This window comes from Aeromonas sp. 5HA1 (assembly GCF_029237245.1).
In the GTDB taxonomy this organism is placed as follows: Bacteria; Pseudomonadota; Gammaproteobacteria; order Enterobacterales; family Aeromonadaceae; genus Aeromonas; species Aeromonas salmonicida.
This window is the reverse complement of record NZ_JAACFW010000009.1, coordinates 1-56862: the sequence shown is the minus strand read 5'-3', so window position 1 is coordinate 56862 and position 56862 is coordinate 1. Positions and strand designations below refer to the sequence as shown.

The 56862-nt window shown below is 57.7% G+C and carries 55 protein-coding genes, 1 tRNA gene and 1 riboswitch (1 of these 57 only partly in view); of the genes, 18 read left to right on the top strand and 38 right to left on the bottom strand.

All coding sequences use genetic code 11. The features are described from left to right. Positions 1–1879 carry the 5' portion of an ABC transporter permease subunit gene (locus GWQ27_RS10130; protein ID WP_021139223.1) on the bottom strand. It extends 359 nt beyond the left edge of the window, so only the first 1879 of its 2238 coding nucleotides appear in the window; its start codon is at positions 1877–1879; its stop codon lies beyond the left edge, outside the window. Between the two features lie 206 nt (positions 1880–2085). Continuing rightward, entirely contained in the window at positions 2086–2610 is a 525-nt protein-coding gene (gene tadA / locus GWQ27_RS10125; RefSeq protein WP_275907320.1) for a tRNA adenosine(34) deaminase TadA, read from the bottom strand. A 361-nt stretch (positions 2611–2971) separates the two neighbouring features. Between tadA and GWQ27_RS10120 the strand changes: the two genes are divergently transcribed. The 4 genes from GWQ27_RS10120 (at position 2972) to aceA (ending at position 7165) form a co-directional block, all read left to right on the top strand. Further along, positions 2972–3048, top strand: a tRNA-Pro gene (locus tag GWQ27_RS10120). Positions 3049–3328: 280 nt separating this feature from the next. Continuing rightward, positions 3329–3463: a hypothetical protein gene (locus GWQ27_RS10115; protein ID WP_005320161.1), complete on the top strand. Its 135-nt coding sequence runs from the start codon at positions 3329–3331 to the stop codon at positions 3461–3463. A gap of 705 nt (positions 3464–4168) precedes the next feature. Next, positions 4169–5776, top strand: a complete 1608-nt coding sequence (gene aceB / locus GWQ27_RS10110; protein WP_275907273.1) for a malate synthase A — start codon at positions 4169–4171, stop codon at positions 5774–5776. Between the two features lie 75 nt (positions 5777–5851). After that, entirely contained in the window at positions 5852–7165 is a 1314-nt protein-coding gene (gene aceA, locus GWQ27_RS10105; protein ID WP_021139226.1) for an isocitrate lyase, read from the top strand. Between the two features lie 95 nt (positions 7166–7260). Here aceA and hda read toward each other — a convergent pair whose 3' ends face one another. From hda to upp, 3 genes are all read right to left on the bottom strand, one after another. Then, complete coding sequence (hda, locus tag GWQ27_RS10100) at positions 7261–7962, bottom strand: DnaA inactivator Hda (protein WP_005320168.1); 702 nt, start codon at positions 7960–7962, stop codon at positions 7261–7263. Positions 7963–8065: 103 nt separating this feature from the next. Then, positions 8066–9085: a DUF2066 domain-containing protein gene (locus GWQ27_RS10095; RefSeq protein WP_275907272.1), complete on the bottom strand. Its 1020-nt coding sequence runs from the start codon at positions 9083–9085 to the stop codon at positions 8066–8068. Positions 9086–9234: 149 nt separating this feature from the next. Beyond that, positions 9235–9861 carry a uracil phosphoribosyltransferase gene (gene upp / locus GWQ27_RS10090; protein ID WP_005320172.1) on the bottom strand — a complete coding sequence of 209 codons (627 nt, stop codon included), beginning with the start codon at positions 9859–9861 and terminating at the stop codon, positions 9235–9237. A 175-nt stretch (positions 9862–10036) separates the two neighbouring features. On the opposite strand from upp, the gene purM reads away from it, so the two are divergent. Both purM and purN read left to right on the top strand, forming a co-directional pair. Next, entirely contained in the window at positions 10037–11074 is a 1038-nt protein-coding gene (purM, locus tag GWQ27_RS10085) for a phosphoribosylformylglycinamidine cyclo-ligase (protein WP_021139228.1), read from the top strand. A gap of 32 nt (positions 11075–11106) precedes the next feature. Beyond that, positions 11107–11745 (top strand): phosphoribosylglycinamide formyltransferase, encoded by a 639-nt coding sequence (purN, locus tag GWQ27_RS10080; RefSeq protein WP_201302874.1) that lies wholly within the window; start codon positions 11107–11109, stop codon positions 11743–11745. Positions 11746–11863: 118 nt separating this feature from the next. On the opposite strand, the gene GWQ27_RS10075 is transcribed toward purN, so the two are convergent. The 5 genes from GWQ27_RS10075 to GWQ27_RS10055 form a co-directional block, all read right to left on the bottom strand. Continuing rightward, complete coding sequence (locus GWQ27_RS10075) at positions 11864–12625, bottom strand: Nif3-like dinuclear metal center hexameric protein (protein ID WP_005320178.1); 762 nt, start codon at positions 12623–12625, stop codon at positions 11864–11866. Positions 12626–12978: 353 nt separating this feature from the next. After that, a complete protein-coding gene (locus tag GWQ27_RS10070; RefSeq protein WP_275907271.1) occupies positions 12979–14322 on the bottom strand; it encodes a sigma-54 dependent transcriptional regulator in 1344 nt (447 codons plus the stop codon). Continuing rightward, positions 14319–15353, bottom strand: coding sequence for a sensor histidine kinase (locus GWQ27_RS10065; protein ID WP_275907270.1), 1035 nt, complete (start codon positions 15351–15353; stop codon positions 14319–14321). The genes GWQ27_RS10070 and GWQ27_RS10065 overlap by 4 nt, the downstream gene beginning before the upstream one ends. Positions 15354–15459: 106 nt before the next feature. Continuing rightward, positions 15460–16881, bottom strand: coding sequence for a sigma-54 dependent transcriptional regulator (locus GWQ27_RS10060; protein ID WP_034523731.1), 1422 nt, complete (start codon positions 16879–16881; stop codon positions 15460–15462). 266 nt (positions 16882–17147) lie between these two features. Beyond that, complete coding sequence (locus GWQ27_RS10055; protein ID WP_005320184.1) at positions 17148–18017, bottom strand: DUF2726 domain-containing protein; 870 nt, start codon at positions 18015–18017, stop codon at positions 17148–17150. 190 nt (positions 18018–18207) lie between these two features. Between GWQ27_RS10055 and GWQ27_RS10050 the strand changes: the two genes are divergently transcribed. The 3 genes from GWQ27_RS10050 (at position 18208) to ppx (ending at position 22344) form a co-directional block, all read left to right on the top strand. Continuing rightward, positions 18208–18720: an ACT domain-containing protein gene (locus GWQ27_RS10050; protein WP_021139235.1), complete on the top strand. Its 513-nt coding sequence runs from the start codon at positions 18208–18210 to the stop codon at positions 18718–18720. 74 nt (positions 18721–18794) lie between these two features. Continuing rightward, a complete protein-coding gene (ppk1, locus tag GWQ27_RS10045) occupies positions 18795–20864 on the top strand; it encodes a polyphosphate kinase 1 (RefSeq protein ID WP_021139236.1) in 2070 nt (689 codons plus the stop codon). Continuing rightward, positions 20854–22344, top strand: coding sequence for an exopolyphosphatase (gene ppx / locus GWQ27_RS10040; protein ID WP_265462400.1), 1491 nt, complete (start codon positions 20854–20856; stop codon positions 22342–22344). The genes ppk1 and ppx overlap by 11 nt, the downstream gene beginning before the upstream one ends. A gap of 85 nt (positions 22345–22429) precedes the next feature. On the opposite strand, the gene mgtE is transcribed toward ppx, so the two are convergent. The 14 genes from mgtE to GWQ27_RS09970 form a co-directional block, all read right to left on the bottom strand. Continuing rightward, the gene (gene mgtE / locus GWQ27_RS10035) at positions 22430–23773 is read right to left on the bottom strand and encodes a magnesium transporter (RefSeq protein ID WP_111587573.1); all 1344 of its coding nucleotides are present in this window, start codon (positions 23771–23773) and stop codon (positions 22430–22432) included. Between the two features lie 122 nt (positions 23774–23895). Further along, a riboswitch (M-box (ykoK) riboswitch) is annotated at positions 23896–24065 on the bottom strand. 210 nt (positions 24066–24275) lie between these two features. Beyond that, positions 24276–25484 (bottom strand): flagellar hook-associated protein FlgL, encoded by a 1209-nt coding sequence (flgL, locus tag GWQ27_RS10030; RefSeq protein WP_111587572.1) that lies wholly within the window; start codon positions 25482–25484, stop codon positions 24276–24278. A gap of 4 nt (positions 25485–25488) precedes the next feature. Beyond that, positions 25489–27489, bottom strand: a complete 2001-nt coding sequence (locus GWQ27_RS10025) for a flagellar basal body rod C-terminal domain-containing protein (RefSeq protein WP_275907269.1) — start codon at positions 27487–27489, stop codon at positions 25489–25491. Positions 27490–27492: 3 nt separating this feature from the next. Then, on the bottom strand, positions 27493–28584 hold the full coding sequence (gene flgJ / locus GWQ27_RS10020; protein ID WP_275907268.1) for a flagellar assembly peptidoglycan hydrolase FlgJ: 1092 nt from the start codon (positions 28582–28584) through the stop codon (positions 27493–27495). 43 nt (positions 28585–28627) lie between these two features. Continuing rightward, positions 28628–29725 carry a flagellar basal body P-ring protein FlgI gene (locus tag GWQ27_RS10015; RefSeq protein WP_275907267.1) on the bottom strand — a complete coding sequence of 366 codons (1098 nt, stop codon included), beginning with the start codon at positions 29723–29725 and terminating at the stop codon, positions 28628–28630. Between the two features lie 8 nt (positions 29726–29733). Next, positions 29734–30405: a flagellar basal body L-ring protein FlgH gene (flgH, locus tag GWQ27_RS10010; RefSeq protein ID WP_058394205.1), complete on the bottom strand. Its 672-nt coding sequence runs from the start codon at positions 30403–30405 to the stop codon at positions 29734–29736. Between the two features lie 60 nt (positions 30406–30465). After that, the gene (flgG, locus tag GWQ27_RS10005; RefSeq protein WP_021139243.1) at positions 30466–31254 is read right to left on the bottom strand and encodes a flagellar basal-body rod protein FlgG; all 789 of its coding nucleotides are present in this window, start codon (positions 31252–31254) and stop codon (positions 30466–30468) included. Positions 31255–31268: 14 nt separating this feature from the next. Continuing rightward, positions 31269–32015, bottom strand: coding sequence for a flagellar basal-body rod protein FlgF (gene flgF, locus GWQ27_RS10000; protein WP_005320205.1), 747 nt, complete (start codon positions 32013–32015; stop codon positions 31269–31271). A 142-nt stretch (positions 32016–32157) separates the two neighbouring features. After that, positions 32158–33498 carry a flagellar hook protein FlgE gene (flgE, locus tag GWQ27_RS09995; protein ID WP_212539209.1) on the bottom strand — a complete coding sequence of 447 codons (1341 nt, stop codon included), beginning with the start codon at positions 33496–33498 and terminating at the stop codon, positions 32158–32160. Positions 33499–33508: 10 nt separating this feature from the next. Further along, the gene (locus tag GWQ27_RS09990; protein ID WP_234592113.1) at positions 33509–34237 is read right to left on the bottom strand and encodes a flagellar hook assembly protein FlgD; all 729 of its coding nucleotides are present in this window, start codon (positions 34235–34237) and stop codon (positions 33509–33511) included. A gap of 15 nt (positions 34238–34252) precedes the next feature. Beyond that, entirely contained in the window at positions 34253–34672 is a 420-nt protein-coding gene (gene flgC, locus GWQ27_RS09985) for a flagellar basal body rod protein FlgC (protein ID WP_005320210.1), read from the bottom strand. Continuing rightward, on the bottom strand, positions 34672–35070 hold the full coding sequence (gene flgB / locus GWQ27_RS09980) for a flagellar basal body rod protein FlgB (RefSeq protein WP_275907266.1): 399 nt from the start codon (positions 35068–35070) through the stop codon (positions 34672–34674). Before flgB ends, flgC begins: the two co-directional genes overlap by 1 nt. A 63-nt stretch (positions 35071–35133) precedes the next feature. Then, entirely contained in the window at positions 35134–35958 is an 825-nt protein-coding gene (locus tag GWQ27_RS09975) for a protein-glutamate O-methyltransferase (RefSeq protein ID WP_021139248.1), read from the bottom strand. 18 nt (positions 35959–35976) lie between these two features. Then, positions 35977–36888 carry a chemotaxis protein CheV gene (locus tag GWQ27_RS09970; protein WP_005320217.1) on the bottom strand — a complete coding sequence of 304 codons (912 nt, stop codon included), beginning with the start codon at positions 36886–36888 and terminating at the stop codon, positions 35977–35979. A gap of 222 nt (positions 36889–37110) precedes the next feature. Between GWQ27_RS09970 and flgA the strand changes: the two genes are divergently transcribed. The 3 genes from flgA to GWQ27_RS09955 all read left to right on the top strand — a co-directional run bounded on the left by flgA (position 37111) and on the right by GWQ27_RS09955 (position 38540). Next, positions 37111–37716, top strand: a complete 606-nt coding sequence (gene flgA, locus GWQ27_RS09965; RefSeq protein ID WP_345893542.1) for a flagellar basal body P-ring formation chaperone FlgA — start codon at positions 37111–37113, stop codon at positions 37714–37716. Positions 37717–37806: 90 nt separating this feature from the next. Beyond that, the gene (flgM, locus tag GWQ27_RS09960; RefSeq protein WP_275907264.1) at positions 37807–38127 is read left to right on the top strand and encodes a flagellar biosynthesis anti-sigma factor FlgM; all 321 of its coding nucleotides are present in this window, start codon (positions 37807–37809) and stop codon (positions 38125–38127) included. Further along, positions 38124–38540: a flagellar protein FlgN gene (locus GWQ27_RS09955; RefSeq protein ID WP_275907263.1), complete on the top strand. Its 417-nt coding sequence runs from the start codon at positions 38124–38126 to the stop codon at positions 38538–38540. Before flgM ends, GWQ27_RS09955 begins: the two co-directional genes overlap by 4 nt. 43 nt (positions 38541–38583) lie before the next feature. Here the strand turns inward: GWQ27_RS09955 and yfcE are convergent, their stop codons facing one another. Both yfcE and GWQ27_RS09945 read right to left on the bottom strand, forming a co-directional pair. Continuing rightward, positions 38584–39126 carry a phosphodiesterase gene (gene yfcE, locus GWQ27_RS09950; protein WP_275907262.1) on the bottom strand — a complete coding sequence of 181 codons (543 nt, stop codon included), beginning with the start codon at positions 39124–39126 and terminating at the stop codon, positions 38584–38586. A gap of 11 nt (positions 39127–39137) precedes the next feature. Next, on the bottom strand, positions 39138–40790 hold the full coding sequence (locus tag GWQ27_RS09945; RefSeq protein ID WP_275907261.1) for a peptide ABC transporter substrate-binding protein: 1653 nt from the start codon (positions 40788–40790) through the stop codon (positions 39138–39140). A 240-nt stretch (positions 40791–41030) separates the two neighbouring features. Here GWQ27_RS09945 and GWQ27_RS09940 point away from each other — a divergent pair, with 240 nt between their 5' ends. After that, positions 41031–41936 (top strand): DMT family transporter, encoded by a 906-nt coding sequence (locus tag GWQ27_RS09940; RefSeq protein ID WP_058394209.1) that lies wholly within the window; start codon positions 41031–41033, stop codon positions 41934–41936. A 35-nt stretch (positions 41937–41971) separates the two neighbouring features. Here the strand turns inward: GWQ27_RS09940 and rsuA are convergent, their stop codons facing one another. Further along, a complete protein-coding gene (rsuA, locus tag GWQ27_RS09935) occupies positions 41972–42664 on the bottom strand; it encodes a 16S rRNA pseudouridine(516) synthase RsuA (protein WP_005320231.1) in 693 nt (230 codons plus the stop codon). A gap of 173 nt (positions 42665–42837) precedes the next feature. Here rsuA and GWQ27_RS09930 point away from each other — a divergent pair, with 173 nt between their 5' ends. After that, complete coding sequence (locus tag GWQ27_RS09930) at positions 42838–44034, top strand: HD-GYP domain-containing protein (RefSeq protein ID WP_058394211.1); 1197 nt, start codon at positions 42838–42840, stop codon at positions 44032–44034. Here GWQ27_RS09930 and GWQ27_RS09925 read toward each other — a convergent pair. Next, a complete protein-coding gene (locus GWQ27_RS09925) occupies positions 44031–44213 on the bottom strand; it encodes a hypothetical protein (RefSeq protein ID WP_005320234.1) in 183 nt (60 codons plus the stop codon). The genes GWQ27_RS09930 and GWQ27_RS09925 overlap by 4 nt on opposite strands. A 354-nt stretch (positions 44214–44567) precedes the next feature. Between GWQ27_RS09925 and GWQ27_RS09920 the strand changes: the two genes are divergently transcribed. Together GWQ27_RS09920 and GWQ27_RS09915 are read left to right on the top strand one after the other, a co-directional pair. Continuing rightward, positions 44568–45461, top strand: a complete 894-nt coding sequence (locus GWQ27_RS09920) for an EamA family transporter (RefSeq protein WP_275907260.1) — start codon at positions 44568–44570, stop codon at positions 45459–45461. 131 nt (positions 45462–45592) lie between these two features. After that, on the top strand, positions 45593–47455 hold the full coding sequence (locus GWQ27_RS09915) for an extracellular solute-binding protein (RefSeq protein ID WP_275907259.1): 1863 nt from the start codon (positions 45593–45595) through the stop codon (positions 47453–47455). A 95-nt stretch (positions 47456–47550) separates the two neighbouring features. On the opposite strand, the gene GWQ27_RS09910 is transcribed toward GWQ27_RS09915, so the two are convergent. Further along, the gene (locus tag GWQ27_RS09910; protein ID WP_005320236.1) at positions 47551–47943 is read right to left on the bottom strand and encodes a DUF2750 domain-containing protein; all 393 of its coding nucleotides are present in this window, start codon (positions 47941–47943) and stop codon (positions 47551–47553) included. Between the two features lie 94 nt (positions 47944–48037). After that, complete coding sequence (locus GWQ27_RS09905) at positions 48038–48595, bottom strand: hypothetical protein (RefSeq protein WP_275907258.1); 558 nt, start codon at positions 48593–48595, stop codon at positions 48038–48040. A gap of 251 nt (positions 48596–48846) precedes the next feature. Here GWQ27_RS09905 and GWQ27_RS09900 point away from each other — a divergent pair, with 251 nt between their 5' ends. Next, positions 48847–49095 carry a TIGR02647 family protein gene (locus GWQ27_RS09900; RefSeq protein WP_275907257.1) on the top strand — a complete coding sequence of 83 codons (249 nt, stop codon included), beginning with the start codon at positions 48847–48849 and terminating at the stop codon, positions 49093–49095. Here the strand turns inward: GWQ27_RS09900 and GWQ27_RS09895 are convergent. The 7 genes from GWQ27_RS09895 to GWQ27_RS09865 form a co-directional block, all read right to left on the bottom strand. Further along, positions 49082–49387, bottom strand: a complete 306-nt coding sequence (locus GWQ27_RS09895; RefSeq protein ID WP_059112641.1) for a hypothetical protein — start codon at positions 49385–49387, stop codon at positions 49082–49084. The two genes, GWQ27_RS09900 and GWQ27_RS09895, sit on opposite strands and share 14 nt — an antisense overlap. Positions 49388–49491: 104 nt before the next feature. Then, positions 49492–49701 (bottom strand): cold-shock protein, encoded by a 210-nt coding sequence (locus GWQ27_RS09890; protein WP_005331438.1) that lies wholly within the window; start codon positions 49699–49701, stop codon positions 49492–49494. A gap of 205 nt (positions 49702–49906) precedes the next feature. Further along, positions 49907–51007: a dihydrolipoamide acetyltransferase family protein gene (locus GWQ27_RS09885; RefSeq protein WP_275907256.1), complete on the bottom strand. Its 1101-nt coding sequence runs from the start codon at positions 51005–51007 to the stop codon at positions 49907–49909. Positions 51008–51101: 94 nt separating this feature from the next. After that, the gene (locus GWQ27_RS09880) at positions 51102–52088 is read right to left on the bottom strand and encodes an alpha-ketoacid dehydrogenase subunit beta (protein ID WP_125729305.1); all 987 of its coding nucleotides are present in this window, start codon (positions 52086–52088) and stop codon (positions 51102–51104) included. Between the two features lie 102 nt (positions 52089–52190). After that, positions 52191–53285 carry a pyruvate dehydrogenase (acetyl-transferring) E1 component subunit alpha gene (pdhA, locus tag GWQ27_RS09875; RefSeq protein ID WP_275907255.1) on the bottom strand — a complete coding sequence of 365 codons (1095 nt, stop codon included), beginning with the start codon at positions 53283–53285 and terminating at the stop codon, positions 52191–52193. Between the two features lie 274 nt (positions 53286–53559). Next, on the bottom strand, positions 53560–54585 hold the full coding sequence (gene astE / locus GWQ27_RS09870) for a succinylglutamate desuccinylase (protein ID WP_275907254.1): 1026 nt from the start codon (positions 54583–54585) through the stop codon (positions 53560–53562). Between the two features lie 280 nt (positions 54586–54865). Then, positions 54866–55075 (bottom strand): DUF1127 domain-containing protein, encoded by a 210-nt coding sequence (locus GWQ27_RS09865; protein ID WP_017412738.1) that lies wholly within the window; start codon positions 55073–55075, stop codon positions 54866–54868. Between the two features lie 521 nt (positions 55076–55596). Here GWQ27_RS09865 and GWQ27_RS09860 point away from each other — a divergent pair. After that, complete coding sequence (locus GWQ27_RS09860) at positions 55597–56490, top strand: DNA replication terminus site-binding protein (RefSeq protein WP_275907253.1); 894 nt, start codon at positions 55597–55599, stop codon at positions 56488–56490. Between the two features lie 165 nt (positions 56491–56655). Here GWQ27_RS09860 and GWQ27_RS09855 read toward each other — a convergent pair. Then, on the bottom strand, positions 56656–56862 hold a 207-nt coding region (locus GWQ27_RS09855; protein WP_275907252.1), incomplete at its 5' end, for a transposase.

Genomic DNA, 56862 nt, shown 5'->3' with positions numbered 1-56862 from the left:
TCAGATGCTTGGGCACGGAGAAGACAGCGTCTTCGGCGATGGAGAAGATGGTGGGAATGACCGCAAAGCCCATGGCGATGCCAACCACCAGGGAGTTGCGCTGGTCAAACTTGATCCCCATTTCATGGGTCAGCCAGCTACGGGTATCCCCGCCAAAGAAGGCATTTTCCACCACAGGACTCAGGGTCAATGACAACCAGCCGACCAACAACACCACGGGGATCAGCAAGACAGCCTGGCTCCCTTCCGGCACGCACTGCTTGAGCTTGCCCGGCAGCAGATGCCAGGCCAGGGCGGCCAGCAACATCCCCATCGGCAGCATCACCAGCATCATGAAGATCCCAGGCAGGTAATCCTCGACAATGGGTGCCAGCCACAGACCAGCCAGAAAACCGAGGATAACGGTTGGTAGTGCCTCCATGATTTCTATGGTCGGCTTGACAAACTTGCGCATGCCGGCGGACATGAAATAAGCGGTATAGATGGCGCCGGCGACCCCCAGCGGGACCGCAAACATCATGGCGTAGAATGCCGCCTTCAGCGTGCCGAACGAAATGGGGATCAGGCTCAGCTTGGCTTCGAAATCGTTGCTGGCAGAGGTGGATTGCCACACATACATGGGCTCCGGGTAGCCTTCATACCACACCTCTTGCCACAGGGCAGACCAGGTCACTTCAGGGTGGTCATTCTCGACCGCAAACAGCTTGAAGGTATCGTCCTGCTGCATCAGCAGCACGTTGTGGCGGGGCGAGATGGCCAGCGCCAACAGTGCGCCCCCCTCTATCTTCTCGCTCAGCAGCTTGCTCTCGCCGGTGGCGTGGAAGAAGCTGATGGTGCCATCCTTGCCTGCGCTGACAAAGCCCTTGCGAAAGTGCTCCGGGGTCAGCAGATCCACAGAACCATCACTCTTGAAGTCACGGATCTGGGTGAACTGACGCTTGCCATCCTTGGCCACTTCGAACCACTGGGAGATGACACCGTTGTCGTTGCCCACCAGCAAAGAGGAGGCACCGGCGAGCAGCTCAATCCGGGTCACATTGGCATTGGGGGCGTTGATCTCCAGCACGTTGCGCAGGGCGATATTATTGAGGTTGTGGATGTCGTAGACAGATAGGCGGTTGCCCTCACGCACAAACAGGATGCGCAAGTTGGGGGTCAGCAGCATCTGATCCACATGGCTCGGCAGAGAAGGAATGCTGTAGTTCTGGGCGCTCCACTCCACGTCGCCGGAGATGAAGTTCTCCTCGCCGCTCATCACCGTCATCACGCCGCGACCATCTTCGGTCACGGCGGCGGTGGCCATCTTGTCCTTGGTGGCTTCGAATACCATGAACTGCAGCGCCTTGCCTTGGGGATCGATCACTACCGGCTCTTCGCCGAAGGGATATCTCAGGCTGGGCTCGATGACCCGCACGTCATTGGGATAGGACACCTTGAAATGGGGCTCCATGACCAGAGCCTTGCCATCGGCAAAACCGTAGGCGATGAGCTTCTGACCCGGCGCCGGGCTGGTGACAGTCGTGATGTCACCGGCAACCTGGGCCTGACCAATGGCTTGTCCCACCTTGACCTTGCCATCTCCCTGAAGAGCAAAGAAGTTGACCAGCCCCTTATCGCTGAAGCGATAGCCAATCTCGTTCTGCTCCTCCATCCCGAGCCAGGCAGTCTTGCCCGCAATGGGCAGGGTAAACGATGCGGTCGGCTCCATGGTGGCGCCATTGAAAATAGGTTTCACCACATACAGCAGATAGAAAAAAATGAGCAACAAGGCCACCAGCACCAGGGCACCGCCTGTGGTGACCCCGAACTTGGCCAACTTATCCTTGATCCGGCGTTTTCTACTGCCCGCCATGACCAGGTTGATCGATTCCGATGACATGCAAGACCTCAATGTGAGCTAGGCTTGGCGGCATTATATGGCGGTTGCATGACAGTTTTGTTACATCAAAGCCCCTTGAGCAGAGCTTATTTTCGAAGAAGGAAATGGCGGCACTTTTCGGCAAGAAACAGATTCAACCATCTGTTTTATATGAAAATATATTTCCTGGTGAGAAGCAGGAGCGGCAAAAGTCTCCCCCGCTTGCATCAAGAAGAAGAGTCGGTCGCTTGCTGCAATGCCTGTCTGGCGGCCTTTTTCTCGGCGCGGCGGCGCTTGAAGAAGGCCGAGAGCTGGGCCGAGCAGGCATCTGCCAGTACCCCCTCCGTCAACGACACTCTGTGGTTGTGGCGGGGGTCCTGCAAAATATCGAATACGGAACCTGCCGCTCCCGTTTTGAGATCCCGCGCCCCGAACACCACCCGTTTGACCCGGCTGTGAATGAGGGCACCGGCGCACATGCAGCAAGGTTCCAGCGTCACATACAGCACCGTATCGATCAGACGGTAGTTTTCCAGTCGGGCACCGGCTGCACGGAGCGCCATAATCTCCGCATGGGCACACGCATCATGCTCGCTGATGGAGCGATTCCACCCCTCACCGACCACTTCGTCCCCCAGCACCAGCACGGCACCGACCGGGATCTCGCCGATCCCCTCGGCCCGGGCGGCCAGTGCCATGGCATGGCGCATCCAGCGCTCATCCTGCTCTGCTTGCTGCGCTGTCTGGCTCAGGGATACTGCGGCTGCTGATGGTTCCACCCCTTGCTCCTCTCTCTATTGGTTGTTCATGACCGATTGGTTGTTCATGACGGCTTGCCCTGCATGTGACTGCGCTCATCAGCGCTTGCCTGCACCAGGGACAGGCACCACGCCTGTGGATGCTGGCGCCTTGACCACAGTCGCCAAGCTAGGCCTGCGGCGCAATTTTTCCACCGCAATACGGGGCGGCGATTATGCCAAATCTCCGTGGCCGACCCAAGCAGCATCTTGACTGAGCAATAAAGAAGCAATCGACATCTCACTGATAAAAAAGGAGTTGCACCAACAGATTCATATCATTAGACTCCCTTTCGTCAGCTCGAACTGACCTCGTCGGTGTGTAGCGCAGCCAGGTAGCGCATCTGCATGGGGTGTAGAGGGTCGGAGGTTCGAATCCTCTCACACCGACCATTTTCCCCGAGAAATAGCCCAGTCAAACGACTGGGCTATTTTTTTACCTCCATTTCACTCCAGCCCCTTCACCATCCTTATGACCCTGGCAGTACTCTGTCCAGCAGGCGCCACCACAGAGCCATCACACATTGGTGGTATATTTTTTATTCAGGATCACTTGAAACCTGTGGCGAGTGTCGCTAGGATACGCGACTTTTCCGCCGGCAATGAAACAGGGAGGTGGGAATCCGGGTGATGGAGTCACCGACCGGCTTGCAATCCAATGAGGCAAGCACCCATGACGCAAGCAGTTGAATCACAGCCCCACCCAGCCCCCCTGCCACAAGCCGACATCGAACTCGGCGAGCATGAATACGGTACTATAGTGCATCTGGATGTGGTCGATCTGGCGGCGCCGGACGACGAATACTGATCCCGCTCAAGATAGAGTAGAAGAGGAAAAGTAGCCGCTGAACCCTTGGGTTTCGCCACCCTTTTACCTTCCCCGGGGGCCAGGAAGGCCCACTGACACAAATAACAATAAAATGCTGCGTAACTACGACTTATCAGTTTTATCCACTCCCCACCTCCTCCCCTCATCACCCCAGATAGCAAGCCAAGGTGATACAAACCTACGTTATTGCTCGTCACTTTTCCCCTGCTGACGAGATAAACCCCATTCGACCACTCTTCCCCATCCAAGTTTTAAACAAACGTTCGATAGCCAACACTGGTGAGAGCTGAGTATTCACCTAGATCCCAAATTTCATTTCATACAGCCGTTTTCTGAAAGCTTGGAGTAAGGTCGGGATTTGTTTTTGCATTTGTAATTTTATTACGTAATTAGTTACATCCCAGGTATTCAAAACACCGCTGGCGTACACCACCGCAGGGGGTGGGAAACCAAGAGCATAACCATCTGCATAGAGCATTTACCCCAATCACATAATGTCATTAAAAACATAACCTTAACTATGTGTCAGAAACAGGCGTTTTAAAAAAGTGGTTGACGGAGAGGGCAATATTTCGCACCTTATGAATCGTGTTATCCCGTTGTTACGGGAAGTTTGAAAGAACAGGGATCGACTTTAGTCGTAGTTAATTAGTTCAAAATGTAATTCTCAAAGGAGTGAACCCTATGTCGGCACCGGCCCAGACCCACTGTAGCGCCCGTCTGCGCATCCAGGGCGAGATGCTTCCCGAATACGCGCAAATTCTGACGCCGGATGCGGTGGCCCTGGTATCCGAACTGGTGGAACGCTTTGCTCCCCAACGGGGCGAATTGTTGAAACAACGTGTGGCACGCCAGGCCCGTATCGATGGCGGCGAGCTGCCGGACTTCCTGCCGGAAACCGCCCACATCCGTGAAGGTGACTGGACCATTCGCGGCATTCCCGCCGACCTGCAAGACCGCCGCGTGGAGATCACCGGCCCGGTCGAGCGCAAGATGGTCATCAACGCCCTCAACGCCAATGTCAAAGTCTTCATGGCGGACTTCGAAGATTCCCTGGCTCCTGCCTGGAATAAAGTGATCGAGGGTCAAATCAACCTGCGCGATGCGGTCAATGGCACCATCTCCTACACCAGTCCGGAAGGCAAGGCCTATACCCTGAACCCAAATCCGGCCGTGCTCATCTGCCGGGTACGTGGCCTGCACCTGCCGGAAAAACATGTCACCTTCGACGGTGAGCCCATCCCCGGCGGCCTGTTCGACTTCGCACTCTATTTCCTGCACAACCATCAGGCGCTGCTGGCCAAGGGCTCGGGCCCCTACTTCTATGTGCCCAAGCTGCAAAGTCATCTGGAAGGTCGCTGGTGGAGCGAAGTGTTTGCCTGGACCGAAGACAAGTTCGGTTTGCCCCGCGGCACCATCAAGGCCACCGTGCTGATCGAAACCCTGCCGGCGGTATTCGAGATGGATGAGCTGCTCTATCAGATGAAGGATCACATAGTCGCGCTGAACTGCGGCCGCTGGGACTACATCTTCAGCTATATCAAGACGCTGAAAGATCATGGGGACAGAGTGCTGCCCGACCGTCAGGTGGTCACCATGGACAAACCCTTCCTCAGCGCCTACTCGCGCCTGCTGATCAAGACCTGCCACAAGCGCGGCGCTCTTGCCATGGGCGGCATGGCCGCCTTTATCCCGGCCAAGGATGCCACTGTCAACGAGCAGGTCTTTGCCAAGGTCAAGGCAGACAAGGAGCGGGAAGCAAGCAACGGCCACGACGGCACCTGGGTCGCCCACCCCGGCCTCGCCGACACCGCCATGGCCGTGTTCAACGCCACCATACCGGCAGGCGCCAAGAACCAGATCGGCGTATTGCGTGAGCAGGATGCGCCCATCACAGCCACCGACCTGCTGGCTCCCTGTGAAGGCGAACGTACCGAGGCGGGCATGCGCACCAATATCCGGGTCGCCCTGCAATATCTGGAAGCCTGGATTGGTGGCAATGGCTGTGTGCCCATCTATGGCCTGATGGAAGATGCGGCGACAGCCGAGATCTCCCGCACCTCCATCTGGCAGTGGATCCGCCACGGCAAGAGCCTGTCGAACGGCAAAGTGGTGACCAAGGAGCTGTTTCGCCAGATGCTGGCCGAGGAGCAGGAGGTGGTCAAACATGAAGTGGGCGCCGCCCGCTGGCAAGCAGGACGCTTTGCCGAAGCGAGCGAGTTGATGGAGCAGATCACCTGCGCCGATACCCTGATCGATTTTCTGACGCTGCCCGGTTACGAGCGGCTCTGAACCACGGGTCTCCCCAGCGGAGCCCGCCAATAACAAGTCAATGGAAACGTGAAATCAATGAAAGAGGGAACTGATATGGCACTGACCCGTGAGCAACAGATCCAGGCTATCGAGAAAGACTGGGCAGAAAACCCCCGCTGGAAAGGGATCAAGCGCGGCTACAGCGCCGAAGACGTGGTGAATCTGCGCGGCAGCTTGCAGCCGGTGCACACCCTGGCTCAACGCGGCGCCGACAAACTGTGGGAGCTGATCCACGGCAGCGCCAAGAAAGGCTACGTCAACTGCCTCGGCGCCCTGACCGGCGGCCAGGCAGTGCAGCAAGCCAAGGCAGGTATAGAGGCCATCTACCTCTCCGGCTGGCAAGTGGCGGCGGACAACAACTTGTCCTCCACCATGTACCCGGATCAGTCTCTCTATCCGGCCAACTCCGTCCCCTCGGTGGTTGAGCGCATCAACAACTCGTTTGCCCGTGCCGACCAGATCCAGTGGGCCAACAAGGTGGGGCCGCAGGATGCCGGTTTCATCGACTACTTCCTGCCGATCGTGGCGGATGCCGAAGCCGGTTTCGGCGGCGTGCTGAACGCCTTCGAGCTGATGAAGGGGATGATTGAAGCGGGCGCAGCTGGCGTACACTTCGAAGATCAGCTGGCATCGGTCAAGAAGTGCGGCCACATGGGCGGCAAAGTGCTGGTGCCGACTCAGGAAGCGGTGCAGAAGCTGGTTGCAGCACGCCTCGCAGCCGACGTCTGTGGCACCACCACCTTGGTGATCGCCCGTACCGACGCCAACGCGGCGGACTTGCTCACCACGGATGCGGATCCGTACGATTCAGGCTTCCTGACCGGTGAGCGTACCGCCGAAGGTTTCTACAAGGTGCAGGCGGGTATCGAGCAGGCCATCTCCCGTGGCTTGGCTTATGCCCCCTACGCCGACATGGTGTGGTGTGAAACCGCCAAGCCGGATCTGGACGAGGCGCGCAAGTTTGCCGAAGCCATCAAGGCGCAGTACCCGGACACCATACTGGCCTACAACTGCTCCCCCAGCTTCAACTGGAAGAAGAACCTGGACGATGCCACCATCGCCCGCTTCCAGCAGGAGCTGTCCGACATGGGTTACAAGTACCAGTTCATCACCCTCGCTGGCATCCACAACATGTGGTTCCACATGTACGAACTGGCTTACCAGTACGCCCGTGGCGAGGGGATGAAGCACTACGTCGAGATGGTGCAAGAGCCGGAATTTGCCGCCGCCAGCCGTGGTTACACCTTCGTTGCTCACCAGCAGGAAGTGGGCACGGGTTACTTCGACAAGGTCACTACCGTCATTCAGGGTGGACAATCCTCAGTGACTGCACTGACGGGTTCGACCGAAGAAGATCAGTTCCACTGATCACGACAGTCGCACAGACAAAAACCCCGGCCTGGTGCCGGGGTTTCTTTTTGGTTTCAATCCGGGTCTTACCCGTACACGCAGCCGCAGCCCGCTCAAAGTTCGAGGATCTCTTTCACAAAGGGGATGGTGAGCTTGCGCTTGGCGCGAAATGAGGCGTTATCGAGCTGATTGAGGGTGGTAAGCAAGGTGCGCATGTCGCGGGAGAGTCGGTTGAGCAGGAAGCGGCCCACATCGATGGGCAATTTGAAGCCCCGCAGCTCGGCACGCAGCTGCAGGGCACTGAGCTTGCCTTCATCATCCAGCTCGTCGAGATGGAAACTCACCCCCCAGTCGAGGCGCGAGGCGAGATCCGGCAGTTGCAGCCCCAGCTTGCGCGGTGCGCTGCAACCCGTGACCACCAGGGTACCTTCCCCCTTCTCCTGCCAGCGATTGTAAAAATCGAACAGGGCACGTTCCCACTGCGCATTGCCGGCGATGGCTTCCAGGCTGTCGAGACAGACCAGTGGCAAGCTTTCGAGGGCGTCGAGCATGCTGGGATCCAGCTGTTCAAACTGATCGAGGGAGAGATAGGCCGCCGCCGCGTCGCGGGCATTGACCTCGGCACAGGTTGCATGCAGCAGATGGGAGCGTCCCGATCCCTTGGCACCCCAGAAATAGAGGAAAGGCGATCCCTGACCAATGGCCGCATTCTTGAGGGCGGTGATCAGATGAGCATTGTTGCCGGGATAAAAACTGACGAAGGTTTCATCATCCGGTAGTTGTACGGCTAAAGACAGTTGGGCCGGTTGCTTCACTCGTTAGGCTTTGACTGTGACATTTGTGCCAGAGTGTACCATCGCAAAGGCAGATAGAGAACCGCCCGGACTTGGCCGGGCGGTCGGGAACACGATGAAATGATCAGGGCTGCGACCATTGGTAACGCAAACCGCTGTCATTATCATCAATCTGGCGCAACCGGCTCTCCAGTTGCAGGCCGCGGATGAGCTCGGCCTTGTCGCCCTGCAACGAGAGATCGAAGGTCACCTTGTCCCCCTCCAGCTTGCCGATAGTCACCTTGGTCACGCTGGCCATCCCCTGCAGCATCTTCTGCACCGTGATCATGCCATCAATACCGGACAAACCTTCCACCACCAGTGTCTGACTGGAAGCGACACCCGAAATGCGCGCGCCATAGTTCTGTACCAGCCAGGCAGCCAGCTCATCGGCAAAATGCTGCGCCACCTCGGCCTGGGTACCACTGCTGCTGCCACGGGTGAGTTCGGCCAGCTCGCCACCGGCCTTGGGTCCATAAAGGCCCCAGTCCATGCTCCACTTGTCACCTTCCGGTGTCAGCTTGCCCAGCACCACCATCTCGGCGCCGTAACGCTGGCTCGCCTGCAGTATGGGAGCGGCAAAGCGACCCCAGACGTCGGTGGCGTTGACCGCCATGCTGTCATCGAGGTCCATCAAAGGAATGCTGACCGGCAGCCCCATGACCTGGCTCTGGGTTCGCAGTGCGCTGGCCCAGCCATCGCTGGATTGATCCGGCAGGATGCGGCGCTCCCCCTCATTGATCACCAGCCAGAGTGCCATCTGTGGCCTTGCAGGCCCCAGCAGGGCAAACTTGCTTTGGGAGATCAGGGCATTGACCTTGGCCACGTTGAAGTCGGCTTTCAGAAACTTGACCGGCCCCACATCCTGATAGCCATAGTGCTGCACATAGTCGCCGGGGGCGGCCAGCGCCTTGACCACGTCAGGCTGGGTGAGGATGTCCCGTTTGCCGGTCACCTTGACGAGCACATCCCCCAGCGCCTGGGACTGGGCAGCCACCATGTCGCCGCTGGTGGGCGCCTTGCCCTGATAGAGATCGGTCACCTGAGCGGCCGAGACCATGAATGACAAGCCGCAGCAGAGGGCGGTCACAACACGTTTGAGCATGAGAGGAGTCTCGAAATGGGAGATGCTGCTTATGGTAGCGGCAAGGCGCGCATTGCAGCAAGACAGAGGATGCCATAAACAGCAGAGCCGGCAAGGCGCCGGCTCCATTCTCACCCCTCATACAGAGAAGGTGGTCAAGGCATCAGGAATTACTTGGTGCCAAAGATCTTGTCGCCAGCATCGCCCAGACCCGGGACAATATAGCCTTTCTCGTTCAGGCCCTGATCGACGGAGGCGCAGTAGAGCTCAACGTCGGGGTGAGCGGCTTCCAGCGCCTTGATGCCTTCGGGCGCGGCGACCAGCACCAGCACCTTGATGGATTGGCAGCCTTTCTTTTTCAGCAGGTCGATGGTGGCAATCATGGAGCCGCCAGTGGCCAGCATGGGGTCTATGACCAGCGCCAGACGCTCTTCGATATTGCTGACGATCTTCTCGAAGTAGGGAACCGGTTGCAAAGTCTCTTCATCGCGGTAGATACCGACCACACTGACGCGGGCGCTCGGCATGTGCTCCAGCACGCCATCCATCATGCCAAGACCGGCACGCAGGATAGGCACGACAGTGACCTTCTTGCCCTTGATCTGATCAACTTCCACTGGTCCGTTCCAGCCGTCGATGGTAACCTTCTCGGTTTCGAAGTCAGAGGTCGCTTCGTAGGTCAACAAACTGCCCACTTCTTTGGCCAGTTCACGGAAACGCTTGGTGCTGATATCGCCTTCACGCATCAACCCGATTTTGTGTTTGACCAGGGGGTGTTTGACTTCAACGACTTTCATTATTATCTCCTCTAACTGCCGCGAAAAAATCGCGGAATCATACAACAAAAGCCACGGCTTGTAGAGCTTTTCCACGCAAAAACGCGCAAACGATTTCCTTTCTGCTTTTACTCGGCCACTGTTAGAATACGCCCCGAATTTTACCCTCCACTTCTTCATATGACGGGGAATACGCGTGACTGACAAAACCTCACTGAGCTACAAGGATGCTGGCGTAGATATCGATGCTGGCAATGCACTGGTTGAACGTATCAAGGGCGTGTCAAAACGCACTCGTCGTCCTGAAGTCCTTGGTGGTCTTGGCGGCTTTGGGGCCCTGTGTCAAATCCCTGCGGGCTACAAGGAACCGGTACTGGTCTCCGGTACCGATGGTGTGGGCACCAAGCTGCGTCTCGCCATCGATCTGAAAAAGCACGATACCGTCGGTATCGACCTGGTGGCCATGTGCGTCAACGACCTGATCGTACAGGGTGCAGAACCCCTGTTCTTCCTCGACTACTATGCCACCGGCAAGCTGGACGTGGACACGGCCGCGGCTGTTGTCACCGGTATCGGTGTCGGCTGTGAGCAATCAGGTTGTGCCCTGGTGGGCGGCGAAACCGCCGAAATGCCGGGCATGTATGAAGGGGAAGACTACGACATCGCCGGTTTCTGCGTCGGTGTGGTGGAAAAGAGCGAGATCATCGACGGCAGCAAAGTGGGTGACGGCGATGCCCTGATCGCCCTGGCTGCCAGCGGCCCCCACTCCAACGGTTTTTCTCTGGTCCGCAAGATCCTTGAGGTCTCCAAGGCCGATGTGCACCAGCCGCTGGGTGATACCACCCTGGCCAACGCCTTGCTGGAGCCGACCCGCATCTATGTGAAGCCGGTGCTCAAGCTCATCAAGGAGTGCGAGATCCACGCCCTGTCCCACATCACCGGCGGCGGCTTCTGGGAAAATATACCGCGCGTACTGCCCGCCAACACCCAGGCGGTGATCGACGAGCAGAGCTGGCAGTGGCCGGCGGTGTTCAGCTGGTTGCAGCAGGCCGGCAACGTCACCCGCCACGAGATGTACCGTACCTTCAACTGCGGTGTCGGCATGATCATCGCCCTGCCGGCGGATCAGCTTGAAAAAGCGCTGACCCTGCTCAAGGCCGAAGGCGAGAATGCATGGCACATCGGCCATATCGCCAAGGCGGCCGATGGTGAGGAGCAGGTCATCATTCAATGAATGACCGGATCAACAGCCAAATGCCCTCCCCTATGAAACGCATCCTGGTGCTTGTCTCCGGCAGCGGCAGCAACCTGCAGGCTATTCTCGACAGTTGCGCCAGCGGCAAGATTGCCGGCGAAGTGGTCGGCGTCATCAGCAACAAGGCCGATGCCTACGGCTTGGTGCGTGCGCAAACGGCCGGGGTGGCGACCTCCATTCTGGCCCAGCAGCAGTTTGCCAGCCGGGCGGAGTATGACGTCGCCCTGCAGGCGCTGATGGATGACTATCAGCCGGATCTGGTGGTACTGGCCGGCTTTATGCGGATCCTGAGTGCCGATCTGGTACGTCACTTTGCAGGGCGGATGATCAACATCCACCCTTCACTGCTGCCCAAGTATCAGGGCTTGCACACTCACCAGCGGGCTATTGATGCTGGTGATAGCGAGCACGGTGCCAGCGTCCATTTCGTCACCGAAGAGCTGGATGGCGGTCCCGTGATCCTGCAGGCTCGCGTCCCCATCTTCGAAGGTGACGATGTCGAGGAAGTGGCGGCCCGGGTGCAGGTCCAGGAGCACAGCATCTACCCGCTGGTGGTACAGTGGTTCTGCGAAGGAAGGCTGAGAATGCAGGGCGATACCGTCCTGCTGGACGGTGCCGCCCTTGGCCCCGCAGGTCATGCCTGCGAGTAGCCGCCAAGTGCAACATGCAAAATATAACAAGGGAGGCTTAGGCCTCCCTTGTCATTTCTACATATCAACTCTATGACTGCAGTCATGTCCGATTACGCCGCTACGCGGCTAATCGAACTTACACCGGATTGTCGATATCGATAAAGGTGACATCCAGCCCCTGCACGGTCGCCAGCCACTCTCCCAGCGCCTTGATGCCGTAGCGCTCGGTAGCATGGTGCCCGGCCGCATAGAAATGCATGCCCATCTCGCGGGCGGTGTGGATGGTCTGCTCGGAGGCTTCGCCGGAGATGAAAGCATCGATCCCCTGCTCCGCCGCCAGATTGATATAGCTCTGGCCACCGCCAGTGCACCAGGCCACGGAGCGGATAAGCTCGGGGCCTGTGTCACCACAATAAAGGGGTTCACGACCGAGCCGTTCGGCGATGAGCGTTGCAAAATCGCGACCGCTCATCGGCTCTTCCAGCTTGCCCACCATGGCGACGCTCTTGCTGTTCCAGGGCTCCAGGCCACGGCGCACCTTGATGTCCAGCAGCTTGGCAAGCTGGGCGTTGTTACCCACCTCGGGATGCACATCCAGCGGTAGATGATAGGCAAACAGGTTGATGTCGTGAGTGAGCAGGGTCTTGAGGCGACGCTGCTTCATGCCGGTGATCTGGGCCGGCTCGCCGCTCCAGAAGTAACCGTGATGGACCAGAATGGCATCGGCGTCGAGGGCCACGGCCGCATCGATCAGAGCCTGACTGGCGGTGACGCCGGTCACGACCTTGCGAATGCGCGCGCGCCCTTCCACCTGCAACCCATTGGGGCAGTAATCCTTGATGGCGTGGGGTTCAAGTAGATGGTTGAGTACGGTTTCGAGTTTTCGATGAGAGATCATAGGGGTCCCTTATAAAGGCTCGGTCCCCTGCATCAACAATACAACAGGGGCCAGGCTCAAACGCCAAGGACCCCATGATAATCGAGCCAGGCCACCAAGACCATGACAGTTCCCACCCTTGGCACTCGAGCGCAACGCCCCCCTGACTGCACTGATAACCAAGCCGGGCAGCCAGGGACAAGAGTATTGCTCACCCCCATCTTTTGGCAAACAGGCGAGCCCTTCCTTTTGGACAACAGAGTCAGACCATGAGGGTCACGACAGTTTCCACACCACCTTGCAACCCTGAGGGGCTGCCGGCCACCTGATAACCAGGCCAAGCAACCAGGGCTACGACAGGTTCGACCCCATACTCAGGCGGGAAGATCTATCCCCGCCTCCCGCATCTGGGCCAGCTTGTAGCGCAGGGTGCGCGGGCTGATGCCGAGCCGGTCGGCCACCGCCTTGCGACTGCCGTTGCAGTCTTGCAGAGTGTCGAGGATGATCTGATGCTCCTGCTGCTTGAGCTCGCTACCCAGATGCTCGCCACCGCTGATACGCTCGCCGCTGGTGAAACGGATCTCCTCCTCGTCCACCTCTTCCAGGATCAGGTGCTCGCAGCCAATGAGGCCATCCGGACTCAGGATCAGGGCACGTTGTACCACGTTGTCCAGCTCGCGCACGTTGCCGGGCCAGGCGTGGGCCAACAGACGTTCGCGAGCCCTCTCTGCCAGCTGCGGCGTCGGCAGCCCCTGCTGGCTGGCATGCAGTGCCAGCAGGTGTTCCGCCAGCGGCAGTATGTCGCCGGGCCGCTCCCAGAGCGCGGTCCAGCGCAGGGGGAAGACGTTGAGACGGTAGTAGAGGTCCTCGCGGAACAGACCGTCCTGCACCGCCTTCTTGAGATCCCGGTTGCTGGTGGCGATGACCCGCACATCGAGGGGGATCATCTTGCGACTGCCGAGCCGCTCTACTTCTTTTTCCTGCAATACCCGTAGCAGCTTGGCTTGCAACCCCAGATCCATCTCGGTGATCTCGTCGAGCAGCAAGGTGCCGCCCTGGGCCTGCTCGAACTTGCCGGGGCAACCCTGCACGGCACCGGTGAAGGCACCCTTCTCGTAGCCGAACAGGGTCGCCTCCAGCATGTTTTCCGGGATGGCGGCGCAGTTGATGGCGACGAAGGTTTGTTCGGCGCGGCTGGAGTTGTCGTGAATGTAGCGAGCCAGCACCTCTTTGCCGGTGCCGCTCGGGCCAGTCACCATGACAGTGGCTTCGCTTCTGGCCACCCGGGTCGCCAGCTGGAACAGTTCGGCGGTCTTGGGATCCCCGTATACCACAGCGCGCTTTTCTACTTTCTGGGCTGGCACATAGCGGCTGACCTGATTGAGCAGCACTTCGGGGGAAAACGGCTTGGCGAGATAGTCGATGGCACCTTCACGCATGGCGCGCACGGCACCGTCGATGTTGGCGTAGGCCGTCATCAGCAGCACGGGGATCTGCGGATATTGCTGGCGGATAGCAGCCAGCAGGGTCAGGCCATCCATGCCCCCCATCTGGATATCGGAGATCACCATATCAAAGCTTTGGCGCGACAGAGCCAGCAGGGCGCGTTCGCCGCTGTCCGCTTCACGACACTCGTAGCCGCCGAGCAAGAGTGTATCCACCAGCGCTTCGCGCAGGCCATTGTCATCTTCTACGACCAGAATACGGGCCTGAGTCATGCGACACCTCCAAGCTGCATCGGTTGCTGATGCAGAGGGAACGACAGAGTAAAGCAGGTGCCTTCAGTGGGCACTGAGGCCACGCTGACCTCCCCCTGATGGGCACGCACCACAGATTGCACCACCGCCAGACCCAGGCCAGTGCCTTGGGAGCGGGTGGTGAAGAAGGGTTCGAAAATCTGGTTAAGCAGGTGGGCGGGCATCCCCTTGCCATTGTCGAGGATGCGCATCTCCACCCGGGAGCCGCTGCGCACCGCACTCACCAGCAAGGAGGTGGCCCCCGCCTGCTGGGCGTTGGCAATCAGGTTGTTGATGGCCCCCGCCAGTGCACTGCTGTTGGCGAGCAGGCAGAGATCCGGCTCCGGCGCCTCCATGTGCAACTCGCAGCCTTGCTGATTGCAAAATGCCTCGGCACCGGCCTGTACCTCGGCCAGCAACCCCTGTACCGAGATGGGGGTCACCACCTGGTTGTCACCGTTGCGAGCGAACAGCAGTATGTCGTTGATCTGTTTCTCGAGATCTTGCAACCTGGCCATCAGCTTTTGCTGGAACTGGCTGCGGGACTCGGGTTTCAAGGTGCGGTTGGCAAGATTGGCCGCATAGAGCATGGCGGCAGAGAGCGGTGTGCGGATCTGGTGGGCCAGCGAGGCCGCCATGTTGCCAAGGGCAGACAACCGCTTCATATGGTTGACTCTGTCCTGCAGTTTGCGGGTTTCGGTCAGATCCGTGATGAAGACCAACTGGCCGGGTTGATCCGGCAGCGGCTGGGTCGAGAGCTGCACCCGCCGTCCGTCACGCAGGGAGATCTCGTGACCGTCATCCTCACGGGGCTGGAAGCAGCGGTCGATGATCTGGCGCCAGGCCTGACCTTCCAGCGGCTCCCCCAACAGTGCCAGGGCTGCCGGGTTGGCACGGGTGATGCGACCCTCGCCATCGAGCAGCAATACACCGGTCGGCAGCGCCGTGAAGATGGCATAAAGCTGGCTCACCTCGTGAGACTGGAGTGGGTTGTTCTGCTGCTGGGCTGTCATAAACCTGACCTCAAACTGGCGATTAGGTCAGGTTATTCAATTTCCATGCCACTAAAAATATCAATATAAATCAAACCCTTGAATATAAGCGTCAAGGCTTTGACCTTTAGACTTCCTTGCTCATCCCGTACTTTTTCATCTTCTCCACCAGCGTGGTGCGACGCATGCCGAGCAAGTCGGCGGCACGGGCTACGACACCATCCTGGGACTCCAGCGCCTGGCGGATCAGCTCCACCTCCAGATCGGCCAGCATCTCCTTGAGATTGACCCCCTCCTCCGGCAGCTGCATGGCGCGGGCGTGACTGTTGTGCATATCCAGCTCGGGTGGATCCTGGAACACGGCGGCCAGCGCATCGCGCTCGTCCATTTCGGTCAACCGCTCATCCCTCGGTTCGCACGGCAGCAGACGATAGCGGCTCGGCAGGTCGGCCACATCGACGATCTGTTGCGGGTAGAGAATAAGCAGCCGCTCCAGCAGGTTGGAAAGCTCGCGCACATTGCCGGGCCAGGGGTATTGCATCAGGGACTCCATGGCGCGCTGGGTCAGGCGAATGATGCCATGATGCTGCTCGGCATGACGGTTGAGCAGCTCCTGCAGCAACAGCGGAATGTCGTCGACCCGCTCCCGCAACGGCGGCGTCTCGATGGGAAAGACATTGAGGCGATAGTAGAGATCCTCGCGAAAGCCCTGGGTGCGGATCATCACCTCCAGATCCCTGTGGGTCGCCGCTATGATGCGCACGTCCGCCTGGATCGGCTTGCCACCGCCGACCCGATCAAACAGCCGCTCTTGCAACACCCGCAGCAACTTGACCTGCATCGGCAACGGCATGTCACCGATCTCATCGAGGAACAGGGTGCCACCCTGTGCCAGCTCGAAGCGGCCGCGACGGGAGGCGATGGCACCGGTGAAGGCCCCTTTCTCATGACCAAACAGTTCGCTTTCCAGCAATTCGGCCGGGATTGCGCCGCAGTTGATGGGCACGAAGGGACCGGCGCAGCGTGAAGAGAGTTCGTGAATGGCGCGGGCGACCACCTCTTTACCCGTCCCGGACTCCCCCAGGATCAATACGTTGGCGTCGGTTTCGGCCACCTGACTGATGAGGCGGCGCACCTCCTGGATGCCACGCCCCTTGCCCACCAGCAGACGCAGCAGGGCCTGGCCCTTGTCATGGGTCTGCTGGCGAGGATGCAAGGAGACAAATGCCTGACAGAAATGCAGATACCGAGTGAGGGATTCGTAGGTGAAGGGAGCTTCGGCAACACCGATGAAATTGCTGTTGGGGAAATCAGCCGGAACCAGCGACAAAAACGGAATGCGGGGAAAGAGGGTCAGCAATTCGTCCAACGGACGACCGGTCAAGGCACCGGCCAGCACCCCTTGCAGCGGGCCAGACGTTTCGATGGCCACATCCAGCTCGCTCTCGGCAATCTCCTGCCAGGGGATCCCCATAAACGAGAGCACAGTGCCCAACTGTTGGCGCCGCTGCGCATCGGCATCAACAATCAATACTCCCATCGCCATCATATCCATCCCTCTTATAATAGACGTAACTTATTGTTTTAATGTGCTTCTGTGGTCAAGCCACGCACCTTATGCAGGTCGCACAAAGTGCCAAAATTCCGACGCATTGTCAAAATTTGTCGCATTTGACTTAAGTTTATCGACGCAACTGCGTAATAAGATAAATTTTGTCGCCTCTTTTTTGATGAGGCATGGGGCGCTACCGCGAGGCAGGGATATTGACTGCATGTTTCCGGCCCAGTGACAGGCCGGGAACATGCGACAAGGGATCAGTGACGGGCGTTGGTGTGGGGGGCGGCGTAGCGACACTCGGGGAAGCGGCTGCACGCCATGAACAGGCGACCGGCATGGGGACCTTTTTTGGCCTCTCGCTCCACCAGCGGCGCATCGCAGCGGGGACAATGGGGTGCCTGGTGCGAATGCGAGTCCTCTTCGTCCTCCACCTCGGCAAACAAGTTATCCACCAGCTCGCTGTCGGCGGTCGAGACCAGTGCACTCCTGACCGGCGTGGTGATCACAGGGGACGAGCTTGAAGGCGAGCGTCCCCCATGGCGGGTCTCGTCCATGTCGACGCCGTCCAGCAGCAAGGGGCTGAAGGTTGGCTCGCGGCGCTCACCCGGCATCACATTGTCGACCAGCGGTGCAGTTGTCTTGACCAGCAGCGGCAGGATCTGCTCGCGCAGCTCTTCCACCTGATAATGGGCACTCGCCGGGATCTGCAGCAACGGCAAACCGGCACTGTCGCAGGCGGTTTTCAGGAAAAGGTCGCGTGCCTTGCGTTTCTGATGTCGATGAGAACTGTCATCGAGCTCTATGGCGCAGATAAAGGAGAGATCGGCCGGGTGGCAGAGCAGATAATCCAGGTGCTTGGCGCTGATCTTGTTGAAGTGTTGCTGCCATTTGCTTTTGCCAAGCCCCGCCTGTGGCGTCAGCACATCGGCCACCCTCACCTTGGCAAAGACCCGGGCCTTGTCACCGACTGCCAAGTCCAGCACACCGAGGAAGGAGCGCTCGGCCGGGCTGAACAAGGCCTCCTGCAGATCATAGGGTAACGCCTTGCCTCTCTTGCTCCTGGTCCAGAAGACCACCAGCAGGAGCAGTACCAACAACACCAATCCCGATACGACAAGGGTATTCATGAATGCACTATCCAGTTCATAAAACGAAAGAGGGCATCACTCTACCACAGGGGTCAGATACCCGGCAGCGCTGAAATGGGGCACAAACCTCCCCTCTGGTTTTTTTCAGCCTGTTTAGGCCGAACGGGGCTTCATATGGCCTGCCACAGCAGGCACAATGCTACAGAAACCCAATTCCAAGGAGAGCAGGATGCAGAAGCAATTGGTCGTGACCGTGATCGGTACAGACAAACCCGGCATAGTCGAGAGTCTGGCGGATGTCATCACACAGCAACAGGGCAACTGGCTGGGCAGTTCCATGAGCGAGCTGGCCGGGCAATTTGCCGGCATCCTGCACGTCACTGTGCCCGATGAGCACTACCGCAGCCTGTGTGAGGCCTTGGTAATGTTGCCTGGCCTCACCGTCAGCTTTGCCGAAGGCCAGCTCGGCCAGGAACCGGAACGCCAGGTCATGCTCAGCGTCACCGGCAACGACAGAGCAGGGATAGTGCACGAAGTGGCCAGCATACTGCGCCAGCTCAACATCAACGTGGCCGATCTCACCACGGGTTGCGAACCTGCGCCCCACTCGGGCGCCCCGCTCTTCTATGCTCACGCCCTGGTGGCCCTGCCACCCCAGCTGGAGCTGGACGATCTTGTGGCGGCGCTTGAATCTCTATCTGACGATCTTGTCGTCGATATCGACCAGGCTTTCACCGACTGAGCGGATTGTCATCAATCTGTCATATTCACACGCCATAACTGCCGCGCAGACGCGACCTGATACAGAGGCATTAGATGAGCACCGACAAGCAGTATGAAGAAAAAGAGCTGAGCTGGCTCTCATTCAATGAACGGGTGTTGCAAGAGGCGATGGACAAGACGGTGCCCCTCATAGAGCGGGTCCGTTTTCTTGGGATCTTCTCCTCCAACCAGGACGAGTTCTTCAAGGTACGGGTGTCGGACGTCAAGCGCCGTATTCTCATCAATGAAGTACACGGCGGCGGTGACGAAGCCAAGGTGCTGCTGCGCGCCATCCAGCAGAAGGTGATGGCGCTCGGTGAAGCGTTCGACAACACCTACAAGGAGTTGTTGATCGCCCTGGCCCGCCACAACATCTTCCTGGTCAACGAGACCCAGATCTCCGAGTCAATCCATCAGTGGTTGCGGGTCTTTTTCAGAGAGAAGGTACTGCGCCACATCATTCCTATCCTGCTCAACAAAGAGGTCAACCCGGTCAAGTTCCTCAAGGATGAGTACACCTATCTGGCCATCGAGATGAAGAAGAATGGCCAGGTGATCCAGTACGCTCTGGTGGAGGTACCGACCGATGATCTGCCCCGCTTCTTCCAGCTGCCGCCGGAAGGCACCCGCCGCAAGAAGCAGATCATCATTCTGGATAACGTCATCCGCTTTTGTCTCGACGAGATCTTCAAGGGCTTCTTCGACTATGACGAGATTGCCGCCTACGCGGTGAAGCTGACCCGGGATGCCGAGTATGACCTCTCCGATCAGCTGGATCTCAGCCTGGTGGACAAGATGAGTGACGGCTTGAAGCAGCGTCTCACCGCCATGCCGGTGCGCTTCGTCTACGAGCGGGAGATGCCCGCCGCCATGATAAGCTTCCTCAAGCTCAAGCTGCAGATCAGCTCCTACGACGCCATCATGCCGGGCGGGCGTTATCACAACTTCAAGGATTTCATCGGCTTCCCCAACGTGGGCCGGGACTATCTGGAAAACCCCAAGCTGCCTGCCCTCGAATGCCGCGACTTTGACGGCTTCGTCAATGCCTTTGATGCCATCGCCAAGCAGGACATACTGCTCTACTACCCGTACCACAAGTTTCATCACTTCACCGAGCTGGTGCGCCAGGCGGCGTTCGATCCTGCGGTCAGTGCCATTCGCATCAATATCTACCGGGTCGCCAAGAAGTCGCGCATCATTCACTCCCTCATCGATGCCGCCAACAACGGCAAGAAGGTGACAGTGGTGGTGGAGCTGCGGGCCCGTTTTGACGAAGCGGCCAACATCGACTGGGCCAACATTCTCACTGACGCCGGGGTCAAGGTGGTGTTCGGGGTGCCGAGCCTCAAGATCCACTCCAAACTCTGTCTCATTACCCGCCACGAAAATGGCGAGGCGGTGCGCTACGCCCATATCGGCACCGGCAACTTCAACGAGAAGACGGCCAAGATTTACACCGACTTCTCCCTGTTGACCCGCCATCCGGATATCACGGCCGAAGTGGAAGGGGTGTTTGAATACATCGAGTACCCCTATAAGCGTTACAAGTTCAACCACCTGCTGGTCTCCCCCATCAACAGCCGCCGTCAGCTCTATCGGCTGATCGACAACGAGCTCACCAACGCCAAGGCGGGACAGCCCAGCGGCATTATTCTCAAGATCAACAACCTGGTGGACAGGGATCTCATCAACCGCCTCTATGCCGCCGGTCAAGCGGGGGTACCCATCCAGATGATCATCCGCGGCATGTGCGCCCTGCGTCCCGGCGTGCCGGGCTTGAGCGAAAACATCAAGGTGATCAGCATCATAGACCGCTTCCTCGAACACCCGCGGGTCATGGTGTTTCACAACAAGGGCAACCCCCAGCTCTATATTTCCAGCGCTGACTGGATGAGCCGCAACATCGACGGCCGAATTGAGGTGGCCACGCCCATCTATGACGAGCGCCTCAAACAGCGCATCATGGACATTCTCGAGCTGCAACTGAGCGACACCTGCAAGGCTCGCGTCATCGATGCGGATCAGAAGAACGAATATGTGAAGCGGGGTAACCGCCGCAAGATCCGTTCCCAGGTCGCGATTTACGACTACCTCAAACGCATAGAGTCAAACAATGGACAATAGCCTGTACGCCGCCGTGGATCTTGGCTCGAACAGTTTTCATATGGTGATCGCCCGCCTCAACGAGGGGCGTATGCAGATAGTTGATCGCATCAAGGAGCGGGTTCGGCTGGCGGAGGGGATGGATGAGCAACGTCGCATGTCGGCAGAGGCCATGGGACGTGGCCTCGACTGTCTCGCCCTGTTTGCCGAACGACTGACCAACATCAAGCCGGATCACATCCGTATCGCCGGCACCTATACCTTGCGCCGCGCCAGCAATGCCCGCGAGTTCGTGCGCGAGGCGGCCACTGTGCTCAACCATCCCATCGAGATCATCAGTGGCCAGGAGGAGGCGCGTCTCATCTATCAGGGCGTCGCCCACACCCAGCATATTGAAGGACAGGTACTGGTGGTGGATATCGGCGGCGGCAGCACAGAGCTCATCATAGGTGAGGGGTTCGACAGCAAGGCACTCACCAGCCGCAAGATGGGCTGTGTCAGCTTCACCCAGCATTTCTTTGCCAACGGCAAGCTGAGCGAGAAGGCCTTCAACGCCGCCGTGCTGGAGACCCAACATCAGCTCGCCCCCATCATCAACCAGTATCGCAAGTTGGGCTGGCAGAGCTGCCTGGGCAGCTCCGGCTCCATTCGAACCGTGCGCGACGTGCTGCAGGGCGAAGGCTGGACTGATGGCAGCATCACATTGGCGGGACTGGAGCGTCTCAAGCGAGAGATGCTCGACCACAAGCGGGTCGATCAGTTGAAACTCGCCGGCCTGACCGAGGAGCGCCAGGAGGTGTTTGCCGCCGCTGTGGCCATACTGCTTGGACTCTTTACCTCTCTGCCCATAGAGAGAATGGAGTATTCGGACGGTGCCCTGCGCGAAGGGTTGCTGTATGAATTCGAGGAGCGCTTGCAGCACCACGACATTCGCGAGCGTACCGCCCTGGCCCTCTCCACCCACTATCGCATCGACAAGCGCCAGGCCAATCGGGTCGAGCAGAGCGTACTGACCCTGTTCGATGCGCTGAGCGGTCCCTGGGAGATGCCGGAGGAGCCCTATCGCGCCATCCTCGGCTGGGCGGCGCGACTGCACGAGATTGGTCTGGCCATCAACTACAGCGGCATCCATCGCCACTCCGCCTATATCTTGCAGCACACGGATCTGCCCGGCTTCAACCAGGACGATCAGGCACTGCTGGCGGCACTGGTGCGGTTTCAGCGCAAGGGGCTCAAGCTCTCCGAGCTCCCTCCCCTGCCCAACCACGACGAGCAGACCGTGCTGCGTTGCATTCGCATCCTTCGCCTCGCCGTGGCGGCGCACCACAGGCGCCAAGACAACCTGTTGCCGGAATGGAAGGTGCAGGCAGCCGAAGATCAGCTGGTGGTCACCCTGCCGATCGATTGGTGTGACGAGAACCGCCTGCTGATGCAGAACCTGGAGAAAGAGCACCGTTATTGTCAGGAGCAGGGGTGGCCACTGCTGTTCCAGCTGAGCTGATCCCCTTTCTCCACCCCGTAAACAGACAAGCAAAAAGGCAGCCCAGGCTGCCTTTTTGCTGTTATCCACTCGTTTTAACGGCGGCTTACTGCAGCTCGGGCAGCAACCACTTGGCCATCTCGAAGTAGATGATGAGGCCGGTACCGTCCACCAGGGTGGCGATGAAAGGAGCAGAAACAACAGCCGGGTCAATCCGGAAGCGACGCAGCACCATGGGAATGATGGAAGCAACGGTGGCGCTCCAGAGCACGATGGCGATGATGGTCAAGGTCACAACCATACCGATCTCGGGGCCGACACCCAGGCTCCAGGCCCGGATCCATGCCGCAACCGCAATCGCTGCCGAGATAAGCAAACCGGTGGAGAGTTCCTTTTTCAAGACGGTCCCCAGGTTCTTCAGACTCACTTCACCCACCGCCATGGCCCGCACTATGGTAGTGGTGATCTGGGTACCACTGTTACCACCGGTACCGATCAGCAGCGGTATGAAGAAGGCCAGCGCAATGGCGGCTTCCAGCTGCTCTTCGAATGCCCGCAGTACTGTGCCCGTATAGGCTTCTGCCACAAACAGGATAAGCAGCCAGCCCACCCGCTTGCGCCACAGTTGCCAGGGAGTCGCCTGCAGATAGGGCGTATCGAGCGGCGAGGAGCCACCCTGCATCTCGGCATCCTCTGTGGATTCGAGCTCTAGGATGTCGGCAGCATCGTCCACGTGGAAGATACCCACCAGCTTGCCCTTCTCCTCTACCGGTAGCGTCGAGATGTCGCGGTCAATCAGCAAACGGGCAGCCATCTCCTGATCAGCACGCGCATTGATGCGCACCGTATCCCTGTCCATCAGGTCGCTGACGGGCAGTTGGGGATCGGCAATCAGCAAGGACTTGAGCGCGATACTGCCGAGCAGACGATGCTCAGCGTTGACCACATACAGGTTCTGGAACAACTGGGCATTGTCCCAGGCATCGTGGATCAACTGCTTGGCACTGCCCACCGTCTGCTGATCGCTGATGGCCAGAAACTCATGGCGCATGTTGGCGCCAACCGATTCGGGTGGCCAGTCGAGCAGGGAGTAGAAGGTGGACTGAGCCGGCTCCGGGAAGCGAGAAAGCAGCATGGTGCGCTCGCTGCTGCCCAGTCGGCGTAGTATGTCCAGCAGATCACGACGAGGAATAGCCCCTTGCAACACACCGATAAGGCTGGCATGCAAGCGCAGCAGCAGACGGCCGGCAACGTCGGCCGACAGTGAGCTCAGCAGGGCCGCGCCTTGTTCAGTGGGCAGGGTATCGAAGATACAGTTGAGCTCTTCCGGACGCAGGGTCAGCAGTTGATCGGCGCGCTGAACCGGATCCAGATTATTCTCCAGCCAGCCCTGCAGGGCAGCCAGATCGAGCAGTTGATGACGATTGAGTAGAGTCTGTGTTTTCTTCATCACAAGTGACCTCATGTGATTTCAGGCAGGGCCTGAGCGCGATCGGATATCCGGTCGCCGTCTGAAAGAAAACAGCAATTTGATTGACGAGTAATAGGCAGGAAATGACGCCGTCCGGCGTGTCATCATCCCCACGTACCAGCTTTAGCACTGCATAACGTATCCGGCATGCCGGAAGCCACTTGGGTTTACACCTTAATCCGATGAAAACTGTCCTGATCTTGGGCGTCTCTGGACGTCGTGAGATCAGTGGCCTTTGTTTATACAGGAGCCTCGCCTAACGAGATGCTGCAAAAAGTACGCACAACCCTTTGTTGTGCGGGCTGCATAATTATCGAATGCTCAATACGAGTCAAGCCACCAGGACAGGGTAATTGGCCTGCTGCAATATCTTGTTACAATTAGGGCTGAAGTGGATTCATATGGGGGTTAGCAGTGGGTATTCAGCAAATGGGCCTTGTCACCTGGCAATGAAATTGCGGTGACAGGGCCCGTGAAAATATCAACGAATATAATCAAACAGCGTCAGTTTGCTTATTTTGCTGAAAGAGAGCTGGGAGGCACTCAATGCCGCGTCCTCTTTCGACAGGGTGGCGATCACTTCATACAAATCCGCCTCGGATACCTTGGCCCTGGCTTGTTGATTGAGGGTACTCAAACCGTCGTTCGAGCCGAGCACCTGCTCCAGACTGTTCATTCTGCCGCCTATCTCGCCCAATCCCTGGTCGACATTCAAGCGGGCATTCTTCATATGGGACGTCGCATCCGCGACTTTTATCTGAAAATCGTCCGCTGAAATATTCGGATCACGCAGCGCAGTAATAAAGTCGGACATACCATCCAGAATATTGTTGTTCTGGGGGGGATCCAGTACGAAGTCTTGTGCCGCACCGCCTGCAGGCAGATCCAGGGTCAGCTCCAGGCCATTGAAGGGGATCTTGTTGCCCGCGACATAATCACCACTTTGCAGCAGGGTGCCGCCACCATCCCGTATTTCATAAGTATCCGGCGTACCAGCGGCCGTGGTTACCGTATATTGGTTGCTGGCAAGAGCGGGATCATAATTATTGCGATAAAAACTGTCGAAGTTTCCCTGATCGGCCACCCCGACTTGAATATTGGCACTGGCAGCACTGCCGGTTCTGCGCGTAGGCACCACCTCAAACAAATTGAAGCCAGAATCATTGGCTGCAATTTGCACCGTCGGTGACACCTGAATATTGCGCTGGCCGGTATCTCCCTGAAACAGATAATTACCGCTGGCATCCTTGACGAAGGGCTGAGTCTTGCTCTGGTTGCCACCAAAAATAAATTCGCCCTGAGAGTTCTTGCTGTTCATCAGGTCAAACATCTGTTTTTGCAACCCTTCCAGCTCACTGGCAATCGCCAGACGGTCATCTGCGCTCACCGCAGAGTCGTTGGATTTCTGGATCAGGGTCTGGGCACTGGTCATGGCGTTGTTGAGCGCGGTCAACACCGTCTCTTCATGACCCAGGCTGTTCTCAAGCAGGCTGCCATTGACACCATACTGCTTGAACAGATCGATCTCCTTGGTCAGCGCCATCTTCTGGCTCATGCCGGAGGGGTCTTCCCCCGAGGTCTTGAACTTGTCCCCGCTCTGCAGCTGTTCATAAGCCGTGCTCAACCTTTCGTTGGCATTGTTCAGCGAGGTGATATTCCGGCTATAGACCATGTTGGTGGTAATACGCATGCACTTACCTCACTGAAGACAACAGGGTATCGAAGATGGTTTTGGCGGTGCTGACCACCTGGGCCGATGCCGCATAAGATTGCTGGTAGCGGATAAGGTTGGCCGCCTCCTCCTCCAGGCTCACGCCAGAGACGCTCTCGAAGATACTGGTGCTCTGGTTCAATTTTGTTTCGTTGGCCTTGAGCAAGGTCTTGGCCTGGTTGGTCTGGTTGCCTATCCCTGTCACCAGGCCCGAGTAAGCCTCGTTGAAGGTCATCTTGTCATTGCTGGTGCCGGCATTGGTGCTCTTGCGCACCAGGTCCTTGTTTTGCAGCTCCGCCAGAGCCAACCCGTTGGCGTTGTCGGCAAAACCATCCTTGTTGTAGCTCAGGGTGAAGCTGTCATTGGCCCTTACCGTACCTGTGATGCTGAACTCATAGCCAGGCGACTGGGTCGGATCGGCATACACCTTGGGTCCCCCCAATGGGCTCTCGATGGCAGCCATCAGATCCTGTCCCTTGCTTGAGGCCGGCGCCACGCCGATGAGGGTAGTGCCATCTGCCGCATAGACTTCGTAGTTGCCGCTGCCATCTATCTTCACCACTTGGGGCGCTGCCGGATCCAGCGTATTGGCACCAAAACCTGAACCCGTGCCTGTATTGAAGACGCCGCCAAGCTTGATCTCGGCAGAACCGAAGTTGTCCTTGTTCTTGTCAACCTTGAGGGGGGATGCCAGCGCCAGATCCTCCGGGCGGGTGGCCGCTTGGCCCAATCCGGCTGCCGCCTGCTTGGTCGGCTGCAGCAGGATCCTGTCCCCTGCAGCGGGCGTACCAGAGAGGTCGATCTGAATGCCATGCCCGGCAACCTCGAAGGTGGCTGGTGGTGTGCTGCCAGTTGCCAGCGAGGTGCGATTGCCATCCTTGTCCAGCGAGAACACCTCGTAACCGGTGGCGCTGCTGAACTGTACCTCGTAATCAAAGGTGGTGACCTCGGTGCCTTTCCCGGGCACGAAGCTGACTTTGGCGGCGCCGGTGCCTGTGTTCTGCTCATAGGTCAGCCCATCGCTGGAGGCAAGGGAGAAGAGATCCCCCCCCAGCTCGTTATCCAGATCCATTCCCAACCGGTTCTGCCGGTTCATGGCATCGGCCATGGCCGCCGCCAACTGACCTAGCTCACGCTTGCTCGGCTCCAGATCATTGCGAGCGGAAAACAAGCCCCCCACCCCGCCACCTATGTCTTTGTCATTGATGGTGGTTTTATTGGCCCCCAGAGTCAGCTGCAGCTCGGACTCCCGAGAATCCGGGTTTCCCGACACAACGCTGAACTGGGCGACCCCGCCATTGAGGACCAGCGAGTGGCCCGTTCTCATGTTGACCAGCATGCTGCCATTGGCCTGAGGCACTGTGCTGATCTCCATTTTTTCGGAGAGCTGGCGAATGGCTTCATCCCGCTGATCGAACAGCATCAGATTCTCTTCCGGCGTTCCCTGGGTGCGGAGGATGGCCTGATTCAGATCATTGATGCTGTTGATGAGGTTGTTAACCTTCTTGGTCTCGTCACCTATGGTGGTGTTGATGGTGTCGGTCTGCTTGTCCAACTGGGCTGACAGGGTATGAAAGCGGTTTACCATGCCGCTGAGCTCGCTCAGGGTGGTCTTGCGACCGGCGATGTCGGCGGGAGCCTCGTTGGCGGTATGGAACGCCTTGAAATAGGAGGTAACGGCTGCACCGACACTGTTGCTGGCATCCCCCAGCAAAATGTCGGCATTGGAGAGCTGCTCGTAGCGAGTGGCGGATGCGAAATAGGCGGACGTATCACGGCGCACCTCACCCTGGGCATAGGTATTGATGACCCGATCGGTCAGCATGTCACCCGTGCCCATACCGACGGAATTGGTATAGATCAGCGTACGCTCACGCACATAGCCCTGGCTGTTGACGTTGACTATGTTGTTGCTGGTGGTCTGCAGCAATCGTTGCTGTGCCAACACACCCGAGGTACCAATTCCAAGCAGATCGCTTGCCATGACTTACAGCTCCATTTCTGTGGCGTTGGTAGCGGAGTAGCCAGCAATGGCATCACTGCGCAACACCTGTTTCAGTTTCCTGGCGTACTGGGGATCCGTGGCATAGCCTGCCTGTTGCAAGGCTTCGAAATAGCGATCCGGGCTGTCCACCTTGGCCAGGGCCCCCTTGTAACGGGTACCCGAGGTCAGGAAATCCACATAGTCGTTGAAGCTCTCCTCAAACGACTCATAAGAGCGAAACGCTGCCTTCTGGCGTGACGCTACCCCTTGTTCATACTCCAGGGTGCTGACCACGGCCTTGGGGCCTTGCCAACGCGGGTCAGCCTTGATACCGAACAGGTTATGGGTGATTTCTCCCTCTCCGTTCTTGATCACCCGCTTGCCCCAACCGCTTTCCAGTGCTGCCTGGGCCACCAGTACCGCCGGGCTCAGGCCCAACTTGTCCGCCGCCTTTTTGGCAAGGGGCATCAGCCGATTGACGAACTCTTCCGGGGTCTCGAACACCTTCGTCGTCTTGTCCAGCGCTTTGGCTCCCCGCACTGCCTGGGCCTCTTGTACCAGACCCATGGGGGGGACGGTACGATGAGTGCGATGCGATGAGGCCAACGGCTGGGCAGCCTCGCCCATCTCTTTATTAGCAAAATCTTTGCCAACTTTTGAAGCCGAGATGAGATCGTTGGCCGCCGAGGTTGGCGGCTGGTAGGGTTTATAGACCCGTTCGGTACGCTGCGGCAGCTTGAGTACGCGGCCATCGTGACGGGTAAAGGTCTCGGGGGAGAACTGCTTGATCACCATGTCGGCCAGCCCGATACCTCCCTTGCTGGCCATGTCGGATACCCGCTGCTCATCCAGCATGCCTTCATAGAACTGGGTATAACTGCTGTTCATGGGGTTGTCCTGAGTCAGCACCTGATTGGCCTGACGCATCCCTTTGAACAGAGTCTGGGTAAAGATGGATTCAAACTGGCGGGCGGCGCTTTGCAGTGCGGCAGCCTGCCCATCCTTGCTCTGGCTCAACTGACGCAGGCGATCCAGGTTCTTGATATCCTGCACCATGCCCATGTTCATGCCGCTGTTGGTGTCAAACTCTGCCATTTTGCTTACCTCATTGCCGCCCGTGGCAACCCCTTGCCGCTTGTTACAGTATGACCAGCTGACCTTGGATGGCGCCCGCCTGTTGCAGCGCCTCCAGAATCGCCATCAGATCGCCGGGAGCCACCCCGACCTGATTCACCGCCCGTACCAGGTCATCCAGCGTCGCGCCAGTATCGAACTTGAACATGCGACCAGGCTCTTGCTGGACATTGATGGTCGAGTTATTGGTCACCACAGTCTCACCTCCCGCCAGTGGATTGGGCTGGGAGACCTGCTGGTTTTCTGCGATGGTGACCGTCAAGCCGCCATGGCTGATAGCCGCAGGCTTGAGCCGCACCTTGCTGCCGATGACAATGGTGCCGGTACGGGAATTGACGATGATCTTGGCAGCCTCACTGGCGGGATCCACCTCCAGGTTCTCTATGGTCGCCAGATAAGAAACCCGCTGACCTGGATCCCTGGGCGCGTAAACCTTGATCGAGGTTGCATCGAGCGCCTGCGCCGTGTTGGGCCCCACCAGATCATTGACCACATCCGCCAGTCGGCGAGCCGTGGTAAAGTCCGGCCTATTCAGGTTGAAGGTGATGGTATCCCCCTGGCCGAAGGAGTTCGGCACCTCCCGCTCCACGGTCGCGCCGTTGGCGATGCGGCCCACGGTCGGCGTATTGATCACCACCTTGGAGCCGTCGGCCCCTTCGGCTCCGAGGCCCCCCACCACCAGACTGCCTTGCGCCACCGCATAGACGCGCCCGTCCAGCCCTTTCAAGAAGCTTTGCAACAGGGTACCGCCCCGTAGACTCTTGGCCTCACCGATGGCCGATACGGTCACATCTATGGTCTGGCCCGGCTTGGAGAAGGGGGGCAAGTCTGCATGGATGGCGACCGGCGCCACGTCTTTTATCTTGGGCTTGATGTTGTCCGGCACCTTGATACCGAAGTTGTTGAGCATGGTGCGAAACGTCTGTTCGGTGAAGGCGTTGTTCTTCTCGCCAGTACCGGGCAAGCCAACGACCAGACCGTAACCAATCAACTGGTTGTTACGAACCCCTTCCACCGAGCTGATGTCCTTGATACGGGAGGCGTTGGCCATTCCCAAAGGCATCAGGCAGCAGATCAGGGTCACAAGACGGAGTGACGTCATAACATCTCCTAAAGCGGCCACCAGGGGCCATTGAAAAAGCTGGTAAGCCACCCTTGCTCCTGGCTGTTGGCCAGATCACCGGTACCACCGTAATGGATACGAGCATTGGCGACCCGTTGTGACGACACACTGTTTTCGGACGTCACGTCTTCGGGCCGGATCATGCCGGTGATCCTGATGTATTCGTTGCCATTGTTGAGCATGATCCACTTCTCGCCGCGCACCACCAGATTGCCGTTGGGCAGCACCTTGGCCACGCTCACCGAAATATTGCCCTGCAGACTGTTGCTCTGATCCGCCTTGGCCTGCCCCTTGAAGGCGCTGTTCTGGCCCAGCGACGCCGACAGATCATAAGGACCTGCCGTGACCGGCACTCCGCCCAGCGTAACGGGCTCCATGCTCAGCTTGTTATCCTTGCCACTCTGGGTATTGGCTTTCTTGGAGGCAGAGGTGGACTCGGCCAACTCTATGGTGATGATGTCACCCACTCTGTGCGCCTTGATGTCCGAGTAGATGCCGTTGACCTGATCGGGTTGAAAAATGGCCCCTGTAGGTCTGACCGACACGGGATCCGACTCCCCGTAAACGGGGGCAAACTCGGGATCATCGGGCTTGGCGGTATTGAGAGTGCTAGTGCAACCTCCCAGCGCCAGCAGTCCCAGCATCCATATGGTTTTCATCATGCGCCTCCTACTGATGTGCGCGAGATCAAAAATAAGCTCATACCGTCCACAGCCAACTTATGTGCGCTGGATCAGGAAGGACATCATGCCGTCCACCGCCGAGAGAACCTTGGAGTTCATCTCGTAGACTCGTTGTGCCTGAATAAGATTGACCAGCTCCTCGGTCACGTTGACGTTGGAGGTCTCCAGCATGCCCTGTTTGATGACCCCGAGCCCGTCTGCACCGGCCACACCCTCGATGGGCGCGCCGCTGGACTGGGTTTCGAGGAACATGTTTTCCCCCATGGGTTGCAGACCGGAAGCATTGACGAAATCAGACAGGTTGATCTGGCCGACAACTTGGGAAGCGCCATCCCCCTTGAGCTGGATCGATACCTGACCATCCGTGCTCACAGTCACGCTCTGGGCATTTTCGGGGATCTGGATCTCCGGCTGCAGCGGATAACCGTTGCCCGGGGTCACTATGGTCCCTTCATCATTGAGGGTGAACTGGCCGTTACGGGTATAAGCCGCGCTGCCGTCTGGCAACTGAATTTCGAAGTAGCCACGGCCGCTGATCATCAGATCGAGCGAGTTGTCCGTGGTCTGCACGTTGCCCTGACCATGGTTCTTCTGGGTGGCCACTACTTTGGCACCGGCACCCAGCATCAGGCCTGACGGCAGTTCGGTATCCGCCGAAGAGCGACCTCCGGGCTGATTGATGTTCTGATAGAGCAGATCCTCGAAGATGGCACGGGATTTCTTGTAACCCACAGTGCTGGCGTTCGCCAGGTTGTTCGAGGTGACCGAGATGTTGGTCTGCTGTGCATCCAAGCCGGTCTTGCTGATCCAAAGTGCAGGGTTCATGTAAAACTCCTTGATTAGCTGATGCGCAGCAACTGGGTTTGGGCTTCGTCATTTTCCTCGGCGGTCTTCATGATTTTGACCTGAGTTTCAAACTGACGTTGCAACCGGATTAGGTTGGTCATTTCGTCGACCACGTTGACGTTGCTCCCTTCCAGGGAGCCTGCAATCAGGCCCACAGTGGCCGAGGCCGCTTCATTCTGGCCATCCTTGCGACGAAACAGTCCGTCCTGGCCCTTCTCCACGGCGTCAGCCGCGGGTTTTACCAGCTTGATGCGCTGGAAGTCTTCCGGCAGGTTGGCCGCAGCCCCTTCAGGACGACCGCTGATGGTGCCATCCCGATTGATCTCGATCTTTTCCATCGGCAACGGCAGCACTATGGGTTGGCCACCATCGTCCACGACGTTGAGGCCGGTAGAGGTCTGCAGGTTGCCAGTCGCGCTCAATTGCAGGTTGCCCATCCGGGTATAAGCTTCGCCACCCTTGGGATCCTGCACCGCAATCCAGCCCTGACCGTCAACGGCCACGTCAAGATCTCGACCTGTCGTCATCAGCATGCCGTGCTGCAAGTTCTGACCGGGCCGCTCCGTCATGGCAAACACCCGGGATGGCAGCCCTTCACCGAATGCCTGCATACTGCGCGCCTGCTCGAAGTCAGACTTGAAACCGACTGTATTGGCATTGGCCAGGTTGTTGCCACGAACAGCCAGGCTATTCATGTTTTCCTTGGCCCCTGACATGGCGATGTAAAGCATGTGATCCATGAGATCCTCCGTCAAACCGATGACTCTGATCAGGTAACTGCAATTTAGGTGCCAACGTCTGTTGAATAAACGCCCACGGAAGGATAACGGAAAGGGAACAATAAAAAGGGGCGCCGAAGCGCCCCCTGTACCACCGTCATCATTAACGGATCTGCAGTATGGTCTGCTGCAACGAACTGTTCACTTCCAGCGAACGGGAGTTGGCCTGGAAGTTACGCTGGGCCGTGATGAGATTCACCAGTTGGGAGGTCAAGTCCACGTTGGATTGCTCCACCGCCGAAGACTTGATACTGCCCAAGGTGCCCGAATTAGGCGTGCCGGGCAGCGCATCTCCAGAAAGCAGAGACTGGCGCCAGGAGGTATCGCCAACCTGAGTAAGTCCTTGCGAGTTGGCAAACTTGGCCAGCGCAACCATGGCAACCTTTAACGTCGTCGCATTGCTGTAGGTGGCAGAAACAATACCGTCCGGCGTAATCTCCACCTTGGTCAGATTACCCACAGTGGCGCCATCCTGGGTCAGCTTGGTGACGTTGAAAGGAGAACTGTATTGAGTCACATCACCGAGACGAATTTCCACTGCCTGAGTGGGGTCTGCACCGTTGTTAATAATCCCGGCTACTGTGCCCAGCGCGACGGTTTTGATCGGGGCGGGTGGAGCTGGAATAGTAAGAGCTGGATCCAATTTTCCGCCGGCGGTAAACCTCATCTGGACGCCAGTGGGAATGCCAGGACCCGGGCTCGCTGAGCCACCATCAATATCAATGGGCTTGTTCCCCTCATACATGTACATGCTCCAGGTACCAGGGGTCAGTGGCGTTCCCGGCGCAGCCGGATCCTCATGGCGGACAAAATATTTGGTGATCACATGGGGGGCTCCAAGCGAATCATATATCGTCACTGAGGTTGAGTGTGCAAAGGTGGCTGAGTTGGTTGGATCAAACGCGGCAGGTGCCGTTGGTGTAGTTTTCGACTCAATACTCAGGTTAAAACTTGCTTCCACCAGCTCGGTCATTTTGGGCTCGCCCGCCCGATCCGGAATTTGAATCGGCTTGGTGGCGTTGATGCTGACCGCCTTGGGCGTCCCATCCGTGTTAATTTCATAACCTTGCAGATAATGGCCCTGATTGTTGACCATATAGCTGTTTTCATTGAGCTTGAAGGCGCCAGCTCGGGTAAAGGTACGATCCAGGTTGGTCAAACCGTCCGAGGTCACAAAGAAGCCGTTGCCCTGGATCCCCAGGTCCAATGCGTTGTTGGTAAATTGCAACGCCCCCTGATGAAACTGCTGGGCAACAGCCCCGGTTGCCACACCATTACCGACCTGTGTCTTGGCATTGACAAAGATCGAGTTGGCATAAACATCGGCAAACTCGGCACGGGACTCTTTAAAGCCCATGGTATTGACGTTGGCAATGTTGTTGGCGGTAACGTTCAGATCTTTTTGTGCCGCGTTGACACCGCTCAAGGCATTGTTAAATGACATATCCAGCTCCTTAGATCGATGCTGTAGGCGTGGTGGTTGGTGGTGTGGTTGTCGCTCCTGCAATCTGCAGGATACTGTTCAGGGTTGTTGTGCCAAGGCCTTTCAGATTGAGCTGTGTCGGGTTGGTTCCATTTCCCAAGACCACACTATCAACCTTGCCATAAGCAAATGTAGCGATGCTTTCCGACTTTCCTTCCGAGTTGTTACCGTTGGCCTTGAGGACATATTTACCTGACGCGACGGGATCACCGTTCTTGTCTTTTCCATCCCAGGTAAACTCAACGTTCCCCTTCTGCTCGCCTTCGAGAGCAAACTCCTTGATAACCTGCCCTTTCTCATCTTCTACGGTAATTTTGACATTCTTGTACTTGTTCTCGACGCCGACAGCCACAACCCCGCCAAGGGAGCCGTCTTTCTCCAAAAAGCCGACGTTGCTCTGCAACAGCACATTTTGCCCAACCAGCGCAGAGGCCTGCAGCGCCTGGCTGGAGGTCATCAGGGTATTGAGATTACCCATCTGGGTTGACAGGCTGCTGATCCCCTCGGAGGTGGACATGGAGGTCATCTGGGACAACATCTGGGCGTTATCCACTGGCTTGAACGGATCCTGATAGGAAAGCTGCATGGTCAGCAACTTCAGAAAAGACGCCTGATCCAGCTCTTTCTTCGGAGCCGTCGTCGTATCAGTGGTCTGGGTTGTGGTACGGCTGATGCCGTTCACACTACTTGTATCTGCCATCTGTGCTTACCCCTATCAGGACTTGCCGAGGTTGAGAGTCTGCTGCAACATTTTTTTGGCAGAATCGGCAACCTGCACATTGGTCTGATAGCTGCGCGAGGCATTGATCATGTCCGCCATCTCTTCAACCATGTTGACGTTGGGTTTGAAAATATAGCCATCATCGTCCGCCATAGGATGGTTGGGGTTGTACTCCTTGAGCAAGGGGGCCTTGCTCTCGACAATCCCTTTCACCTCGACACCGACCGATGATTGCTTGTCTGACATCGCCTGATCCAGTTGAGCGGCAAAGATTGGCCGCCTGGCATGGTAAGTTTTTTCCACGCTGGAGCTGACGCTGTCGGCATTGGCCATGTTGCTGGCCACCGTATTGAGTCGAACAGACTGTGCACTCATGGCCGAGCCTGCAATGTCAAAGACCTTGAACAAACTCATTACTGTTCTCCTTTCAAGGCCTTCAACAGGCCACTGATCTTGCCGTTCATAAATTCAAGGGAGGTCTGGTACTCAAGGCTGTTGCGCAAGAACTCGCTACGCTCCTGCTGCACGTCAACCGTGTTGCCGTCACCGGTATCAGGCTGCAGGGGATTGCGGTACTGCATCAGACCAAGGGCATCCGATTGCAAGGCAAAGTGCTTCTCACTGGTAGTGGCCATACCAAACCCTTGCTGATGCTGGGCCTGTGTCAATGCCTCTGAGAAGTTGATATCCCTGGCTTTGAAACCCGGGGTATCTGCGTTGGCAATGTTGCTGGATAGCACCTCGGCACGCTTGGAACGAACGCCCAGCGTGTATTGGTGAATCCCGAATGCCTTGTCGAATGAAATTGCCATAGCACACCTCCTGCTTGATAAATTATTAGCAAGAGGTGTGCCAAAGAGGGATTTTAAGCGGGGTTATTTGACTTTGTAGACGATGCCAGGATTGCAACGGACCATTTCGAACCGATCGGTCAGACCAGCCAGTGACTCTGAGGCCCCCAGCATCAGATAACCGCCAGGGTTGAGGCTGGCTGCGAACTGATTGAGGATCTTCGACTTCACCTCCGGCGCAAAGTAGATGAGCACGTTGCGGCAGAAGATGATGTCAAACTTGCCGAGCAGGCTGTAGCTCTCCAGCAGGTTCAGTGGCCGGAACGTGGTCAATTTTCTGACACGTTCCACCACCCGCATCTTGTTGTCACCATAAGGTTCGAAGAACAATTTTTTGCGCTCAGGTGACAAACCACGGGCCAGCGCCAGGCTGTCGTACACCCCTTCCTTGCACTGATTGAGCATGGTGCTGGAAATATCGGTGCCCACAATCTGCACGCCACCGGGCAAGGTACCCGGCTTCTTGACCTGCTGTTCCAGCGCCGTCATGGCGATGGAATAGGGCTCCTGTCCGGACGAGGAGGCAGCCGACCAGATCTTGATCGGACGGCCACTCTTGCCCAGTTCGGGAAAAAGCTTCTCACTGAGTAGTTGAAAGGGGTAAGTATCGCGAAACCAGAGGGTCTCGTTGGTAGTCATGGCATCAACCACTGCCATTTTCAGGTCACGCTCACGCACACTCATCGCTCGAGTAACCAGATCAGACAGACTCTCAATACCAAACTGAGTCATCAAGGGTGAAAGCCGACTCTTGACCAGATACTGTTTGTTGTCACCCAGCACGATTCCGCTCTGAACTGCCAGAAAGTTGCTGAATTGTTTGTATAAGTCGTCCGAAAGTGTCTTCATGCAGTTTGTTCTTCTTGATTAGAGTGCGCCTTGTACGGCTTTGGCCAACTCATCCGGTTGGAATTTGGCGATGAAATTGTTCGCACCGACTTTCTGCACCATGGCCTGATTGAACACCCCACTGAGGGATGTGTGCAGAATAACATGTAAGTCCTTGAGATTGGGATTGTTACGGATCTCGGCGGTAAAAGTATAACCGTCCATTTCCGGCATCTCGATGTCCGAGATCACCAAGGCAATCTGATCCTTGATGGGGCCATTCTTGGCCATCTCCAGCAACATGTTGAGTGCCTCACGCCCATCCTTGGCCAGCACACATTGCACGCCAATCGCCTCGAGGGCTCGCTGCACCTGCTTGCGAGCAACAGAAGAGTCATCTGCTACCAGTACGGGACGACCATGGGTATTGTGCTCAGCACTGGCATCCACCAACTCGGCACTTACTTCGGTCGACACCGGGGAGATTTCGTTGAGGATACGTTCAACATCCAGGATCTCCACCAGCTCGCCGTCTACCTCCGTGACCGCAGTCATGTAGTTGATGCGCCCTGCCCCTTTGGGTGGCGGCAGAATGGATTCCCAGTTCATGTTGATGATGCGTTCAACCGAATGCACCAAGAAGCCCTGAACTGAACGGTTGTACTCGGAAATAATAATGAAACACTTGCTCAGGTCCTCGATGGGACGTTTGCCCACCGCCATGCTGAGATCAATCACCGAAATGGTCTGGCCACGGATGTGCGCAACGCCACGAATACAGGAGTTGAGCTTGGGCATGACGGTCAAGGGAGGGCATTGCAGCACTTCACGCACTTTGAATACGTTGATGCCAAATCTTTGACGTCCATTGAGACGAAACAACAGCAGCTCCAACCGGTTTTGTCCCACCAGCTGGGTACGTTGGTTGACCGAGTCCATAATACTGGCCATAAACACTCCCTAAAAACGCTTGGCATTAATCATGCATGCGTATTGGCTTGCGTCAGACTATCGATGTCACTACAAACGAATTCTGAAGCAAGCATAGTTAAATATGGTGATATGCGTGAACAACTTATCGGCCTGCGAGAGAAAATGATTAGTAGACTTTTCCTCATCTTACTGCTGTTTTGCGGCATATCTCACGCCACGGCATCCGAGGTGACCAGTTATCTGCAAGAAATGGCGCAAGAGTTTGTGCTCGGCCAGCTCGATATTCCACTCGATGCCCAGGCTCACGTGCAAGCTGCCTCCATTGATGACAGGCTACCTTTGAGCCGCTGCGAGAAGCATCTTACCATCAGCCTTCCCGCCAGGATGGAAGTGCGCCGTAACACCACCGTCTACCTCAAATGTGAGGAAGAAAAACCTTGGGACCTCTATTTGCCGGTGCGCGTCAGCATCCAGAAACCCTATGTGACCGTGGCCACCCCGGTAGCCAAGGGCGACATACTCAGTGAGAGTGTCTTGACGCTGGCCTATCAAGATCAGACCCAGATCCGCGGTGATTATCTGAGCGATCCGGCCCCCCTGATAGGGGTACGCAGCAAACGGGAACTCAAGCCGGGTCAGCCCATACGGCTCAGCCAAGTCTGCGTGGTTTGCAAAGGCGACCAGGTCACACTCAGTGCAGAAAACAGCAGCATGCAAATCAAAACCATGGCCCGAGCCTTGCAAGATGGCAGCTTCGGAGACATGATCAGCCTCGTCAATATTCGTTCAGGAAAAACAGTGCAAGGGAAGGTCAGCGCAGTCGGCTCTGTGGTGGTCACCTTCTGATACGTTTTTCAGGTTATTTTTTTCTAAAGTTCTGACGACGGTCACCGATAAACAGGTAAGCGAACAACAAAGCAGACGAAGGTAAACACTATGGCTATTAACAATATCAACAACTTGGCGAATAATCGGTTGCAAAACACCGGTAACAGCCAGGGTGCCAACACCAAACAAGCGACCTCGTCTCCCGACAACCGTGCGGCGACTGTCAAGACAGACTCCGTCTCCTTGACCAATGAGGCGCAGCAATTGCAACAGATGCAGAAAAACCTCAACTCAGCCTCCACCGGCAATGAAAGCCGGGTCGAGAGTCTGAAGAAAGCCGTGGCCAGTGGTGAATACCAGGTCAACAGCGAGGCGGTAGCCAAAAAGATGTTCAGCTTTGAATCCACTCTGGACAAGCTGCTCGGATGATGGATTTACCTTCGCTGCTGCACACCCAAGACGAATACCTCTCCCGGATGCAAGGTTTGCTGGAGGAGGAATTCAACCTGCTCAAGCAGCACCAGGCACTGGCGCTGCCCGAGCTGGCAGAGCGCAAGCAGAAACTGCTTGCTGATATTGAAGTGCTGGACCAGACCCTGGCCCGGCTGCCCGAACTGAAACAGCAGCTGTCTGCCTTTCCAGAGCAGATGAATGCCCTGCGTGAAAAGCTCGATGCCTGTCAGGAACAAAACGATGTGAATGGTCGCCTGCTCGAGCTCAGCATCGTCTCCAACCGCCGCCTGGCAAGCTTTTTGAGCCAGTTGCGGGATCGCAACTCCCTGACTTATGACGCCAAGGGCAACACCCGCTCCGGCACACGCTCATTCGGCATCAAGGCCTGATCCCTTTCCGCCTCCCCTCGCGCAAGCTCTGCCCGTCGCCAGCCTATAACACCAGCCTCAACAGTTCTTCGCTGTCCGCACAGGCATGGATGCTCAACACGCCCGTCTCATACCGGCCATAGGTTGCCGCCAGATCTCCCCGTGGAAAACAGATGGACCCCGGATTCATCAGCACCAGCTCCCCTTCTCGCTGCAGCACGGGTAGATGGGTGTGGCCGCTGATAAACAGGCTGCCGGGGGGCAGCGGTACTGCATCCTGGCGATAGAGATGACCATGACTGACAAACCAGCGCCGTCCATCCACCAGCAACTGGTTATAAGGTGCTGTCATGGGGAAGTTCAGCAACATCTGATCCACTTCCGAATCGCAGTTGCCACGCACCGCCATGATGTGCGGCGCCAGCTGATTGAGCCGCTCCGCCACGGCGGCGGGGGCATAACCCGGCGGCACCGGATTGCGAGGGCCATGGTTGAGCAGATCGCCGAGCAGCAGATAGTGATCGGGCTGCCAGGGAGCAAGCTGGGCCAGCACCTGTTCCAGTGCGCTCAGGCTACCGTGCAGGTCTGAAATGATGGCAATCTTCATCGCGAACTCCCTTACTGCTTGCTGAAATAGAGATCCTTGGTGGCGATAGCCCCCTTGAGGTTCTGGCTCGGCAACCCTCGCAGTGTGGGATCCACCAGCCGCATCTGGTTGTAGTGATACACGGGAATGGCGGGCATTTCGTCCATCAGCAGCTGCTCGGCCTGGCGATAGAGTCCGGTCCGGGTACTACCATCCAGGGTGTCCGATGCCTGCTGCAGCAAGCCATCGAAGGCCGGATTGCAATAGCCGCTCTCGTTCTGGGGGTCCTGACAGCGGAAGCTGTTGAGCATGGATGAGGGCTCCACATAATCTCCAAACAGGAAGGAGCGGACCAGCAGGAAATCACCACTGTCTTTTGCCACCTGATAGGCGCTCCACTCCATGTTGTTGAGCGACACCTCCACCCCCAGCGGTTTCCACATGGCGGCCACCGCCAGCGCCAGCTTCTTGTGGCTCTCAGATGTGTTGTAGGTCAACGTCAGCTTGAGGGGACGGGCACTGTTGTAACCTGCCTGCGCCATCAAGGCGGCAGCCTTGGCCAGCCGTGTCGGCTGATCCTGCAGAGCCAGCGGTGAGCCAAGTACCTCATAGCCTGGCATGCCAGGCAGCAGAGACCAGGCAGGCCGCTCCCCCTGACCACTGACCTGTTCGGTCAGCACGTGGCGGTCTATGGTCATGGCCAGTGCCTGGCGCACCCGTACATCCTGCAGCTCGGGACGGCGCAGATTGAAGGTATAGAGATAGGTGCCAAGCAGCGGCAGACCCCAGAACCGCTCTGGCGTCGTCTGTTTGGTCTTCTGGTAATACTCCAGTGCCACCTTGTTGGTGAGCTGGATCTCCCCTGCCTCATAGCGCAGCCGTTCAGCATGCTGGGAGGAGAGCGGCAGATAGGTCACCCGCTTGATCCGGGTGTGCAAGTCATCCCAATAATGGATATTTCGCTCAGCCTCGATACGTTCATTGGGCGCCCAGTTCACCAGCTTGTAAGCCCCATTGCTGACCAGTTTGCCAGGCTGGGTCCACTCTTTGCCAAACCGGGTGATCGCCTGCTCATTGACGGGAACAAAGGGGCGTTGACTGACCAGTTGCAGGAAATAGGGTACGGGCCGCTCCAGTGTCACCTTGAGGATCTGGCTGCTCTCGGCCTCCACTCCCAGCGACGTGAGCTCGAGAGCCCCGGCATAAATGGATTGAGCATTGTTGATACCGGTCGCCAGCAGCAATCCGGCGGAAGGGGACTCTTGTGCCGGATCCAGCAGCCGACGCCAAGCGTAGACGAAATCCTGTGCGGTAAGCGGCTCGCCGTTGGACCATTTGAGCTGGGGTCGCAGGAAGAAGCGCCACACCAGCCCATCTTCGCTGGTCTCCCAGCGCTGGGCCTGAGCCGGCACTATCTTGCCCTGACCATCTTCGCTCACCAGCCCTTCAAACAAATCCACCAGCACCACTTCCCCCGGAAAACCGGAGCGGATCTGGGCAGGATCGAGGGACTCAGGTTCATCACCGTTGCCCTTGACCAGCGTCTGGCGATCCGACAGCACAGTCTCCTGGGTAACAGTGGTTGCTTGCAGCGACGGGGCCATCAGCAGGCCCAGCAGCAAGGGAGAAAGCCAGCGACGGGCTGGCCGGCGTTCCGGCTGATAAACAGCGGGGCGGTAAACCATGACATAAACCTCGTTCAATTCACTTTATTTCAAGAAGGGGGAAGGCCGGCAGCGCGCCTGAATACGAATGCATGATGCTGCGCTTGTTATCCCCGAAGACGCCCCGTATTGTATCGGGCTTGCCCAAGAGATGGAGTCTTTCGGGCTATTTTTTTCCGTAGTTTTTTATGAAATGCGAGTGGCTGTCGCTGGTAACGGCCTGACACGTCTTTCGCTCTGGCTACATTCTCAGGAGTTTTTATGGGGTACGAGTGGCTGGCGCTGGCAGCGGCCAGTTTGTGGGCAGTGGCGGCCCTGATTTCCGTCAAACCGGCCCGCCACCTGGGGGCATTTGCCTACAGTCGCTGGCGCATGTTTCTGGTCAGCCTGATGCTGGGCACCGCCAGCATCGCCACCGGAGGCTGGCAATCCCTTAGCGAGAGCGCCCTTCCCCTGCTGGCGCTGTCGGGCCTGATCGGTATCTTTGTCGGGGATACAGCACTGTTTGCCTGCATGAACCGGCTGGGCCCCAGGCGCAGCGGCCTGTTGTTCTCCTGCCATGCTCTCTTCTCCGCCCTGCTCGGTCTCTGGTTGTTTGGTGAGCAGCTCGGCGGCTGGCGACTGGTGGGAGCGCTGCTGGTGTTTGCCGGTGTCATGCTCGCCATCCTGTTCGGCCGGCGTGGCGGCAATCAGCACAACGAGTGGGAGCAGGTGCGTGGACACCTTGCCATCGGCATCGGCCTGGGGCTGACCGCCGCCTTCTGTCAGAGCCTGGGTGCCATCATCGCCAAGCCAGTGATGATGAGTGGCAATGTCGACGCTGTGAGCGCCTCCGGCATCCGCATGGGCAGTGCCCTGTTGGCTCACTGCACCTTGCGAGTGCTGAGAGTGCCGCTCGCCATGCCCCACAACCCCATCAACCGTCAGGTGCTGGGGTTGATTGGCATCAACGGTTTCCTGGCCATGGCCATGGGGATGACACTGATCCTGGTCGCCCTGCGCCAGGGAGAAGTCGGCATGGTGGCGATCCTCTCCTCCACCACGCCTGTCATTCTGCTCCCCCTGCTGTGGTGGCATTCGGGTCAGCGCCCCTCCCTTGCGGCCTGGGCGGGCGCCCTGCTGGCGACCCTGGGTACGGCCATGGTGCTGGGGGTCAGCGGACACTGAGCAAGGCACGCCTTGCCCAGTGTCAGGCGAGCGGCTTAGAACTGGGCGATTTCCTCTGCCGTCAGCTCGCGGTATTCGCCCGGTGCCAACGCTTCATCCAGCGCCAGTGTACCGATCTGCTCCCGATGCAGCCCCACCACCTTGTTGCCGATGGAGGCAAACATCCGCTTCACCTGATGATACTTGCCTTCATGGATAGTGAGTCGCGCCTCGCACTCGGCCAGAATTTCCAGCTGGGCGGGACGGGTCTTCTCGGTCTCGTTGCGCAGAAACACGCCATCGGCAAACAGCGATATGGCGTCCTGATGCACGGGATCAGCCAACCAGACATGGTAGGTCTTGGCACACTCATGGCGCGGCGAGGTGATGCGGTGGGACCATTTGCCATCATCGGTGACCAGCACCAGACCCGTGGTATCGAGATCGAGTCGACCAACCACGTGCAGCTTGCCCATGGCGGGTTCATCCATCAGGAAGAAGACTGTCGGGTGATCCGGATCCTCGTTGGAGCATACGTACCCTTCCGGTTTGTGCAGCATGAAGTAGCGATTGCGCTGATCCAGCGTCAGCATGACACCGTCAAATTCAACCTGGCTTTGCTCGTTGATGTGAAAAGCGGGTTGTTTGACCACTATGCCATCCACAGTGACCTCTCCCTGCCGGATCAGTTTGCCCGCCAGGGAACGGGTCAAATCGGAACAATCGCAAAGAAATTTATCGAGCCGCATGCACAACCTCAGAGTCCATCAATAAAGGGGCGCCATTATATAGGCCAAGGCCAACAACTCCAGCAATAAGCTGTGCTGGCGTAAACCGTACCACAATGACGAAGCATGGCGCGGATGTTAGACTGCCTGCTGAGGGCCTAACATTACGCATAATAATAAAGTCAGGAAGCCGTATGAAGTCACACACTCCTCATCCCGTCATTCCCGTCAACCAGCTACAAGCAGGCATGTATGTGATCGCCATCACCAGCCAGACCGGCGGCATGGAGATCGCCCAGATGGGGCTGGTGACGACTCGTCAGCAAATTGATGACCTGATCCGGCGCGGCGTGCTCACGGTGCGCGTCGATCTCGCCCGCAGCAAATTGGCTGGCATAGAGCAGATTATCTTTCCCGACCCGGCAGCCTCTTCAATTGCGTCACAACGCCCGACAGGCAGCGCGAACGGCGAGGGGCGTGAGCTCAAGATCCGCCGCCTGTATCAGGAGGCCCGTGAGCTGCAAGGCAAATTCATTCGCCAGCTAAAGGCGGGTGAGCCCATCGACATCACCCCCTTGGCAACCGTGGCCGAAGAGATGGTGGACACCATGTTCACCCACGGTGATGCCATGCTCTGTCTGGCCCGCATTCGTGCCAAGGATGCCTACCTGATGGAGCACTCCATGAACGTGGCCATACTGCTGGCCAACTTCGGCCGTTATCTGGCGCTGGAGCGCAGCGTGCTCAAGGAGCTGACCTTGGGGGGGCTGCTGCACGATGTGGGCAAGATCATGACCCCGGATGAGGTGCTCAACAAACCAGGCAAGCTGACCGATGAAGAGTTCACCGTAATGCGCCAGCACGTGGTACATAGCCATGACATTCTGAGCAGCACCCCGGGCATCACAGCCACCATGCTGGAAGTCGCCGCCAATCACCATGAGCGGCTCGATGGCACCGGCTATCCCCGCCACCTCAAGGGTGACCAGCTGTCTCTCTACACCCGCATGAGCGGCATCGTCGATGTCTACGACGCTGTGACGGCGGATCGGGTCTACAAGCAGGGGATGCAGCCGACCCAGGCATTCCGGATCCTGCTCAAGGGGGCAGATCACCATTTTGATCGTCTGCTGGTGACCAAGTTCATCAAATGCATGGGGGTCTATCCGGTCGGCACCCTGGTACAACTTTCCAACCAGCGACTGGCCATCGTCATGCAGCGCAATCCGCAAGAGCCGCTCAAGCCGGTAGTGAAGGTGATCTATCACGCGACCCAGCGCCACTACCTCGAGGTGCAGTGGCTGGATCTGGCGAAGTCCGGGGTACAGGAGAGCATAGAAAGCACGGTCGATCCCAAAGAGTTTGGCATCAGCCTCGCCAACTTCGTCTAGTTGGCGCCACCTTCCCGTTCGACACAGTGCTGGATCAAAAACTCTTCATCCAGCGGTGACAGATCAAAACGGATGCTGGCCTCTTCAATGGCACGGATATCGTGTTGATGATGCTCGCTGAGCCAGCGCACGGCGCGGCGCAGATCTTCGCCATGGGGCAGCAGAGTGTGGTCGCTCATAAGGGATACCTCCGTTAAGCCATTGGCACCAGCCGCACTATCGGGCTGTCTTTGTATAGCGTAGACCGTCCGCCGCCCCTTCTCGATCTCCCCCTCCATCTGGCCGCAGACAAAAAACCGAGGTCAAGGCAGGCAAACGCCCTATCCACCACAGATGCCTTGACCACTGCCCGGCCGCCTCTTGGCCACAAGAGTAGCCGGCAACCAGCAAGTGATCCGTCCTTTGGTGCAAGCCGGTCTGGCGACTTGACTCCAGCCACCCTGTCAAGGGTATGCTCGTCCTCTTGCCGACCCGTCCCGCTGGCAGCGGGATCGCCGTACCTCTTTTACAAGGCAGTCATGCAAGGAAGCTGAATGCAAACCAAGGACAAGTGTCTGGCCGCCCTGGTCATCCTCTGCTGGGGGCTGAATTTCGTGGCGATCAAGTGGGGGCTGGAGGGGATACCGCCGCTGTTGCTGGGAGCGCTGCGCTTCGTCGGCGTGGTCTTCCCCGCCATCTTGCTGGTGCCCAGGCCCACCATGCCCTGGCGCTGGCTGCTGGCCTATGGTGGCGCCATCAGCCTGGGACAGTTTGCCTTCCTGTTCAGTGCCATGAAGTTCGGCATGCCAGCGGGCATGGCCTCGCTGGTACTGCAATCCCAGGTGGTGTTCACCCTGCTGTTCGCCATGCTCTGGCTGGGGGAGCGCTGGCAGCCCCATCACTGGGTAGCGTTGCCACTGGCGGGCGCAGGACTCTATCTCATCGCCACCCATGGCGAGGGTAACCTGACCCTGCTCGGCTTCGTGCTGACGCTCTGCGCAGCCGCCTGCTGGGGCCTTGGCAACGTCATCAATCGCCAGATTGGCCTGCGCTATCAAACTTCCCTGCCCAGCCTCATCGCCTGGAGCGGCCTGGTGCCCATACTGCCTTTCTTCGCCCTGTCCTGGTTGTTCGAAGGGCCGGAGCGCATTGCCGCCAGCCTGCTCAACTTCAGCTGGCAGGGGCTCTTGTGCGTGCTCTATCTCTCCTTTGTCGCCACCTGGCTCGGTTACGGCCTGTGGGGCCGCCTGCTGATGCGTTATCCGGTGGCCCAGGTGGCACCGCTCTCCCTGCTGGTGCCCTGCGTCGGCATGGTGGCGGCTGCCGTCCTGCTCGATGAGCACCCCACTCCGTTGCAGTGGCTGGGTTCTGGTCTGGTGCTACTCGGCTTCGTGGTCCATCTGCTGGGTGGCCGGCTGCGCTGGTTCAAGCCACAGACGGCGCCTTGATGACTAGGGCGTTATTTGCCCATCGCCATTGACCCAACTGGCAAAAATTTCCATCATGAGCCAGTCCCTATCGGGACTGACGTCACCAGACCGTGCCTGCAGGATGCAGACCATCAGGAGAGAGCAAGGATATGCCATCGACAGCCTCAGCGGGGGTGAGCCCCGTCCCTACCCTTATTCGCACCACTGTTTACACCGCCGCCATCACCCTGACCCTGTGCTGGAGTCAGTTTGGCTGGGGCGCCAGCCTGCCTGCGGATCTCAAGTGGGAGAGCAACAATGCGGATCCTGTCTACGCCGATCCGGCCGCCAAACGGGGCGGCACCTTTCGCGGATTTGTCACCAGCTTTCCGCTGACCCTGCGCAAATTCGGGCCCGATTCCAACGGCAGCTTTGCCAGCTATGTCAGGGAAAGCAACCTGCCGCTGCTGAGCACACATCCCGTCACAGGCAACCCCATGCCCATGCTGGCAAACGCGTGGGCCTTTGGCGCCGATCACAAGACCCTCTATTTTCGCATCAACCCCAAGGCTCGCTGGTCCGATGGCCAGCCCGTCACCGCCGATGACTGGGTGTTTACCCTCAAGATGATGCGCAGCAAGGAGATAAACGACCCCTGGTACAACAACTACTACAGTACCCAGATCACAGACGTGACACGCTTCGATGACCACACCCTCTCCATCACCAGCGGCAGCGAAAAGAGTCGGGAAGATCTGCTGGAATCCCTGCCATTCACCCCTGAGCCAAGCCACGCCATCAAGCTCACGGCCAACTGGGTCAAGGAGTACAACTGGAAAATACTGCCAGTCACAGGTCCCTATCAGCTCGGCGAGGTAAAAAAGGGCAAGTCGGTTAGCTTCAAGCGGATCAAAGATTGGTGGGGAGACGAGGAGCGCTACTTTCAGCACCGCTTCAACCCGGACAGGATTGAGATCAAGGTGTTGCGGGATCAGAACATCGCCTGGCAACACTTCTTGCGCGGCGATCTGGATACCTTCCCGCTGGTCATGCCCAACTGGTGGCACGACAAGACCAAAACCGCAGAATTCGAGAAGGGTTATATCGAGGGGCTCTGGTTCTACAACCAGACCCCACAATCCCCCATGGGGCTCTATCTCAACACAGCAGACCCGCTGCTCAGCGAGCTCAATGTGCGGCTCGGCATCCAGCATTCCCTCAACCTCGACAAGATGCTCGTCACCTTGCTGCGAGGGGATTATCAGCGACTCAACAGCTACGGGTCGGGCCAAGGGGATTTTACCAACACAGAGATAAAGGCACGCCCGTTTGATCCCAAACTTGCGCGCAGCTATTTCGCCAAGGCTGGTTTCAACAAGGTGGGGCCACAGGGCATTTTGCAAAACAACAAGGGGCAACCACTGACCCTGACCATCACCTACACCACGGCGGAACATGCCCAGCGACTCACTTTACTGCGTGAAGAAGCCAAGAAGGCGGGGCTCAATCTCGAGCTCAACCTGATGGATGCCTCTTCGGGTTTCAAGTCCATGCTGGAGAAAAAACACCAGAGTGCCTGGATGGCATGGAGCGGCGGTCGCTATCCCGCTTATTGGGAGTTTTTCCACAAGGTCAATGCCAACAAGCCCCAGACCAACAACATCATGAACATAGATGATGACGCCATCACTGCCCTGGTAGAGCAGTACGACATGGAGTTCGACTTCGCCAAAAAAGCGGCGCTGTCGCGGCAGATCCAGCAGCGACTGTATGAACTGGCCAGCTTTGTCCCTGCCTATCAGGTGCCCTATACCCGGGAAGGGGCCTGGCGCTGGATAAAATTACCCAAGCTGCCCGCCACACCCAAAAGTGATCTGCTTTACTGGCCACTCGATGGTGGAAGTAGCGGCTACAGCTACGGCGGTCTGCTCTGGATCGACGACCAGCTAAAAACCGAGACAAAAGCCGCCATCAAAAACGGCAAGACCTTTCCTGCCGTCATGAAGATAGACACCACTTATCGACAGCCTTGAGACCAAAGTACATATCAAACAAAAGACCCCGCACCAGAGGTGACGGGGTCTTTTTTTGTTTGCAACCTTGGTTGCAGCCTTGACGCCAGGGGCGATTAAGCGCGCTTGGCCTGCTTCTCGGCAATGGCGTCAGCCACGTCGGCTGGCGACAGCACTATGCCTTCCTGATCCGGAGTCGGGAACACGGCGACGCACAGCTCGTCCTGCTCCATACCGTCAACCCAGCGCTCCAGCCACACCTTGAGGGTGATGGACTGCGGCTTGCATTCGGCCCACTCACCCTCGGCCCACGCCTGGGCGTACTCGGGGTGCGGCCATACCGGGATGCAATCTTCATCGTCTGTGGTCAGCATCATGACGCCGTGCTCGTCGGTCAGGACAAACAGCTCTTCGTACTCGACCAGCTTGCTGATGAAGTGCTCGTAACGGTAGTCGGCATTCAGTTGCAGCGCAGCATTGCGCTCGGTTTCGCTCAGTTCATAGCTCATTGGCCAAGTCTCTCTTTCAATAAAGGGCGCCATGTTCACATCTTGCTGACAGCTTGTCCAGTATGAGAGATCGGTCACCTATTATTCGGCAATATCAGCCCAGTTCAGGTGTCACCAGGGAGATCTCCGTCGTCTCGCAACAACGCTGGCGCAGCCAGTAGGCGGACTCCACCTCGACGAAGCAGAGCTGATCCCGTCCAGCCAACGCGCCACCCATGATCTGCTCGAATCGCAGCAGCTGTTGTTGCTCCCAGGCGTTGGCCAGTTTGGAACCATGGGCTTCGTCCACCACCTCGCGGCGCAGCTCGAACAGGTTGTCGGTGATCGGGCTGTTTATCTTGGCCGGGCTTTGCCAATACATCAGCAGATTGTCCATCATCTCGCTGTCGTAGTTGGCAAGGGCATCCAGCTCGGGCGTCGCTCCGATATCGCTGGCAGCAAAGTCACACCAGCCAGCCGTCAGCGGCGCCAGGGTTTGCGCAGCCGCAGCCTTGCCATGCTGACGCAATACGGCCACATCCCCCCCCTTTATGGCTGGCAGCCAGACATCGCCCTGATGCTGGTCGAGCAGAGGTAGCAGCAGAGAGGCGGGATAGACAGGGAAACGGGGGCCGAGAGTATGAAGCAGTGATACTAGCGTGATCTTTACCATGAGGGGCGCCTTGAACTGGAAGGCCGATATACAGTGCTCGGCCAGAAAGACAAAGGAGAGCCCTATCCTATCATGTTTGAACGCTGGCGAGCGGACTCACATTTTCACTGCTCAACTCGGAGATCCGAGCCCAAAAAAACAGCGTTCAAGCACTCCCCGCACGGATAAAGCCCAATAGTTTGAACCAGCGCCCACTAAAGTGGATCCGGGAATGCTAGTTTGCATACATCTTTAGCGTAAGGAGTGCATTCATGATTGGGATCGACCAGATTTCTAACGACTTTGTAAACGACTTGAAAATACTGGCATGCTTTGATCCGGCCAACATGAGCCTGGGGATCAAGTTGCGCAATGACATGTCCGATGAGCTGTGTCAGGCGGCTGTACGTCTGTATCAGCAAGGTCTCATCAGCGCAGAAGATGGCGGCTACCTGACTCCTTTTGGCATGACAATGGTTGAGCACCTGCAGCATCTGATAGTCGCACTCAAACCCCTTTGATCGCCTGCGGGGCCCAGAGCGAAAAGTTGATCAACTCCCAGCGCAAGCCCTGGCGCAACAAACAGGCAAACAGCAAAGGACCTTCGGGTCCTTTTACTTTGCCATCGACCATCCACTCCCCTTCCCGCTTTGGCAAAGGCTGAGCCTTGATCTCATCAGGCTGACTATCATTCCCAAGACGTACCTGAACAAACTGCCGGCATACGGCTTTCGCTTCTGTAGCGGATGTACTCTGTGTCTGAAGATTGGCAATGGTCAGCAGGCTGGCAGCAAGAAGAAGTGATGGGGTCATGGTGAAATTCAAGGTCAAAGATGATGCTGAAAACAGTGAAGATGGCCCATAAACAAAAAGCCGTGGAACCAGAGGCACCACGGCTTTCTTAAATTCTGTAAGAATTACAGAGCAGTTACGTTCTCAGCCTGCGGGCCTTTCTGACCTTGGGTCACAGAAAACTGTACGCGCTGACCTTCAGCCAGGGTACGGAAACCGTTACCGCTGATAGCGCTGAAGTGAACGAAAACGTCCGGGCCGTTTTCTTGCTGGATGAAGCCAAAACCTTTGGTTTCGTTGAAAAACTTAACGGTACCGGTGATCATGTTAGACATATCTTTAACCTGTATTCTAAATAATTACTTATGCTTTTCAGCGGATAAAGCTCAAAAACGGGATTAACTTATGAGCAACAGGAAAAGATGTAAAACATCATATTCATTGACATAACTTCGGCCCTTTCAAGCTGGTTTAGATTATACGTGGCTTTGGGGATTACGCAAACAAATTTGTGCCCCGCCAATGGCAGGGCACAGCCGTTTATAGTGCGGGCGATTCCAGTGCCTGAACCAGTACCTTGAGGAAGCGAGCCGCCTCGCCGCCGGTGCAGGCCCTGTGATCAAAGGTCATCGACAGAGGCAGCACTCTGACCGGGCGAGCTTCCCCATGGATGAACACCACCTTCTCGAACAACTTGCCCGCACCTATGATGGCCACCTGCGGTGGCGTCACGATTGGGCTGGCATAACGACCCGCGATGGCACCGAAGTTGGTGAGAGTAATAGTCGCCCCCTGCAGCATCTCGCGCGGCACAGCGCGCGCCTTCACATCGGCGATCATCCGATCCAGTCCCTGCCGGATGTCGGCCCCCTCCCGCTCTGCTACGTTCTCCATCACGGGCACATAGAGCCCATGCTTGGAGTCGACCGCAATGGCAACGTTGACCTCATTGAACAGCCGCCTTGAGAGCGTATCGCCGTCAAACCAGGCATTCATGGAAGGTTCGGCCCGGCAAGCGACGCCGATGGCCTTGATGAGCCGCACTGTCACATCTTCGTCTGGACGCCAGTGACGCAGATCCACTTCGTCGGTGATGCTGACCGGCACCACTGTCTGATGAGAAAGCTCCATCGCCTTGGCCATGGCCCGGCGCGAGCCCTTGAGGAACTCGTTGCCGCTGCTTTGCTGCGCCTCGAATGCCGCCTGCACGTCCTGCTCGGTCACCATACCAGCACCGCCACTGCCCTTGATCCGATCGATATCCAGACCCAGTTTCTGTGCCAGCAGCCGCACCGCAGGCATGGCCTGTACCAGGTTGCCACCGGGAGCTATGGCCCCCACCACGAAGTGATCCTCGATATGCTGTTGGTGAGCGCTGACCTTGCCCACCACAGTGCCGTCATCTTCACCCCCTTCAAATTCCACCAGTGGCGCGCCGATGTGAAGTATGTCGCCCTCCTGACCACAGAGCCTGGCGATCACCCCCGCCACCGGCGAGGGCACATCCACCAGCGCCTTGGCGGTTTCTACCGACAACAGCACCTGATCGACACTCACTGTATCGCCAGCACTCACCTTCCATTCGACGATCTCGGCCTCGGCCAACCCTTCGCCCAGGTCCGGTAATTTGAAAAATTTCATGACCAGTTCTCCATCTGCGGGGCAATCACCAAACGTTGGAAGATTCCATGGCTATTTTTTGCTCGGCTGCTGAAGCGCCAAAATTTGAAAAATGTCATAGCCATTTGTTCTCCATCAGCTGGTAAGCCGCATCCGCGATATCCTGCTCTGTGATGAGGTAATACTCTTCGTTGCGATAATAGGGTACGGCGGCATCCACCCCGGTGAGGCGCTTTGGTGGCGCCTTGAGGGAGGTCAACGCCTCCTCGGTCACCCGCGCCACTATCTCGGCGCCCACTCCGAAGCTGCCGCACGCCTCGTGCACCACCAGCAGCCGGCCTGTCTTGCGCACCGACGCCAGAATGCTCTCCATGTCCAGCGGCTTGATGGTCGCCAAATCCAGCACTTCGCACTGGATATCCTGCTCCGCCAAGAGGCTCGCCGCCCGCATCACCTCCTGAATACAGGCCCCCCAGGCAACCATGGTGATATCCCGCCCCGGCCGCAGGGTGAAGCAGACATCCAGCGGCAGGCCGACACCGTCATCCACCACGTCCGACTTCATGGAGCGATAGATACGATCAGGCTCGAAGAACATGACGGGATCCGGGTCACGAATGGCCGATAGCAGCAAGCCATAAGCGCGCCTCGGGCTGGAGGGAATGACCACCCGCAGGCCCGGAATATGGGCAAACAGGGCTTCAACGCTCTCGCTGTGGTGCTCCGGCGAGTGAATGCCGGCGCCGTAGGGAGAGCGATAGACGATGGGGCAGGAGAGACGGCCACGGGTGCGGTTACGCATCCTCGCGGCCTGGCAGATGATCTGCTCCATGCCCGGGAAAATGAAGCCCTGAAACTGGAACTCGGCCACCGGCTTGAGTCCCTGGGTTGCCATCCCCACCGCCACCCCGGCGATCAGCCCTTCGGCCAGCGGTGTATCTATCACCCGTTTGAAGCCAAACTTGTCGCGAAGGCCAACAGTGGCCCGAAACACCCCGCCGTTGACCCCGACATCCTCCCCCAGAACAACCACATCAGGGTCGTGTTCCATCTCATGGTGCAGTGCCAGATTGATGGCTTCGAGCAGTGTCATTTCACTCATGCGTCCTCCCCCACTCGGCGTCATCAGCCACCCCATTCCCGTTGCATGTCATGTCGTCACACCAGGCAGGCTTGATGGCATCCTGCAGTCTCATCTCATCGATCATGAGCGTTCCTCCCCGGCGTGACGCTGCATGCCCTTGGCGATGATGCGCTGGCGCTGCCCGCGATAATCCTTGGGCAACTCGGCAAACTGATAGTCGAGCAGGGTTTCCGGCGCCTGCGGGGCCGTGCTTTCATAGGCAGCCACGGCGCGATCGACCTCCCGGCTCGCCTCGGCCAGCAGCGCCTGCTCCTGATGCTCGTCCCACCAACCCTGTTCAAACATGAACTGTCGCAACCGCTTGACTGGCTCCTTGGCCCAGGCGGCTTCCACCTCGGCAGCATCCCGATAGCGGGTCGCATCGTCGGCCGTGGTGTGATCCCCCAGCCGATAGCTGATTGCCTCTATGAGAGTCGGCCCCTTGCCACTGCGCGCACGCTCGACGGCGATGCGGGTGGCATCATAAACAGCCACCACGTCATTGCCGTCAACCTGGATGCTGCGTACCCCGGCGCCAACTCCTTTCTGGGCCAGGGTGGGTGCGCTCGACTGCAACTTGCGCGGCACAGAAATGGCCCACTGGTTGTTGTTGATGATCATCACCATGGGCAGATGCCAGACACCGGCGCAGTTGAGCCCCTCCAGGAAGTCCCCCTTGGAGGTACCGCCGTCACCTATGGTGACCACGGCGACACGAGGCTGGTTGCGCAACTTGAAGGCCGCCGCTATGCCGGCGGCATGGGTGATCTGGGTGGCGATGGGTACGCAGATGGGCAGGTCCTCCGACAGCCCACCATCGGCCTTGTAAAAGACACAACCCCGTTCATCCCCCCCCCAATATTGCAGGTTTTTCTCCATGGGCACGCCCCGCACATAGAGGGTGGGCATGTCCCGGTAGTAGGGCACGTAAACATCCTGTTCCTGCATGGCGAGACCGACGCCTATCCCGACCGCTTCAGCTCCCAGATGGGAGGGAAAGGTGCCGAGCTTGCCGGTTCGTTGCAGCGCAATTGCTTTCTTGTCATAGCTGCGCACCATCACCATGTTGCGGTAGAAAGTGTGCAGTATCGCCTTGTCCAGCCAGGTCGGTAGTGTCGCGACCGGGCGCCCTTCCTCATCGAGGTAACGAAGGAAAGGGATGTCGACATGGGTCATAACTGGCTCCTTGCCGTTGTCAACGTCACCACCATGAGGTGACCCTTAGAATGTAAATAAGATGTTAACCAAAGAGCAATGTGATTTAACCAGGTAAGACCAGTAGAAACTTCTTTAATTTCAGAAAGACACTGAACTTTTCGGCTGAGCAGAGACGAAAAAGGGAGCCGCTTCGGGCTCCCTTTTGGGTGGATGCGGGATCACTCCCATATCAATGGATTCGCGTCACCAGCTGGACGACGCGCAGGTCTATGGCACAGAAGACGGGGTCGGCTCACTCCCACAAACGGGTCGGCACCACCAGCAGCACGGTACGCTGACCTATGGCCACATTGGCGTTGGGGAAGACCACCGCTTCCCGCGTCTTTTCTACCGTGTAGCGCAGTTCACCATCCTCGGCCAGCACGAATCCCTGGGGAAACTCGGTGAAATTGTCCACATCGCTGGCAAACAGGAAGCGAAACTGCTCCGAACGCTTGTTGATCACCCGGTCGATGGCAAAAATGGTGAAGTCATCCGCCCGCCAGGGCTCGAGCGCCACCTCATCCCGAGTTACCAGCTCCTGCAGCGCCTGACGGGTCTCGATGAAGCGGGTCATGTCGTTCTCGCCAAACGGGCGCACCTTGCCCAGCTCTACCGTGAAGGCATGGGCACCATGCTGGTGCGAGCTGTAATAACTGAAGGTGGTGGTGGGGTCGCTGGAGAGCAGTATGGTACGCACCCCGCAGGCACCGAGGAACTGCACCTGCTCCTTGCAATGGGGCCGCTCATGGGGGAAAGGGTAGACAGCAAACTTCTCGTGACGCGAACCGCGAATGGCGGTGTGCAGGTCGTAGTGGTAACGGGGCCGGGCAGGATTGGCAAAGAAGCGACTCACATACTGCTCGAGGCGCATGGCGCGAATGCGCTCCTGATTGCACAGCCCCTCCCCCTTGCTGTGGGCACCGGAGAAGAGCCGGTTCATGTTCTCCTCCACCTCCCGCAACCCCAGGTTCATGGCTGCCGGGTTGCCAAACAGGAACAGCACCCGATGACGGGCGCTAAGCTCGCCGCTGAGCAGCCGGGTCAGCAGCTGGTTGCAGATCTCGATGGGGGCGGTTTCGTTGCCGTGAATGCCGCAGGAGAGGACGATATCCTTGCGTCCCCCGGGCTGATCGCCCGCGCCACTGGCAGGCTCTAGGCAGAGCACTCCCGTATCCCAGACGCTCACCCGGGAGCCATCGGGCAGGTCAAACGCGAAGGGCTCAAGCTGCCACTCGTGGTGGCGGGTCAGGGCCAAAAAATCATGCTGGGGAATCATCCATCTCACCCTTTTGTCAGGAATGCTATGGGCGGATTATACGCAAGGCATGTGGGCTTAAAATCAGTTTTTAAACAAATTCAAACAGTAAGGATACAAAACTGGCGACAGATAGTGACAAATCGACAAGGTATGGGGTAAAGGAAGGGGAAATCACGGGAAGTAAAACAGCACTGCGGGGAAGCAATAATATCAGGCAATCATTCACACGCTGGCACGAGCCAAGTCGGGATTAAGCAATCAGGATCAGCAGAAAAACAAGGCATCCATGCCCGGCAGATCAACCACGCCAGAAGGGCTTGGTGGTCTCTTGATAACGATCAGATTCGTTCAGGCCGATGTCCTTGAGCAGGTACTCGGGCAGCTCGGAGAGCTGGCGACGGCTGCGGCTGCGTTCCAGCCAGGTCAGTACTGTCATTTTGACGCGAGCAGCCAGATTCAATTGGCTGGAATGCTGGTAACCGGCTTCGGTATAAGTCATGTTGGCCATAATGTGGCTCCTCTTGATGATGTCTGCGCGGGTGCATATTTGTTGCGCAAAGCTTAGTCAGGAGGGACAACCGACTCAATTGACGAATTTTGATACAACGCATTAGTAAAGCTAATGCTGCATATCGTCAGCCATTAAAATATAACCAATTGATTTTTAACTATTAAATAACCGTTTTATTCCGCATGAAAACCCGACAGCATATTCTCCTGCGTGGCACACCCCTAACTATGCAGTTTCCTGCCTTGGCTATGCAGTCACCGGATCTAAAGGCGAGGCAGGCAACCTGGTGTTTACATCCAGTTGTTAAACAAGAGATCTTTTATTGATCCTTATTTAACAGAGAGATACAAAAACAACACACCCAAATGGCTATCACTTCTGATGCTCGCCAAGGGCATCAAAAAGGAGGCACTTGGCGCGCTTTCGGCATACTGGTATGGTTATTTATACAGTAGTTCAGCCAACCCCCTGCCAACTCTCTTTAGAGGATGTGACAGGGGCGACCACAGGACATGCCGATGGACACATTTACTCCGACTGCCGCCCTGCGTCAACAGATGGACGCGCTCGAAGACGCGCTGACCCGCCTGGCCCGACAGCTGGGTCAACTACCCTTGCTGGAGGCTCACGTCTATCCCCTTCCTGCCGTACCCCAGGGGCAAGAACACGAGCCCATCGAACAGATCGAGGTGGGCTATCTGGGCGGAGAGGAAGCTCTGATGGCCACCATGGCGGCCTACCGGGATCACAGCGCTCGCCCCGGCTGCTCCACCAAGGCTACCCACCGCCTGCCGGGCTGGCTGCGTTTCTCTGCCGCCAGCGCCAGCCAGCTGAGCCCACTAATTGAGGAGATCAACGCCCGCAAACTCGCTTTCAAGGGGCTGGTGCAACAGGCCGGCGGGCGGGATGAGAAGTTCGAGCTGGTACATAGAGCCCTGCCTGGGGTGATCACCCTGCAGGTCTATCGCAAGCTGACCCTGCTGGAGGGAGAGCTGCATTCCCTCGGCTTTACCTGGGCCGACAAACAAAGCATCAACCGTCTCAGCCGGGAGCAGGTGCTGGAGATGCTGGAGCGCAGCCGCCGCTATATTCCAGCGCTCTCCAACAATGAGGAGTGGAGCAAGATGGTGGATCAGGAAGTCTATGACCTTCGCCGCCTGCCTGCCGATGCCGAGCTCAGGATCCGGCGACCGGTCAAGACTCACCCCATGATCAACCTGCTCTGGCAGGACAGGGAACCCCGCAAGCAGCAGCTCAAGGCGAGCCTGCCCTTGCTGCTCTGCTCAGACACCCAGCCCGGCGTCACCCACCTTGGCCACTACCCGCCCAAACTGCGACAGGCGCGGCGAGATCGCAAGATTGGCGGTGAACCCATCATAGAGCGGTTGCACCTCTACCTCTATCAGGGGTAGCCACGAACCGGCAGACACCCCCTCTCCTGATGGTGTGGCAAGATGCCAATTCGCAGCTCCGCAGCCCTGGCTGAGCGGCCACCTCTTTGACGGGATCTCCTTTGCAGACACAGACATGTCTAGTCCTGAAATAGGTTTACACATTTTCGGCTAGCATTTCTCCACTCAGAACCCCCGATGTACTGCATCGGGGGTTCTGTATTTCAACGCATGATGCGGCCGCTCCACGTTGTAGATATCCACCGCCTCACGCACCATCTCCCGCGCTTGCGCCAGGTCCTGCGGGCTTTGCAACAACAACTCTCCTTTCAAAATCCCGTTCACCCGCTCCGCCAACGCATTCTGGTAGCAGTCATACCCATCGGTCATCGA

Bases quoted from the DNA above. Each gene is read 5' to 3' on its own strand.
- GWQ27_RS10115 (WP_005320161.1), top strand. From the start codon at position 3,329: ATGACGCAAGCAGTTGAATCACAGCCCCACCCAGCCCCCCTGCCACAA.
- aceB (WP_275907273.1), top strand. From the start codon at position 4,169: ATGTCGGCACCGGCCCAGACCCACTGTAGCGCCCGTCTGCGCATCCAG.
- aceA (WP_021139226.1), top strand. From the start codon at position 5,852: ATGGCACTGACCCGTGAGCAACAGATCCAGGCTATCGAGAAAGACTGG.
- GWQ27_RS10095 (WP_275907272.1), bottom strand. From the start codon at position 9,085: ATGCTCAAACGTGTTGTGACCGCCCTCTGCTGCGGCTTGTCATTCATG.
- upp (WP_005320172.1), bottom strand. From the start codon at position 9,861: ATGAAAGTCGTTGAAGTCAAACACCCCCTGGTCAAACACAAAATCGGG.
- purN (WP_201302874.1), top strand. From the start codon at position 11,107: ATGAAACGCATCCTGGTGCTTGTCTCCGGCAGCGGCAGCAACCTGCAG.
- GWQ27_RS10075 (WP_005320178.1), bottom strand. From the start codon at position 12,625: ATGATCTCTCATCGAAAACTCGAAACCGTACTCAACCATCTACTTGAA.
- GWQ27_RS10070 (WP_275907271.1), bottom strand. From the start codon at position 14,322: ATGACTCAGGCCCGTATTCTGGTCGTAGAAGATGACAATGGCCTGCGC.
- GWQ27_RS10065 (WP_275907270.1), bottom strand. From the start codon at position 15,353: ATGACAGCCCAGCAGCAGAACAACCCACTCCAGTCTCACGAGGTGAGC.
- GWQ27_RS10060 (WP_034523731.1), bottom strand. From the start codon at position 16,881: ATGATGGCGATGGGAGTATTGATTGTTGATGCCGATGCGCAGCGGCGC.
- GWQ27_RS10055 (WP_005320184.1), bottom strand. From the start codon at position 18,017: ATGAATACCCTTGTCGTATCGGGATTGGTGTTGTTGGTACTGCTCCTG.
- GWQ27_RS10050 (WP_021139235.1), top strand. From the start codon at position 18,208: ATGCAGAAGCAATTGGTCGTGACCGTGATCGGTACAGACAAACCCGGC.
- ppk1 (WP_021139236.1), top strand. From the start codon at position 18,795: ATGAGCACCGACAAGCAGTATGAAGAAAAAGAGCTGAGCTGGCTCTCA.
- ppx (WP_265462400.1), top strand. From the start codon at position 20,854: ATGGACAATAGCCTGTACGCCGCCGTGGATCTTGGCTCGAACAGTTTT.
- mgtE (WP_111587573.1), bottom strand. From the start codon at position 23,773: ATGAAGAAAACACAGACTCTACTCAATCGTCATCAACTGCTCGATCTG.
- flgL (WP_111587572.1), bottom strand. From the start codon at position 25,484: ATGCGTATTACCACCAACATGGTCTATAGCCGGAATATCACCTCGCTG.
- GWQ27_RS10025 (WP_275907269.1), bottom strand. From the start codon at position 27,489: ATGGCAAGCGATCTGCTTGGAATTGGTACCTCGGGTGTGTTGGCACAG.
- flgJ (WP_275907268.1), bottom strand. From the start codon at position 28,584: ATGGCAGAGTTTGACACCAACAGCGGCATGAACATGGGCATGGTGCAG.
- GWQ27_RS10015 (WP_275907267.1), bottom strand. From the start codon at position 29,725: ATGACGTCACTCCGTCTTGTGACCCTGATCTGCTGCCTGATGCCTTTG.
- flgH (WP_058394205.1), bottom strand. From the start codon at position 30,405: ATGAAAACCATATGGATGCTGGGACTGCTGGCGCTGGGAGGTTGCACT.
- flgG (WP_021139243.1), bottom strand. From the start codon at position 31,254: ATGAACCCTGCACTTTGGATCAGCAAGACCGGCTTGGATGCACAGCAG.
- flgF (WP_005320205.1), bottom strand. From the start codon at position 32,015: ATGGATCACATGCTTTACATCGCCATGTCAGGGGCCAAGGAAAACATG.
- flgE (WP_212539209.1), bottom strand. From the start codon at position 33,498: ATGTCATTTAACAATGCCTTGAGCGGTGTCAACGCGGCACAAAAAGAT.
- GWQ27_RS09990 (WP_234592113.1), bottom strand. From the start codon at position 34,237: ATGGCAGATACAAGTAGTGTGAACGGCATCAGCCGTACCACAACCCAG.
- flgC (WP_005320210.1), bottom strand. From the start codon at position 34,672: ATGAGTTTGTTCAAGGTCTTTGACATTGCAGGCTCGGCCATGAGTGCA.
- flgB (WP_275907266.1), bottom strand. From the start codon at position 35,070: ATGGCAATTTCATTCGACAAGGCATTCGGGATTCACCAATACACGCTG.
- GWQ27_RS09975 (WP_021139248.1), bottom strand. From the start codon at position 35,958: ATGAAGACACTTTCGGACGACTTATACAAACAATTCAGCAACTTTCTG.
- GWQ27_RS09970 (WP_005320217.1), bottom strand. From the start codon at position 36,888: ATGGCCAGTATTATGGACTCGGTCAACCAACGTACCCAGCTGGTGGGA.
- flgM (WP_275907264.1), top strand. From the start codon at position 37,807: ATGGCTATTAACAATATCAACAACTTGGCGAATAATCGGTTGCAAAAC.
- GWQ27_RS09955 (WP_275907263.1), top strand. From the start codon at position 38,124: ATGATGGATTTACCTTCGCTGCTGCACACCCAAGACGAATACCTCTCC.
- yfcE (WP_275907262.1), bottom strand. From the start codon at position 39,126: ATGAAGATTGCCATCATTTCAGACCTGCACGGTAGCCTGAGCGCACTG.
- GWQ27_RS09945 (WP_275907261.1), bottom strand. From the start codon at position 40,790: ATGGTTTACCGCCCCGCTGTTTATCAGCCGGAACGCCGGCCAGCCCGT.
- GWQ27_RS09940 (WP_058394209.1), top strand. From the start codon at position 41,031: ATGGGGTACGAGTGGCTGGCGCTGGCAGCGGCCAGTTTGTGGGCAGTG.
- rsuA (WP_005320231.1), bottom strand. From the start codon at position 42,664: ATGCGGCTCGATAAATTTCTTTGCGATTGTTCCGATTTGACCCGTTCC.
- GWQ27_RS09930 (WP_058394211.1), top strand. From the start codon at position 42,838: ATGAAGTCACACACTCCTCATCCCGTCATTCCCGTCAACCAGCTACAA.
- GWQ27_RS09925 (WP_005320234.1), bottom strand. From the start codon at position 44,213: ATGAGCGACCACACTCTGCTGCCCCATGGCGAAGATCTGCGCCGCGCC.
- GWQ27_RS09920 (WP_275907260.1), top strand. From the start codon at position 44,568: ATGCAAACCAAGGACAAGTGTCTGGCCGCCCTGGTCATCCTCTGCTGG.
- GWQ27_RS09915 (WP_275907259.1), top strand. From the start codon at position 45,593: ATGCCATCGACAGCCTCAGCGGGGGTGAGCCCCGTCCCTACCCTTATT.
- GWQ27_RS09910 (WP_005320236.1), bottom strand. From the start codon at position 47,943: ATGAGCTATGAACTGAGCGAAACCGAGCGCAATGCTGCGCTGCAACTG.
- GWQ27_RS09905 (WP_275907258.1), bottom strand. From the start codon at position 48,595: ATGGTAAAGATCACGCTAGTATCACTGCTTCATACTCTCGGCCCCCGT.
- GWQ27_RS09900 (WP_275907257.1), top strand. From the start codon at position 48,847: ATGATTGGGATCGACCAGATTTCTAACGACTTTGTAAACGACTTGAAA.
- GWQ27_RS09895 (WP_059112641.1), bottom strand. From the start codon at position 49,387: ATGACCCCATCACTTCTTCTTGCTGCCAGCCTGCTGACCATTGCCAAT.
- GWQ27_RS09890 (WP_005331438.1), bottom strand. From the start codon at position 49,701: ATGTCTAACATGATCACCGGTACCGTTAAGTTTTTCAACGAAACCAAA.
- GWQ27_RS09885 (WP_275907256.1), bottom strand. From the start codon at position 51,007: ATGAAATTTTTCAAATTACCGGACCTGGGCGAAGGGTTGGCCGAGGCC.
- GWQ27_RS09880 (WP_125729305.1), bottom strand. From the start codon at position 52,088: ATGAGTGAAATGACACTGCTCGAAGCCATCAATCTGGCACTGCACCAT.
- pdhA (WP_275907255.1), bottom strand. From the start codon at position 53,285: ATGACCCATGTCGACATCCCTTTCCTTCGTTACCTCGATGAGGAAGGG.
- astE (WP_275907254.1), bottom strand. From the start codon at position 54,585: ATGATTCCCCAGCATGATTTTTTGGCCCTGACCCGCCACCACGAGTGG.
- GWQ27_RS09865 (WP_017412738.1), bottom strand. From the start codon at position 55,075: ATGGCCAACATGACTTATACCGAAGCCGGTTACCAGCATTCCAGCCAA.
- GWQ27_RS09860 (WP_275907253.1), top strand. From the start codon at position 55,597: ATGGACACATTTACTCCGACTGCCGCCCTGCGTCAACAGATGGACGCG.